The sequence below is a fragment of the Actinoplanes teichomyceticus ATCC 31121 genome (genome assembly GCF_003711105.1).
Lineage (GTDB): Bacteria > Actinomycetota > Actinomycetes > Mycobacteriales > Micromonosporaceae > Actinoplanes > Actinoplanes teichomyceticus.
Map to the genome: position 1 here is coordinate 694,912 of NZ_CP023865.1, position 57,346 is coordinate 752,257.

49 protein-coding genes and 2 pseudogenes (2 of these 51 running past the window's edge) are annotated in these 57,346 nt (G+C 72.8%); 36 read left to right on the forward strand and 15 right to left on the reverse strand.

Annotation, left to right across the window (positions count from 1 at the left end; all coding sequences use genetic code 11):
- Together ACTEI_RS03260 and ACTEI_RS03265 are read right to left on the reverse strand one after the other, a co-directional pair.
- Positions 1-641, reverse strand: the beginning of a protein-coding gene (locus ACTEI_RS03260; protein ID WP_122976272.1) for an alpha/beta hydrolase. 865 nt of this gene lie to the left of the window's left edge; the window shows 641 of its 1,506 coding nt (coding positions 1-641); the start codon lies at positions 639-641; the stop codon falls past the left edge of the window.
- On the reverse strand, positions 638-925 hold the full coding sequence (locus ACTEI_RS03265; RefSeq protein ID WP_122976273.1) for a hypothetical protein: 288 nt from the start codon (positions 923-925) through the stop codon (positions 638-640). The genes ACTEI_RS03260 and ACTEI_RS03265 overlap by 4 nt, the downstream gene beginning before the upstream one ends.
- A 127-nt stretch (positions 926-1,052) precedes the next feature.
- On the opposite strand from ACTEI_RS03265, the gene ACTEI_RS03270 reads away from it, so the two are divergent.
- The 12 genes and pseudogenes from ACTEI_RS03270 (at position 1,053) to ACTEI_RS03325 (ending at position 12,346) form a co-directional block, all read left to right on the forward strand.
- A complete protein-coding gene (locus ACTEI_RS03270; protein WP_122976274.1) occupies positions 1,053-1,421 on the forward strand; it encodes a holo-ACP synthase in 369 nt (122 codons plus the stop codon).
- 12 nt (positions 1,422-1,433) lie between these two features.
- On the forward strand, positions 1,434-2,885 hold the full coding sequence (locus ACTEI_RS03275) for an NAD(P)H-hydrate dehydratase (protein WP_122976275.1): 1,452 nt from the start codon (positions 1,434-1,436) through the stop codon (positions 2,883-2,885).
- Positions 2,886-2,933: 48 nt separating this feature from the next.
- Positions 2,934-4,052, forward strand: a complete 1,119-nt coding sequence (gene alr / locus ACTEI_RS03280) for an alanine racemase (RefSeq protein ID WP_122976276.1) — start codon at positions 2,934-2,936, stop codon at positions 4,050-4,052.
- A 353-nt stretch (positions 4,053-4,405) separates the two neighbouring features.
- Positions 4,406-5,245, forward strand: a pseudogene (locus ACTEI_RS03285) (alpha/beta fold hydrolase); the annotation flags it as partial.
- Positions 5,242-5,691 (forward strand): tRNA (adenosine(37)-N6)-threonylcarbamoyltransferase complex ATPase subunit type 1 TsaE, encoded by a 450-nt coding sequence (gene tsaE, locus ACTEI_RS03290; RefSeq protein WP_122976278.1) that lies wholly within the window; start codon positions 5,242-5,244, stop codon positions 5,689-5,691. The pseudogene ACTEI_RS03285 and the gene tsaE, both read left to right, overlap by 4 nt.
- Complete coding sequence (ung, locus tag ACTEI_RS03295) at positions 5,688-6,371, forward strand: uracil-DNA glycosylase (protein WP_122976279.1); 684 nt, start codon at positions 5,688-5,690, stop codon at positions 6,369-6,371. Before tsaE ends, ung begins: the two co-directional genes overlap by 4 nt.
- 10 nt (positions 6,372-6,381) lie before the next feature.
- Positions 6,382-7,041, forward strand: coding sequence for a tRNA (adenosine(37)-N6)-threonylcarbamoyltransferase complex dimerization subunit type 1 TsaB (gene tsaB, locus ACTEI_RS03300; RefSeq protein WP_122976280.1), 660 nt, complete (start codon positions 6,382-6,384; stop codon positions 7,039-7,041).
- Complete coding sequence (gene rimI / locus ACTEI_RS03305) at positions 7,041-7,478, forward strand: ribosomal protein S18-alanine N-acetyltransferase (RefSeq protein ID WP_122976281.1); 438 nt, start codon at positions 7,041-7,043, stop codon at positions 7,476-7,478. Before tsaB ends, rimI begins: the two co-directional genes overlap by 1 nt.
- Complete coding sequence (tsaD, locus tag ACTEI_RS03310; RefSeq protein ID WP_122976282.1) at positions 7,471-8,523, forward strand: tRNA (adenosine(37)-N6)-threonylcarbamoyltransferase complex transferase subunit TsaD; 1,053 nt, start codon at positions 7,471-7,473, stop codon at positions 8,521-8,523. Before rimI ends, tsaD begins: the two co-directional genes overlap by 8 nt.
- Positions 8,524-8,532: 9 nt before the next feature.
- The gene (locus tag ACTEI_RS03315) at positions 8,533-8,787 is read left to right on the forward strand and encodes a hypothetical protein (protein ID WP_122976283.1); all 255 of its coding nucleotides are present in this window, start codon (positions 8,533-8,535) and stop codon (positions 8,785-8,787) included.
- 44 nt (positions 8,788-8,831) lie between these two features.
- The gene (locus ACTEI_RS03320; RefSeq protein WP_122976284.1) at positions 8,832-10,517 is read left to right on the forward strand and encodes an ABC transporter ATP-binding protein; all 1,686 of its coding nucleotides are present in this window, start codon (positions 8,832-8,834) and stop codon (positions 10,515-10,517) included.
- The gene (locus ACTEI_RS03325) at positions 10,514-12,346 is read left to right on the forward strand and encodes an ABC transporter ATP-binding protein (protein ID WP_122976285.1); all 1,833 of its coding nucleotides are present in this window, start codon (positions 10,514-10,516) and stop codon (positions 12,344-12,346) included. Before ACTEI_RS03320 ends, ACTEI_RS03325 begins: the two co-directional genes overlap by 4 nt.
- 48 nt (positions 12,347-12,394) lie before the next feature.
- Here the strand turns inward: ACTEI_RS03325 and groL are convergent, their stop codons facing one another.
- Both groL and groES read right to left on the reverse strand, forming a co-directional pair.
- Positions 12,395-14,047 (reverse strand): chaperonin GroEL, encoded by a 1,653-nt coding sequence (gene groL, locus ACTEI_RS03330; protein WP_122976286.1) that lies wholly within the window; start codon positions 14,045-14,047, stop codon positions 12,395-12,397.
- 70 nt (positions 14,048-14,117) lie between these two features.
- Positions 14,118-14,432, reverse strand: a complete 315-nt coding sequence (gene groES / locus ACTEI_RS03335) for a co-chaperone GroES (protein ID WP_014440794.1) — start codon at positions 14,430-14,432, stop codon at positions 14,118-14,120.
- Positions 14,433-14,646: 214 nt separating this feature from the next.
- Between groES and ACTEI_RS03340 the strand changes: the two genes are divergently transcribed.
- From ACTEI_RS03340 to ACTEI_RS03375, 8 genes are all read left to right on the forward strand, one after another.
- Positions 14,647-15,846 carry a class I SAM-dependent methyltransferase gene (locus tag ACTEI_RS03340; RefSeq protein ID WP_239082281.1) on the forward strand — a complete coding sequence of 400 codons (1,200 nt, stop codon included), beginning with the start codon at positions 14,647-14,649 and terminating at the stop codon, positions 15,844-15,846.
- Positions 15,847-16,057: 211 nt separating this feature from the next.
- Positions 16,058-16,540, forward strand: coding sequence for a Cys-tRNA(Pro) deacylase (ybaK, locus tag ACTEI_RS03345; protein ID WP_122981891.1), 483 nt, complete (start codon positions 16,058-16,060; stop codon positions 16,538-16,540).
- A 567-nt stretch (positions 16,541-17,107) separates the two neighbouring features.
- Positions 17,108-18,214, forward strand: coding sequence for a sugar ABC transporter substrate-binding protein (locus ACTEI_RS03350; RefSeq protein ID WP_122976288.1), 1,107 nt, complete (start codon positions 17,108-17,110; stop codon positions 18,212-18,214).
- A gap of 118 nt (positions 18,215-18,332) precedes the next feature.
- Positions 18,333-19,136: an ATP-binding cassette domain-containing protein gene (locus tag ACTEI_RS03355; RefSeq protein ID WP_122976289.1), complete on the forward strand. Its 804-nt coding sequence runs from the start codon at positions 18,333-18,335 to the stop codon at positions 19,134-19,136.
- A complete protein-coding gene (locus tag ACTEI_RS03360) occupies positions 19,133-20,395 on the forward strand; it encodes a sugar ABC transporter permease (protein ID WP_122976290.1) in 1,263 nt (420 codons plus the stop codon). Before ACTEI_RS03355 ends, ACTEI_RS03360 begins: the two co-directional genes overlap by 4 nt.
- Positions 20,396-20,426: 31 nt before the next feature.
- Positions 20,427-21,605 carry an ROK family transcriptional regulator gene (locus ACTEI_RS03365; protein ID WP_122976291.1) on the forward strand — a complete coding sequence of 393 codons (1,179 nt, stop codon included), beginning with the start codon at positions 20,427-20,429 and terminating at the stop codon, positions 21,603-21,605.
- Positions 21,606-21,651: 46 nt separating this feature from the next.
- On the forward strand, positions 21,652-23,139 hold the full coding sequence (locus ACTEI_RS36695) for a M16 family metallopeptidase (protein ID WP_164465822.1): 1,488 nt from the start codon (positions 21,652-21,654) through the stop codon (positions 23,137-23,139).
- Positions 23,140-23,250: 111 nt separating this feature from the next.
- Positions 23,251-24,891, forward strand: coding sequence for a molybdopterin-dependent oxidoreductase (locus tag ACTEI_RS03375; protein ID WP_392390161.1), 1,641 nt, complete (start codon positions 23,251-23,253; stop codon positions 24,889-24,891).
- Between the two features lie 159 nt (positions 24,892-25,050).
- On the opposite strand, the gene ACTEI_RS03380 is transcribed toward ACTEI_RS03375, so the two are convergent.
- The gene (locus ACTEI_RS03380; RefSeq protein ID WP_122976293.1) at positions 25,051-25,437 is read right to left on the reverse strand and encodes a WhiB family transcriptional regulator; all 387 of its coding nucleotides are present in this window, start codon (positions 25,435-25,437) and stop codon (positions 25,051-25,053) included.
- Between the two features lie 231 nt (positions 25,438-25,668).
- Here ACTEI_RS03380 and ACTEI_RS03385 point away from each other — a divergent pair, with 231 nt between their 5' ends.
- Entirely contained in the window at positions 25,669-26,517 is an 849-nt protein-coding gene (locus tag ACTEI_RS03385; RefSeq protein WP_122976294.1) for a response regulator transcription factor, read from the forward strand.
- A 190-nt stretch (positions 26,518-26,707) separates the two neighbouring features.
- Here the strand turns inward: ACTEI_RS03385 and ACTEI_RS03390 are convergent, their stop codons facing one another.
- On the reverse strand, positions 26,708-27,103 hold the full coding sequence (locus tag ACTEI_RS03390; RefSeq protein WP_122981892.1) for a DUF5319 domain-containing protein: 396 nt from the start codon (positions 27,101-27,103) through the stop codon (positions 26,708-26,710).
- A gap of 135 nt (positions 27,104-27,238) precedes the next feature.
- Here ACTEI_RS03390 and guaB point away from each other — a divergent pair, with 135 nt between their 5' ends.
- Together guaB and ACTEI_RS03400 are read left to right on the forward strand one after the other, a co-directional pair.
- Positions 27,239-28,726 (forward strand): IMP dehydrogenase, encoded by a 1,488-nt coding sequence (gene guaB / locus ACTEI_RS03395; RefSeq protein ID WP_122976295.1) that lies wholly within the window; start codon positions 27,239-27,241, stop codon positions 28,724-28,726.
- 55 nt (positions 28,727-28,781) lie between these two features.
- The gene (locus ACTEI_RS03400; protein ID WP_122976296.1) at positions 28,782-29,900 is read left to right on the forward strand and encodes a GuaB3 family IMP dehydrogenase-related protein; all 1,119 of its coding nucleotides are present in this window, start codon (positions 28,782-28,784) and stop codon (positions 29,898-29,900) included.
- Between the two features lie 45 nt (positions 29,901-29,945).
- On the opposite strand, the gene ACTEI_RS03405 is transcribed toward ACTEI_RS03400, so the two are convergent.
- Both ACTEI_RS03405 and ACTEI_RS03410 read right to left on the reverse strand, forming a co-directional pair.
- On the reverse strand, positions 29,946-31,367 hold the full coding sequence (locus ACTEI_RS03405) for a M1 family metallopeptidase (RefSeq protein WP_122976297.1): 1,422 nt from the start codon (positions 31,365-31,367) through the stop codon (positions 29,946-29,948).
- Positions 31,368-31,394: 27 nt separating this feature from the next.
- Positions 31,395-32,498, reverse strand: a complete 1,104-nt coding sequence (locus ACTEI_RS03410) for an LCP family protein (RefSeq protein WP_122976298.1) — start codon at positions 32,496-32,498, stop codon at positions 31,395-31,397.
- 143 nt (positions 32,499-32,641) lie between these two features.
- Here ACTEI_RS03410 and ACTEI_RS03415 point away from each other — a divergent pair, with 143 nt between their 5' ends.
- The 5 genes from ACTEI_RS03415 to ACTEI_RS03435 all read left to right on the forward strand — a co-directional run bounded on the left by ACTEI_RS03415 (position 32,642) and on the right by ACTEI_RS03435 (position 39,163).
- Positions 32,642-34,429, forward strand: a complete 1,788-nt coding sequence (locus ACTEI_RS03415) for a S8 family serine peptidase (RefSeq protein ID WP_122976299.1) — start codon at positions 32,642-32,644, stop codon at positions 34,427-34,429.
- 83 nt (positions 34,430-34,512) lie between these two features.
- Complete coding sequence (guaA, locus tag ACTEI_RS03420; protein WP_122976300.1) at positions 34,513-36,060, forward strand: glutamine-hydrolyzing GMP synthase; 1,548 nt, start codon at positions 34,513-34,515, stop codon at positions 36,058-36,060.
- Positions 36,061-36,191: 131 nt separating this feature from the next.
- Positions 36,192-37,139 (forward strand): NUDIX hydrolase, encoded by a 948-nt coding sequence (locus ACTEI_RS03425; protein ID WP_122976301.1) that lies wholly within the window; start codon positions 36,192-36,194, stop codon positions 37,137-37,139.
- 5 nt (positions 37,140-37,144) lie between these two features.
- Positions 37,145-38,035, forward strand: coding sequence for an NUDIX domain-containing protein (locus tag ACTEI_RS03430; RefSeq protein ID WP_122976302.1), 891 nt, complete (start codon positions 37,145-37,147; stop codon positions 38,033-38,035).
- 150 nt (positions 38,036-38,185) lie between these two features.
- On the forward strand, positions 38,186-39,163 hold the full coding sequence (locus ACTEI_RS03435) for a CDP-alcohol phosphatidyltransferase family protein (protein ID WP_372443236.1): 978 nt from the start codon (positions 38,186-38,188) through the stop codon (positions 39,161-39,163).
- A gap of 676 nt (positions 39,164-39,839) precedes the next feature.
- Here ACTEI_RS03435 and ACTEI_RS03440 read toward each other — a convergent pair.
- The 3 genes from ACTEI_RS03440 to ACTEI_RS03450 are packed head-to-tail and all read right to left on the reverse strand — an operon-like array spanning position 39,840 to position 42,888.
- Complete coding sequence (locus tag ACTEI_RS03440) at positions 39,840-41,084, reverse strand: phosphatidylserine decarboxylase (RefSeq protein WP_122976304.1); 1,245 nt, start codon at positions 41,082-41,084, stop codon at positions 39,840-39,842.
- Positions 41,085-41,137: 53 nt separating this feature from the next.
- On the reverse strand, positions 41,138-41,503 hold the full coding sequence (locus ACTEI_RS03445) for a hypothetical protein (protein ID WP_122976305.1): 366 nt from the start codon (positions 41,501-41,503) through the stop codon (positions 41,138-41,140).
- A complete protein-coding gene (locus ACTEI_RS03450; protein WP_122976306.1) occupies positions 41,500-42,888 on the reverse strand; it encodes a PspC domain-containing protein in 1,389 nt (462 codons plus the stop codon). Before ACTEI_RS03450 ends, ACTEI_RS03445 begins: the two co-directional genes overlap by 4 nt.
- Positions 42,889-43,021: 133 nt before the next feature.
- Between ACTEI_RS03450 and ACTEI_RS03455 the strand changes: the two genes are divergently transcribed.
- The 7 genes and pseudogenes from ACTEI_RS03455 (at position 43,022) to ACTEI_RS03485 (ending at position 50,847) form a co-directional block, all read left to right on the forward strand.
- Positions 43,022-44,278: an ATP-binding protein gene (locus ACTEI_RS03455; RefSeq protein WP_122976307.1), complete on the forward strand. Its 1,257-nt coding sequence runs from the start codon at positions 43,022-43,024 to the stop codon at positions 44,276-44,278.
- Positions 44,275-44,940, forward strand: a complete 666-nt coding sequence (locus ACTEI_RS03460) for a response regulator (protein WP_122976308.1) — start codon at positions 44,275-44,277, stop codon at positions 44,938-44,940. Before ACTEI_RS03455 ends, ACTEI_RS03460 begins: the two co-directional genes overlap by 4 nt.
- A gap of 247 nt (positions 44,941-45,187) precedes the next feature.
- Positions 45,188-46,825: pseudogene (locus tag ACTEI_RS03465) on the forward strand (peptide ABC transporter substrate-binding protein).
- A 128-nt stretch (positions 46,826-46,953) separates the two neighbouring features.
- Positions 46,954-47,880 (forward strand): ABC transporter permease, encoded by a 927-nt coding sequence (locus ACTEI_RS03470; RefSeq protein ID WP_122976309.1) that lies wholly within the window; start codon positions 46,954-46,956, stop codon positions 47,878-47,880.
- Entirely contained in the window at positions 47,873-48,811 is a 939-nt protein-coding gene (locus ACTEI_RS03475; protein ID WP_122976310.1) for an ABC transporter permease, read from the forward strand. The genes ACTEI_RS03470 and ACTEI_RS03475 overlap by 8 nt, the downstream gene beginning before the upstream one ends.
- A 25-nt stretch (positions 48,812-48,836) precedes the next feature.
- Positions 48,837-49,847, forward strand: a complete 1,011-nt coding sequence (locus ACTEI_RS03480; protein ID WP_122976311.1) for an ABC transporter ATP-binding protein — start codon at positions 48,837-48,839, stop codon at positions 49,845-49,847.
- Complete coding sequence (locus ACTEI_RS03485; RefSeq protein ID WP_122976312.1) at positions 49,840-50,847, forward strand: ABC transporter ATP-binding protein; 1,008 nt, start codon at positions 49,840-49,842, stop codon at positions 50,845-50,847. Before ACTEI_RS03480 ends, ACTEI_RS03485 begins: the two co-directional genes overlap by 8 nt.
- Positions 50,848-50,942: 95 nt before the next feature.
- Here ACTEI_RS03485 and ACTEI_RS03490 read toward each other — a convergent pair whose 3' ends face one another.
- Positions 50,943-51,218: a chorismate mutase gene (locus ACTEI_RS03490; protein ID WP_239082286.1), complete on the reverse strand. Its 276-nt coding sequence runs from the start codon at positions 51,216-51,218 to the stop codon at positions 50,943-50,945.
- A gap of 439 nt (positions 51,219-51,657) precedes the next feature.
- Positions 51,658-53,499: a bifunctional metallophosphatase/5'-nucleotidase gene (locus ACTEI_RS03495; RefSeq protein ID WP_122976314.1), complete on the reverse strand. Its 1,842-nt coding sequence runs from the start codon at positions 53,497-53,499 to the stop codon at positions 51,658-51,660.
- Between the two features lie 169 nt (positions 53,500-53,668).
- Between ACTEI_RS03495 and pcrA the strand changes: the two genes are divergently transcribed.
- Positions 53,669-56,119 (forward strand): DNA helicase PcrA, encoded by a 2,451-nt coding sequence (gene pcrA / locus ACTEI_RS03500; RefSeq protein WP_122976315.1) that lies wholly within the window; start codon positions 53,669-53,671, stop codon positions 56,117-56,119.
- Here pcrA and ACTEI_RS03505 read toward each other — a convergent pair.
- The gene (locus ACTEI_RS03505) at positions 56,116-56,937 is read right to left on the reverse strand and encodes a M23 family metallopeptidase (protein ID WP_122976316.1); all 822 of its coding nucleotides are present in this window, start codon (positions 56,935-56,937) and stop codon (positions 56,116-56,118) included. The genes pcrA and ACTEI_RS03505 overlap by 4 nt on opposite strands.
- Before the next feature lie 118 nt (positions 56,938-57,055).
- Positions 57,056-57,346 carry the 3' portion of a M23 family metallopeptidase gene (locus ACTEI_RS03510; RefSeq protein ID WP_122976317.1) on the reverse strand. 465 nt of this gene lie beyond the right edge of the window, so 291 of the gene's 756 nt are visible here — the last part of the coding sequence; its start codon lies beyond the right edge, outside the window — the gene reads right to left on this strand; its stop codon occupies positions 57,056-57,058.

Here is a 57,346-nt window from a genome sequence, read left to right on the forward strand (position 1 = left end):
TTGGCCAGGTCCCGATCGGCCACCGGGACGCCGTCCAGCCCGGCCACCGCGGTCGGCTCGTTGCCCAGCAGCCACATCCGCTCGGCCGGGGACAGCCCGGCCCACCACCGACGCACCTGTGCCGGCGTGGCCGTGCAGTCCGGCCGGAAGGTGGTGGCCGGTGCGGCCGGCACGACGGCGAGCCCGGCGAGGCGGGCCGCGGCGCTGCCGTCGGCGGTGGCGGCCACCCGCAGCGCGGCGGCCAGCTCGGTCGCCGCCGCCCCGGCGGGGACCGAGCCGGAGTCGTCGATCGCCACCCCGGCGGCCCGGGCCGTGACACGGGCCCGGTCGAGCAGCGCCCTGGCCCGGGCCAGCGCCGCGGCGAACTCGCTGAGCACCTGGTCGGCCCGCCAGCAGAGCAGCCGGAACAGCACCAGCCGGCGGCGCAGCACGCCGAGCCGCGCGGTGGCGGCGTCGGCGGCGGCCCCGGACCAGGCCGCGCGCAGTTTCCCGGCCAGTGGACCGAACTCGCCGCAGAGCACGCCGGCCAGCGCGGCCCAGCGCCGCCAGGCGAGGGCGGCGGCGGACCAGTGCGCCGGATCGGTGGCGCGCAGCCGGGCGTACGTCACCCGGGCCGGGGCGGGCAGCGCGGCGACGGTCACCGGGCGGCCCGGAGCCGGGCGGCGGCACGGGCGTCGGCCTCGGCGTACGCCGCGCGGGTCGTCTCGATCCGCTGCGCGGCGCCGGACAGCTCGGCGCCGAGCTCACGCAGCCGCTGCCCGGCCGCGTCGGCGGCCGAGGCCGTGGCGCCGGTCGTGGCCCACGGCGGCCCGGGCACCGGTGGCGGGGCCGCGCCCGCCGCCTCCCGCACCCGCGACGCGGCGCCGGCGACCGCGGAGGCGGCACGGCGCAGCTGACCGGTGTCCACGTCGAGATCGGGATTCATGGCGGCAACCTCCTGGGCCGGGGACGGACGCGCCGACGGTAGGCGGTTCCCGAAGCCGCCGGGGACCCCTGTGGACAACGCTGCGCAGCATGTCCACAGGGCGGCGGGGACCGTTAGGGTGTCCGTTGTGATCGTGTCTGTCGGCATCGACGTCGTCCTGGTGGACCGCTTCGCCCGTGCGCTCGATCGGACCCCGCTGCTCGCCGACCGCCTGTTCACCGAGGCGGAGCGGCTGACCGGGTCGGGCAACCCGCGCTCGGCGGAGTCGCTGGCCGCCCGGTTCGCCGCCAAGGAGGCGGTGGCCAAGGCGCTGGGCGCCCCGGCCGGGCTGCGCTGGCACGACTGCGAGATCGTCAGCGACCCGGACGGCCGTCCCTGGTTGACCGTTTCGGGTACGGTCGCCGCCGCCGCGACCGAGCGCGGCATCAGCCGGTGGCACCTGTCGCTGTCGCACGACGGCGGGATCGCGTCCGCGATGGTGGTCGCCGAGGCCTAGGAGGGACGACGCATGCGGCAGGCATGGCGGGTCGCGGACGTACGCGCGGCGGAGCAGACCCTGATGGCGACGCTGCCGGAGGGCACGCTGATGCGGCGGGCCGCGGCCGGCCTGGCCCGGCGCTGCGCGCTGCTGCTCGGGGACACCGGCGGCGTCTACGGCGCCCGGGTGCTGCTGCTGGTCGGCAGCGGCGACAACGGCGGCGACACGCTCTACGCCGGCGCGGCGCTGGCCGCCCGCGGCGCTCAGGTGCGTGCACTGCTGCTCACCCCGGACCGGGTGCATCTGGCCGGGTTGGCCGCGCTGCGCCGGTCCGGTGGATTCACCACGACCGACCTGCCCGCCCGGGCCGACCTGGTGCTCGACGGCATCGTCGGGATCGGCGCGGCCGGCGGTCTGCGCCCGGCGGCCGCGGCGCTGGTGAGCCGGCTCGGCGAGCTGCGCGGCCGGACCGGGCAGCGGCCCCCGGTGGTGGCCGTGGATGTGCCCAGCGGGGTGGCCGTGGACACCGGCGACGTGCCGGGCGAGGCGGTGACCGCGGACGTCACGGTGACCTTCGGCTGCCTGAAGCCGGCCCACGTGGCCGGTCCGGCGGCGCCCCGCTGCGGGCAGGTCGAGCTGGTCGACATCGGGCTGGGACCGGTGCTGGTCACCGATCCGGCGGTGCGGGTGGCCGAGGCGGCCGACGTCGCGGCCTGGTGGCCCCGGCCGGGGGCGGCCTCGGACAAGTACACCCGCGGCGTGGTCGGCCTGGCCACCGGCTCGGCGCGGTACCCGGGCGCCGCGCTGCTGTCCACGGCCGGGGCGCTGGCGGGGCCGGCCGGGATGGTGCGCTACGCCGGCAGCGCCCACCGGGAGGTGGTCCGCGCCCACCCGTCGGTGGTGGCCGCGCCGCGGGTGGGCGACGCCGGCCGGGTGCAGGCCTGGGCCTGCGGCTCCGGGCTGGGCACCGACCACGCCGCGCGTACCGAGCTGCGCAGCGTGCTGGCCACCCCGCTGCCGGTGCTGCTGGACGCGGACGCGATCACCCTGCTGGTCGGCGGCGAGCACGCCGAGGACCTGCGCCGGGACGCGCCGCTGGTGCTGACCCCGCACGACGGCGAGTTCAAGCGGCTGGCCGGGGAGGCGCCGGGCGCCGACCGGATGGGCGCGGCGGCCCGGCTGGCCGCCTGGACCAATGCCGTGGTGCTGCTCAAGGGCGACCGGACGATCGTGGCGTCCCCGGGCGGCGAGATCTGGGCCAATCCCACCGGCACCGCGGCGCTGGCCACCGCGGGCAGCGGCGACGTCCTGGCCGGCTTGCTCGGGTCGCTGCTGGCGGCCGGCGTGCCGGCGGTCCGGGCGGCGGTGGCCGCGGCGTACGTGCACGGCCTGGCGGGCCGCCACGCGGCGCTGGCCGGGCCGGTGACCGCGCCGGACATCGCCGCGGCCGTGCGCCCGGTCCTGGCCGCTCTGCTGGGGTGACCACCCGGTCCGGGGGAAACTGTCGTACCCCTCAGTAGGGTGGATGGCATGTGGCAGGCCGAAGTCCGTGTCGATCTGGACGCCATCCGGGACAATGTCGCGATGCTGCGCGCCGGCACCTCCGCCGAGGTGCTGGTCGCCGTCAAGGCCGACGGCTACGGCCACGGCATGGTCCCGGCCGCCCGGGCCGCGGTGGCCGGCGGCGCGACCTGGCTCGGGGTGGCCACCCTCGACGAGGCGCTCCAGCTGCGCCGGGCCGGTCTCGAGGCGCGGGTGCTGGCCTGGCTGATCGCGCCCGGGCTGCCGCTGCACGAGGGGGTCGCGGCCGGGATCGACCTGAGCGCCGCCACCCCCGGCCTGCTCGGCGAGCTGGTCACGGCCGCGCGCCGGGCCGGGCGGACCGCCCGGGTGCACCTGAAGCTGGACACCGGGCTGGCCCGCGGCGGGGCGGCGCCCGCCGGGTGGCCGGCGCTGTTCGAGGCGGCGGCCAAGGCGCAGGCCGACGGCGACCTGGAAGTTGTCGGGGTGTGGAGCCACCTGGCGTGCGCCGACGACCCGGGGCACGAGTCGATCGACCGGCAGCTCGCCGCCTTCACCGCCGGGCTGGCCCTGGCCGGGGAGTATGCGCTGACCCCGCGGTACCGGCACATCGCCAACTCGGCGGCCACCCTGACCCGTCCGGACGCCCACTTCGACCTGGTCCGGGTCGGCATCGCGGCGTACGGGCTGTCCCCGATCGCCGGCCGCACCTACGGGCTGCGCCCGGCGATGACCGCCCGCGCCCGGGTGACCATGACCAAGCGGGTGCCGGCCGGCCAGGGCGTGTCGTACGGCCTGACCTACCACACCGCCGCGGAGACCACCCTGGCCGTCGTCCCCCTGGGCTACGGCGACGGGGTGCCCCGGCACGCGTCCAGCGCCGGCCCGGTGCGGATCGGCGGGACCACCGCGCGGATCGCCGGCCGGGTCTGCATGGACCAGGTGGTGGTGGACGTCGGCGACGCCCCGGTGGCGCCCGGCGACGTGGCCACCCTGTTCGGCCCGGGCGACGACGGCGCCCCGACCGCCGACGACTGGGCGGCGGCGACCGGCACCATCAACTACGAGATCGTCACCCGGTTCGGCAGCAGCCGGGTGCCCCGGGTCTACACCGGGGAGGTCGCGTGAGCCCGTCGCGGGCGGCGCGGCGGGCCGGGGTGGCCGGCGCCGTGCTCGGTGTCGCGGCGGCCGGGCTGGCCACCGCGTTCGCCGTCGAGCGGGTGCTGGTGCGCCGCTCGGTCAACAAGCCCGGTGACCCGTATGTCGACGAGCCGTTCGGCGCGCAGCCGTTCGACGAGCAGCTGACGGTGACCGCGGCGGACGGCACGGAGCTGCACGTGGAGATCGTGCTGCCCGGGCAGCCGGGCGCGCCCGCGGCAGGGCGGCCCGGCGTGGCCGGGGAGGGGCGCGCGGGCGTGGCCGGGGAGGGGCGCGCGGGCGTGGCCGGGGAGGGGCGCGCGGGCGTGGCCGGGGAGGAGCGCGCGGGCGCGGACGAGGGGAAGCCGACGATCGTCTTCGTGCACGGCTTCGCCCTGGACATGGGCACCTTCTACTTCCAGCGCAAGGTGCTCGCCGAGCGCGGCGAGCACCGGCTGGTCTTCTACGACCAGCCCGGGCACGGCCGCTCCAGCAAGCTGCACTCCGGGACGTACGACATCGCCGCCCTGGGCCGGTCGCTGGCCGCGGTGCTCGACGCGACCGTTCCGGACGGGCGCATCATCCTGGTCGGGCACTCGATGGGCGGCATGACCATCATGGCGTTCGCCGAGCAGTACCCGGAGTGGTTCGGCAACCGGGTGGTCGGCGTGGTGCTGATGTCCACCTCGGCCGGCCTGTTCGACAAGGCCACGCTGGGTGTGACGAACGTGGTGGCCCGGGCCAGCGCGCCGTTCTTCCCGCTCTGGGACAAGGCGGCCCGGCTGGGCGGCGGCACCATCGACCGGGCCCGGGTGGCCTCCTCCGACCTGGCCTGGCTGCTCACCCGGCGGTACGGCTTCGGCGAGGCCCGGCCCAGCCCCACGCTGGTCACCTTCGTGGAGAGCATGAACTCCCGCACCTCGGTGGAGACGCTCACCAAATATCTGAACACGCTCTACCGGCACAGCCGGCTGCCGGCGCTGTCCGCGCTGCGCGGCGTCCCGGTGCTGGTGGTCGTCGGCACCCGGGACTACCTCACCCCGGTCACTCACTCCGAGCAGATCATCGAGCAGCTGCCCGAGGCCGAGCTGCTGAAGGTCGAGAACAGCGGGCACGTTGTGATGCTGGAGAAGGCCGACGAGGTGAACGCGGCCCTGATCCCGTTCCTGGAGAAGATCTCGTGAAGCTGACCACCGTCGAACAGACCCACGCGTTCGGCCGCCGGCTGGCCGCGGTGCTGCGCCCGGGCGACCTGGTGCTGCTGACCGGGCCGTTGGGGGCCGGCAAGACCGCGCTGGTGCAGGGCATCGGCGCGGGGCTGGGCGTGCAGGGGCCGATCACCTCGCCGACGTTCGTGATCGCCCGGCTGCATCGTGGCCCGGTGCCGCTGGTGCACGCGGACGCGTACCGGCTGGGCGACCGGCCGGACCCGCGCGCCGAGATCGACGACCTGGACCTGGACGCCTCCGCCGACGAGGCGGTCACCGTGGTGGAGTGGGGCGCCGGCCTGGTCGAGCAGCTGAACGACGAGTACCTCCTGGTCCGCATCGAGCGGCTGGACGACGACACCCGAGTGATCGAATTGGTGCCGCACGGCGGCGACTGGGCACTTCGACTGGAGAAGATGTGAACCTGATCGAGCGGCTTCCCGCGCAGTGGCGCGCCGAGCTGGCCCCCTTCCTCGATGGCCCGGCGACCGCCGCGCTGGGTGAGTTCGTCGCGGCGGAGTACGCCGCGCAGACCGTCTACCCGCCGGTGGAGGACCTGTTCGCGGCGTACCGGCTGTGCCTGCCGGAGCAGACCCGGGTGCTGATCCTGGGCCAGGACCCCTACCACGGCCCGGGGCAGGCGCACGGGCTGAGCTTCAGCGTGCGCGACGGGATCCGGGTGCCGCCGTCGCTGCGCAACGTGTTCAAGGAGCTCGCCGAGGACGTCGGGGTCGCCCCGCCGACCGGTGGCGACCTCACCGGCTGGGCCCGGCAGGGCGTGCTGCTGCTCAACGCGGTGCTGACGGTGCGGGCCGGCAAGGCCGCCTCGCACGCCGGCAAGGGCTGGGAAGCGTTCACCGACGCGACGATCCGGGCGCTGAACGCGCGCGACGACCGGATCGTCTTCCTGCTCTGGGGCGGCTACGCGAGGAAGAAGGCCGAGCTGATCACCAACCCGGTGCACGCGGTGCTGGAGGCGGGGCACCCGAGCCCGCTCAACCGGGCCGGGTTCCTCGGCAGCCGCCCGTTCAGCGCCGCGAACAAGGCGCTGGCCGACGCCGGGCGCCCGGTGGTGGACTGGGATCCCCGGGCCACCGTCTAGGGTTTCAGACGTGCTCGTACTCGCTCTGGACACCGCCACGCCCGCTTCGACGGCGGCGCTCGTCGAGGTCACCACGGACGGCCTGTTCGGGGTGGCGGAAAGTCGTACCGTCGATCCGCGCGCGCACGGCGAGAAGCTGGCGCCGGAGATCGCGACGGTGCTGCAGGTCGCCGGGCGCCGGCCGGGTGACCTGGCCGCGATCGTGGCCGGCCTGGGCCCGGGGCCGTTCACCGGTCTGCGGGTGGGGCTGGCCACCGCGGCGAGCATGGGTCAGGCGCTCGGCATCCCGACGTACGGCGTGTGCTCGCTGGACGCGCTGGGCCGCGCGGCCGGTCCGGGCCGGGTGCTGGTCGCCACGGACGCGCGCCGGCGCGAGGTCTACTACGCCACCTACGCCGACGGCGAGCGGGTGTCCGGGCCCGACGTCGCCAAGCCGGCCGACGTGCCGGTCGGCGGCCTGGACCGGGCCGCCGGCGAGGGCGCGCTGAAGTACGGCGACGTCTTCGGCCTGCCGGTCGAGGAGCATCTGCTGCACCCGCCCGGGGCGGCCCTGGTCGCGATCGCCGCCGAGCGGGTCCGCTCGTCCGCGCCCGGCGAGATCCTCACCCCGCTCTACCTGCGCCGTCCGGACGCGGTCGAGCCGGCCGGTCGCAAGCCGGTGCTGACCTGATGCGGATCGAACGTTTCCGCTGGTGGCACATCGACGAGGTGCTGCCGATCGAGGCTGATCTCTTCGGCGCCGAGCGGTGGTCCGCCGCGATGTTCTGGAACGAGCTCGCCCAGCGCCACCACTACGTGGTCGCGACGGTGGACGGCGCGGTCGCCGGTTACGCCGGCCTGTCCGTCGTGGACGACGACGAGTCCTGGGTGCAGAACATCGCGGTCCGCCGGGACGCCCAGCGGCTCGGCATCGGCCGCGCCCTGTTGGAGGACCTGCTCGGCGAGGCGGCGCGCCGCGGGGTCGGCCGGACCCTGCTGGAGGTGGCGGTCGACAACCATCCGGCGCAGAAGCTGTACGCCACCTACGATTTCGAGCCGGTCGGCATCCGCCGCGGCTACTACCAGCCCAGCAACACCGACGCCCTGGTGATGATGCGAGATGCGTGACGAGCCCCTGGTCCTCGGGATCGAGACCTCCTGCGACGAGACCGGAGTCGGCGTCGTGCGCGGGCACACCCTGCTCGCCGACGCGCTGGCCTCCAGCGTGGAGCAGCACGCCCGGTTCGGCGGCGTGGTGCCCGAGGTGGCCAGCCGGGCGCACCTGGAGGCGCTGGTCCCGACCATGCAGCGGGCGCTGGACGAGGCCGGCGTGACCCTGGCCGACGTCGACGCGATCGCGGTCACCAGCGGCCCGGGCCTGGCCGGCGCGCTGCTGGTCGGGGTGGCCGCCGCCAAGGGGTACGCACTGGCCGCGGAGAAACCGATCTACGGCGTGAACCACCTGGCCGCGCACGTGGCGGTGGACACCCTGGAGCACGGCCCGCTGCCCGAGCCAGCGGTGGCCATGCTGGTCTCCGGCGGCCACTCGTCGCTGTTGCTGGTCGACGACCTGACCGCCGGGGTCACCCCGCTCGGCGCGACCATCGACGACGCGGCCGGTGAGGCGTTCGACAAGGTGGCCCGGCTGCTCGGGCTGGGTTTCCCGGGCGGTCCGATCATCGACCGGTCGGCGCGCGACGGCGACCCGGCCTCGATCGCCTTCCCGCGCGGGCTGACCGCGCCGAAGGACCAGGCCGAGCACCGGTTCGACTTCTCCTTCTCCGGGTTGAAGACCGCGGTGGCGCGCTGGGTGGAGGCGCGGGAACGGGCCGGCGAGCCGGTGCCGGTCGCCGATGTCGCGGCCAGCTTCCAGGAGGCGGTCTGTGACGTGCTCACCGCCAAGGCGATCGACGCCTGCCGCAGCAGCGGGGTGCGCACGCTGGTGATCGGCGGAGGCGTGGCGGCCAACTCGCGTCTGCGGCTGCTGGCGGAGGAACGCGCGGCCCGGCACGGGATCGCGGTGCGGGTGCCGCGCCCGCAACTGTGCACCGACAACGGCGCGATGGTCGCCGCCCTGGGTTCGCATCTGGTCGCGGCCGGGGTCGCGCCGAGCCGCCTGGACCTGCCGGCCGATTCCGCGATGGGTTTGACCTCGGTCAGCGTGCCGGGGTAGGAAGCCACCATGATCGCGCGGATGTGGGAGGTGCGGGCCTCGCGCAGCGGCTTCGACGAGCTGCTGAGCTGGGTCTGCGACACGGCGGTGCCGGCACTCGAGGTGCTGCCACAACATGTGTCGAGTGACGTCTATTCGTCCACGGATCATCGCATCGTCGTCATCACCAAATGGCGCAACACCCCGGAGAGCCTGCCCGCGCCGCCGGAGAAGCTGGTAGCACGCGCTCCGCACGTCTGGGATTTCACCCCCGTCGATCGCTGAGCGGTCGCCGCAAGGGCATCGACGGCCTTACCGTCGACAGCCTGATGCGCAGACTGCCCGTGGCCGATCCCGGCCTGCCCGATGCCCGGTCCGCCACCCGATATCTGAGCTGGCTGATCGGGCGCTCCGGTATGACGATCGGCACGGCGGTCGTGCTCGCGGTGGCCTGGATGGGCTGCCAGTCACTGGTGCCCGCGATGGTCGGCCGGGCCATCGACGCGGCCGCGCGCGAGCACGGGCGGGCGCTGCTCGGCTGGGCTCTGGCGCTGTTCGGCGTCGGCGTGGTGCAGGCGCTCACCGGGATCAGCCGGCACCGCTTCGCGGTGGTCAACTGGCTGGGCGCCGGCTTCCGTACCGTGCAGGTGACCGTGCGGCAGGCGAACCGGCTCGGCTCGTCGCTGCCGCGCCGCCTGGCCGCCGGCGAGGTGGTCGCGATCGGCACCTCGGACATCAACCACATCGGTGGCGCCGTGGACGTCGCGGCCCGCGGGACCGGGGCGCTGCTGGCCGTCACCACGGTCACCGTGCTGCTGCTGCGCACCTCGGTGCCGCTCGGGCTGGTGGTGCTGGTCGGCGTGCCGGCGCTGATGGCCGTCGTGAGCGGACTGATCCGGCCGCTGCACCGGCGGCAGCAGGCGTACCGGGAGCAGCAGGGCCGGCTCACCGGCCAGGCCGCCGACCTGGTCACCGGGTTGCGGGTGCTGCGCGGCGTGGGCGGCGAGGCGGTGATGGTGGCGCGCTACCGCGCGCAGTCGCAGGCGCTGCGCGCGGCCGGGGTACGCACCGCCGCCGTCGAGTCGCTGCTGGAAGCCGCCCAGGTGCTGCTGCCCGGCACCTTCCTGGTGCTGGTCACCTGGCTGGGCGCGCGGTCGGCCGCGGACGGGCGGATCACGGTCGGCCAGCTGGTCTCGTTCTATGCGTACGCCGCGTTCCTGGTCGCGCCGCTGCGGCAGCTCACCGACTCGATCGACAAGCTGACCCGGGGCCATGTGTCGGCCCGCCGGGTGGTGGCCATGCTGCGGATGCGCCGGGACCTGCCGGACCCGCCGGTCCCGGTCGCGCCGCCGGGCGGTGACCTGGCCGACCCGGAGTCCGGGGTACGCATCGTCCCGGGCCGGCTGACCGCGATCGTGGCCGAGGACCCGGCCGACGCGGCGCGGATCGCCGACCGGCTCGGCCGGTACGCCCCCGGCGCCACGCTGGGCGGGGTGCCGCTGACCGAGCTGCCGCTGGCCGTGGTGCGGGAGCGGATCCTGGTCGCGGAGAACGAGGCACGGCTGTTCTCCGGCCGCCTGCGGGCGGACCTGGATCCGTACCGGAGCGGCCGGCTGCCGCAGGCTCTGGCGGCCGCGGCGGCGCAGGACATCGTGGACGGTCTGCCGCACGGGCTGGACAGCGTGGTCGCCGAGCGTGGCCGGTCCTTCTCCGGTGGCCAGCAGCAGCGGCTGCGCCTGGCCCGGGCGCTGGTCGCCGATCCGGAGATCCTGATCCTGGTGGAGCCGACCAACGCGGTCGACGCGCACACCGAGGCCCGGATCGCCGAGCGGATCCGGGCGGTGCGGGCCGGGCGGACCACGGTCGTCTGCTCGTCCAGCCCGCTCGTGCTGCGGCACACCGACCGGGTGCTCCATGTGCGGCGCGGCCGGGTGGTGGCGGCCGGCACCCATCACGAGCTGCTCGCCGGTGAGCCGGGTTATGCCCGCGTGGTGCTCCGGGGGGACCGGCCGTGAGCCAGGCGCTGCCGGTGGCGAGCCGTGCCCAGGTCTGGCGGTACGCCCGCGCCCTGTTCCGCGACCATCCCGGCATGTTCCGCGCCACGGTGGGCCTGCACCTGCTGGCCGCGCTGGCCGGGCTGGCCGGTCCGCGCCTGCTCGGCGATCTGGTGCAGGCCGTTCAGCACGGGGCGCGGGTCGCCGAGCTGGACCGGCTGGCGGCGATGCTGGCCGGATTCGTGACGCTGCAGGCGGTGCTGATCCGGTTCGCGTACCTGGCCTCGGCCCGGCTCGGCGAGCAGGTGCTGGCCCGGCTCCGCGAGGAGTTCGTCGCCCGGGTGCTCACCCTGCCGCTGGACACGGTGGAGTCGGCGGGGACCGGGGACCTGCTCACCCGGACCACCCGGGACGTCGACGCGCTCTCCAAGTGCGTCCGGCTGGCCGTGCCGGAGACGATGATCGCGCTGCTCACCGGTGCTCTGGTGGTGGTCGCGCTGATCGCGGTGGACCCGGTGCTAGCCGCCCCGCTGCTGGTCGGCGTGCCGATCACGGTGGCCGGCACCCGCTGGTACGTACGCCGCGCCCCGTCCGGCTACCTGCGGCAGAACGCGGCCTACTCGGAGGTGACCGACGGGCTCACCGAGACGGTCGAGGGCGCCCGCACGGTCGAGGCGCTGGGGCGGCAGGCGCAGCGGGTGGCGCGTACCGACCGGGATCTGAGCCGGTCCTGGCGGGCCGAGCGGTACACCCTGTTCCTGCGGACGGTGTGGTGGCCGGTGATCGAGGTCGGGTACGTGCTGCCGATGGTCCTGACCCTGCTCACCGGCGGCTGGCTGTATCTGCGCGGCACGGTCACCCTGGGCCAGCTGACCGCGGCGGTGGTGTACGTCCAGCAGTTGATCCACCCGCTGGACCGGCTGCTCTCCTGGCTCGACGAGCTGCAGGTGGGGGCGGCCTCGCTGGCCCGGCTGCTCGGGGTGACCGTGGTGCCGCAGCCGTCCCGGGGGCCGGCGCCGGAGCCGGCCGGGCCGACGATCGAGGTGCGCGGCGTGCGGTTCGGATACGTCCGGGGCCGGGAGGTGCTGCGCGGCGTGGACCTGACCCTGCGGCCGGGGGAGCGGCTGGCCGTGGTCGGCCCGTCCGGCGCCGGCAAGTCCACCCTGGGCCGGCTGCTGGCCGGCGTCCACCAGCCCACCGCGGGCAGCGTGACGGTCGGCGGGGTGCCGCTCGGCGCGCTCGGCGCGGACCGGTTGCGCGCCGAGGTGGCGCTGGTCAGCCAGGAGCATCACGTGTTCATCGGGACGCTGCGCGACAACGTGGCGATGGCCCGCCCGGCGGCGCCGGAGCCGGACGTACGGGCCGCGCTCGCCGCCGTGCACGCGCTGGACTGGGCGCAGGCGCTGCCGCGCGGGCTGGACACCCGGGTCGGCGACGGCGGGTGGCCGTTGACCGCCGCCCAGGCGCAGCAGGTTGCGCTGGCCCGGCTGATCCTCGCCGACCCGCACACGCTGGTGCTGGACGAGGCGACCGCGATGCTCGATCCACGGGCCGCCCGGGACCTGGAGCGGTCGCTGGCGGCGGTGGTGCACGGGCGGACGGTGGTGGCGATCGTGCACCGGCTGTTCTCGGCGCACGACGCGGACCGGGTCGCGGTGGTGGAGGACGGGCGGATCACCGAGCTGGGCTCGCACGACGAGCTGGTGGCGGCGGACGGGTCGTACGCGGCCCTCTGGCGCTCGTGGCAGGGCGGGGACGAGAACGCGGGCCGCCGGCACGAGCCCGGGGCGGCCGGGGAACCGGCCGCACCGGCCCGGACAGCGGCCGAGGGGCTGCTGGGCAGCCATTGAAAAAGGCGCGCCCCGTGCGGGACGCGCCTTTTTCGTGGACGAACCGGATCAGAAGCCCGGACCGTGCTGGTGGCCGTGCCCGTGACCGTGGCTGTGGCCGTGTCCACCGGCCGCGGCGGGGGCCGGCTCGGCCGGCTTCTCCACCACGAGGCTCTCGGTGGTCAGCAGCAGCGCGGCGATCGAGACGGCGTTGGAGACCGCGTTGCGGGTCACCTTCACCGGGTCGATGATGCCGGCGGCGGCCAGGTCGACGTACTCGTCGGTGGCCGCGTTGAGGCCGTGGCCCCAGCCCAGCTCGCCGACCTTGCCCACCACGACGTAGCCGTCGTGGCCGGCGTTCTGCGCGATCCAGCGCAGCGGCTCCACCAGCGCCTTGCGAACGATCGAGACGCCGATCGCCTCTTCGCCGGTGAGGCCCAGGTCGCCGTCCAGCTCCTTGGCGACCTGCGCGAGGGCGGCGCCACCGCCGGGGACGGTGCCCTCCTCGACGGCCGCCTTGGTCGCCGCGATGGCGTCCTCGATGCGGTGCTTGCGCTCCTTCATCTCGACCTCGGTGGCCGCGCCGACCTTGATCACCGCGACGCCGCCGGAGAGCTTGGCCAGCCGCTCCGAGAGCTTCTCCCGGTCCCAGTCGGAGTCCGACGCCTCGATCTCCTTGCGGATCTGGGCGACCCGGTCGGCGACCTCGGAGGCGTTCCCGCCACCGTCGACGATGGTGGTGTTCTCCTTGTCGACCACGACCCGCCGGGCGGTGCCCAGCTGCTCGATGCCGACCTGGTCGAGCTTGTAGCCGAGCTCGGGGGCGATCAGCTCGCCGCCGGTGGCGATCGCCAGGTCCTGCAGGATCGCCTTGCGGCGGTCACCGAAGCCGGGCGCCTTCACCGCGGCGACCTTGATGGTCTTCCGCAGCGCGTTGACCACCAGCGTGGAGAGCGCCTGGCCCTCCACGTCCTCGGCCACGATCAGCAGCGGCTTGCCGGTCTGCAGCACCTTCTCCAGCAGCGGGAGCAGCTCCTCGATGCTGGAGATCTTCTGGGTGGTGAGGAGGATGTGCGCGTCCTCCAGCACCGCCTCCTGCGACTCCGGGTCGGTGACGAAGTTCGGCGAGATGAAGCCCTTGTCGAACTGCAGACCCTCGGTGACGTCGAGCTCGGTGTGCAGCGCCGAGCCCTCCTCGACGGTGATCACACCGTCGCGGCCGACCCGGTCCATCGCCTCGGCGATCAGCTCGCCGATGGTGGCGTCCTGGGCCGAGATGGTGGCCACGTTCGCGATCGCCTTGTGGTCGGCGACCTCGACGGCCTTGGCCAGCAGCGCCTTGGAGACGGTCTCGGCGGCCAGGTCCATGCCGCGCTTGAGGCCGATCGGGTTGGCGCCCGCGGTGACGTTGCGCAGACCCTCGCGGACCAGCGCCTGCGCCAGCACGGTGGCCGTGGTGGTCCCGTCGCCGGCGACGTCGTTGGTCTTGGTCGCCACCTCCTTGACCAGCTGCGCGCCGAGGTTCTGGTACGGGTCGGTGAGCTCGATCTCCTTGGCGATGGTGACGCCGTCGTTGGTGATCGTGGGGGCGCCGAACTTCTTGTCCAGGACGACGTTGCGACCGCGGGGGCCGAGGGTGACCTTGACCGTGTCGGCGAGCGTGTTGACGCCGTGCTCCAGCAGGTGCCGGGCGTCGTCGGAGAAACTCAGGATCTTCGCCATGAATGGTCCCTTCACGCACTACCGCCCCGGTCCGGTTGCCCGGGCCGAGGCGGTCAGCACTGTCAGTAGGTCACTTCTCGATGACCGCGAGGACGTCGCGGGCGGAGAGCACCAGGTACTCCTCACCGGCGTACTTGACCTCGGTGCCGCCGTACTTCGAGTAGAGGACCACGTCGCCGACCTTGACGTCGAGCGGAACCCGGTTCCCCTTGTCGTCGATCCGGCCGGGGCCGACAGCGAGGACGGTGCCCTCCTGCGGCTTCTCCTTCGCGGTGTCGGGGATCACGATGCCCGACGCCGTGGTGGTCTCGGCCTCGTTCGCCTGGACCACGATGCGGTCCTCGAGCGGCTTGATCGCAACCTTGGTCGCGGTAGTCACGGGCATACCCTCCTGGGTACAGGTTTCGCCGGCCTTGAACCAGGCCGGTCAGATGCCTCATGCCACCGGGCGGGGCCGTCGTCGCGGGTGCCGGTCCGCCTGGCGCTAGCCGCACGGACGGGCCGGGCGGCTGGCACCCTCATGTTGAGAGTGCTAACCGGAGATTATGCCGGAACTAGCACTCCGTCAACCAGAGTGCCAACCTGTCACGCCGAGGAGAATGCCTGGTGTGACCCCTGAACTTCTTGCTGTGCTGCAAACCCCCGAAGGGGCGGAGGCCCTGGCCGTGGCGGCCGAGGTGGGCGACGGCGAGCCGCTCGCCGCGGCCTCGGCGTTACGGGCCCGGGGCTTCGGCGCGGAGCTGGCCGCAGCCGCACTCACCCAGGCTAGTTTGCGTCGCCGGGCGGCGGTGAAGTTCGGCCCGGACGCCGCCGGAATGTTCTTCACCCGGCACGGCCTGGAGCAGGCGACCCGGGCGGTGGTGGCGCAGCGGCGGGCCGCCCGGCTGGCCGCCTGCGGCGTCCGGACCCTCGCCGACCTGGGCTGTGGGCTGGGCTCCGACGCGCTCGCCGCGGCCCGGCACGGCATTTCGGTGTACGCCGTGGACGCCGACCCGGCCACCGCCGCGCTGGCCGCCGCGAACGCCGCGGCCGCCGGACTGGCCGACCGGATCACCGTGACGTGCGCCGACGCCACCACGGTCGCGGTGGAGGGGTACGACGCCGTCTTCGCCGACCCGGCCCGGCGGCAGACCGGGCGTGGCCGGGTGTTCGACCCGAAGGCGTACTCGCCGCCCTGGGACTTCGTCGCCGGTCTGGCCCGGCGGGTCCCGCGCACGGTGCTCAAGCTGGCCCCGGGCATCGATCACGGGCTGCTGCCGCCGGGCGCCGAGGGCGAGTGGGTGAGCGTCGGCGGCGACCTGGTGGAGGCGGCGTTCTGGTGCGGCCCGCTGGCGGCGGCGCCCCGGCGGGCCACCCTGCTGGGCGGCCCCGAGCCGGCCGAGCTGACCGGCTCGGGGCGGGAGCGTGCCCCGACCGGCCCGGTCGGCGCGTGGTTCTACGACCCGGACCCGGCGGTGGTCCGCTCGCACCTGGTCGCCGAGTTCGCCGCGTCGGTCGGTGGGCGGCTGGGCGACCCGGAGATCGCCTACGTCTACACCGACGACCCGGTGGACACGCCGTTCGCCCGGCGGCTGGAGGTGACCGACGTGCTGCCGTTCTCCCTCAAACGGCTGCGCGCGCTGCTGCGCGACCGCGGCGTCGGCACCCTGGAGATCCGCAAGCGGGGGTCCGCGCTGGTCCCCGACCAGCTGCGCAAGGATCTGCGGCTGTCCGGGCCGAACGCGGCCGGGCTGGTGCTGACCCGGGTGGACGGCGCGCCGGCCGCCCTGCTGACCGCGCACTCCACGCCGCCGGTGTGACCGCGCACTCCACGCCGCCCGGTGTGACCGTGCGCTCCGCGCCGCCGGGGTGATCGTGCACTTCACGCCGCCGGGATGAATGTGCACTTCATGCCGCCCGGTGTGATCGTGCGCTTCGCGCCGCCCGGTGTGATCGTGCGCTCCGCGCCGCCGGGGTGATCGTGGCGACGCGGGGAGCGCGTGTCCCGTGCTCCCGGGTAACCTGCGGCACATGCCGAAGAAGGCGGCCGGCACGCCGGCCACGGTGCTGCTGACCGCGGAGCGGGTGGCGCACACCCTGCATCCGTACCAGGTCTCGCCGGACGCGCCCAACTACGGCGCCCTGGTTGCGCAGGCCCTCGGGGTCGCGCCGGAACGGCTGTTCAAGACGTTGGTGGCCGATGTGGACGGCCGCCTGGTCGTCGGCGTGGTGCCGGTCACCGGCGAGCTGGACCTGAAGGCGCTGGCGCAGGCCACCGGTGGCAAGCGGGCGGCGCTGGCCGACCGGGGCGCCGCCGAGCGCAGCAGTGGGTACGTGCGCGGGGGCATCAGCCCGCTCGGGCAGCGCAAGCGTCTGCCCACGGTGGTCGACGACTCGGCCGCGACCCTGGACCTGATGTACGTCTCGGCGGGCCGCCGCGGCCTGCAGGTCGCCCTGGCGCCGGCCGACCTGATCCGGCTGACCGCCGCGTCCGTGGCCCGCATCCGGGCCTGACGGCTCCCCGCCCGGGGCTCGGCTGACCCGTCGGTGCCGGGCGCGCATCCGGGCCTGAGGGCTCCCGGGCCGGGGCTCGGCTGACCCGTCGGTGCCGGGCGCGCATCCGGGCCTGAGGGCTCCCAAGCCGGGGCTCGGCTGACCCGTCGGTGCCGGGCGCGCATCCGGGCCTGAGGGCTCCCGCCCGGGGCCCGGCTGACCCGTCGGCGCCGGGCCCGCATCCGGGCCTGACCGCCTCGCCGCGCGCCAGAATCGTTCGGCTGTCCGAATCGGATCGGCCCATGCCACACGGCGAGATCACCCAACGCGACGAGGCGCGTCGACATCCGTGACCCTGGCTCGCCGGTAACGGCTTTTTCCCGGGATCGTGTTGCCGGATTGTTATCCACGGTTATCAGATGGATCACCGTAGTGCCTTGTGTTCTAGGCCACGTCAGGAATACGTTGCCGGGCACAACAAACCGGTTCCTGATCCATCGGCACCAGGGGAGCGCACTCCCAGGCACGCATCGCCCCTGACGAATCCGACCCAAGGTCCCGGATTTACCCCCCGAAAGGACATACGGAATGCGTAAGGGACTGTTCGCCCTTGCCGCGGCCGGACTGCTGGCCGGCAGCATGGCCGCCTGTAGCGACAAGAGCGACGACTCCAGTGCCGGCGGCGGCAGCGGTGAGGCCGCGAAGGCCGGCAAGGTCGGCGTGATCCTGCCCGACACCAAGAGCTCGGCCCGCTGGGAGACGGCGGACTACAAATACCTGACCGAGGCGTTCAAGGCGGCCGGGGTCGAGGCCGAGATCAAGAACGCGCAGGGCGACAAGGCCTCGTTCCAGACCATCGCCGACGGCATGATCCAGAGCGGCGTCAAGGTCCTCATGATCGTGAACCTGGACTCCGGCACCGGCAAGAACGTGCTGGAGAACGCCAAGAAGGCCGGCATCGCGACGATCGACTACGACCGCCTCACCCTCAGCGGCGGCGCCGACTACTACGTGTCCTTCGACAACGTCGAGGTCGGCAAGCTGCAGGGCCAGGGGTTGGTGGACTGCCTGACCGCGGCCAAGGCCAGCAAACCTGTGGTGTCGTACCTCAACGGCTCGCCGACCGACAACAACGCCACCCTGTTCAAGGAGGGCTACGACTCGGTCCTGGCGCCCAAGTTCCAGTCCGGTGAGTACCTCAAGGGCCCGGACGACGCCGTTCCGGAGTGGGACAACGCCAAGGGCGGCACGATCTTCGAGCAGCAGCTCACCAAGAACAACAAGATCGCCGGCGTGCTGGCGGCCAACGACGGCCTCGGCAACGCGGCCATCGAGGTGCTGAAGAAGAACAAGCTCAACGGCAAGGTCCCGGTGACCGGCCAGGACGCCACCGTGCAGGGCCTGCAGAACATCCTCGCCGGCGACCAGTGCATGACCGTCTACAAGGCGATCAAGAAGGAGGCCGACGCGGCCGCCGAGCTGGCCATCGCGCTCGCCAAGAGCCAGACGCCGACCACGGCCACCGGCACCGTGACCGACCCGCAGTCGAAGAAGGAGGTCAAGTCCGTGCTGCTCAAGCCGGAGGCGATCACCAAGGCGAACGTCAAGGCGGTCGTCGACGACGGTTTCGTGACCAAGGCGGAGCTGTGCACCGCCGCCTTCGCGAAGGCCTGCGCCGAAGCGGGCATCAGCTGACCCGGCAGCACCCCCGCTGAACCCGGTGCCGGCGCCGCTCACGTCCGCGTGGGCGGCGCCGGATCCGGTTTCGCAGCGCCCCCCGAACGGCCGGTCACCGAACGAAGGAGAAACATCCGTGGCCGCGACACCCCTACTGGAACTGCGCGGGATCGACAAGAGTTTCGGTCCCGTACAGGTCCTGCACGACGTCGAACTGAGCGTCTACCCCGGCGAGGTGACCGCCCTGGTGGGCGACAACGGCGCCGGCAAGTCGACGCTGGTCAAGTGCATCAGTGGCATCCACCCGATCGACGCGGGCACGGTGACCTTCGAGGGCAGGCAGGTCACCATCCACAGCCCCCGGGACGCCGCCGAGCTCGGCATCGAGGTCGTCTACCAGGACCTGGCCCTCTGCGACAACCTGGACATCGTCCAGAACATGTTCCTCGGCCGGGAGAAGAAGCGCGGCATCGTCCTGGACGAGCCGACCATGGAGCAGATGGCCGGCGAGACCCTGGCCAGCCTCTCGGTACGCACCGTCAAGTCGCTGCGCCAGCTGGTGGCCAGCCTCTCCGGCGGCCAGCGGCAGACCGTGGCGATCGCCAAGGCGGTCCTCTGGAACAGCCGGGTCGTCATCCTGGACGAGCCCACCGCGGCGCTGGGCGTGGCCCAGACCGCCCAGGTGCTGGAACTGGTGCGCCGGCTGGCCGACAACGGCCTCGGCGTCGTGCTGATCTCGCACAACATGAACGACGTCTTCGCGGTCTCGGACCGGATCGCCGCGCTGTACCTGGGCCGGATGGCCGCCCAGGTGCGGGCCAGCGACGTCACCCACGCCCAGGTCGTCGAGCTGATCACCGGCGGACGCAGCGGCAATCTGGGCCTCCCGCCGGAGAAGCCCACCGACTTCGTCGACATCACGCCGGGAGCCGAGAAGTGACCACCACCCCCACCCTGGAGACCGCCGGGGGCGTCAAGGTCGTCAAGCCGACCGTCGCCAGCCACTTCCGGGACTACCTCGGCCGGGTCCGCGGCGGTGACCTCGGCGCCCTGCCCGCCGTCCTGGGCCTGATCGTCCTCGTGGCGATCTTCGGAAGCGCCCGGTACGACACCTTCTTCAGCGCCGGCAACTTCGCGAACCTGTTCAACCAGGCGGCCGGCCTCACCATGATCGCGATGGGCCTGATCTTCATCCTGCTGCTGGGGGAGATCGACCTCTCCGCCGGTTTCGCGGCCGGTGTCTGCGGCGCGGTGATGGCGATCCTGCTCACCGAGCGCGGCTACGCCCAGCCGGTGGCGTTGATCGCGGCGCTGGCCACCGGCGTGGTGATCGGCCTGATGCTGGGCCTGCTGGTGGCCAAGGTCGGCATCCCGTCGTTCGTCGTCACGCTGGCCGCCTTCCTGGCCTTCCAGGGCGTCCTGCTGAACCTGCTCGGCGAGGGCAAGAACATCTCGATCCCGGACGGCTTCATCAAGTCGCTGAACAAGGACAGCCTGCCGGTCTCCTGGAGCTGGGGTCTCGCCGTGGTCGCGGTGGCCGTCTTCACGCTGGTCCAGTTCCTGCGCTACCGGGGCCGGGCGGCCCGCGGCCTGGTCACCGAGCCGATCGGCATCATCCTGCTGCGGGTCGCCGGCATCGCGGCGCTGATCCTGCTCACCACCGCCGCCCTGACCCAGGAGCGCGCGATCAACCCGGCGGTCGCGTCGATCAAGGGCGTTCCGATCGCCGCGCCGCTGATCGGCGGCTTCCTGGTGCTCTGGACCTTCGTCCTGGGCCGGACCACGTACGGCCGGCACGTCTACGCGGTCGGCGGCAACGCCGAGGCCGCCCGGCGGGCCGGCATCCCGGTCGACCGGATCCGGATCTCGGTCTTCGTGATCGGCTCCTTCATGGCCGCGGTGGGCGGTGTCATGCTGGTCAGCCGGGCCGGCTCGGTGGACCCGAACACCGGTGGCAGCAGCACCCTGCTCTACTCGGTCGGCGCGGCGGTGATCGGTGGCACCAGCCTCTTCGGCGGCAAGGGCAAGGTCATCCACGCGGTGATCGGTGGCGCGGTGATCGCCGTCATCGACAACGGCATGCTGCTGATGGACTTCTCGTCCGGCACCCGGTACATCTTCACCGGCATCATCCTGCTCATCGCCGCGGGTGTCGACGCGCTGGCCCGGCGCCGTGCGGCGGCCACCGGTAACCGATGAGCGAGCCGCGCGAGCGGAGAACGGAACGCTGATGCGCGTGGGCCCGAGCCAGGAAGAGGTCCGCCGGCACAACCTCGGGACCCTGCTGCGCTACGTCCACGTGCACGGCGCCACCTCCCGGGCGGAACTCACCAGCCGGCTCGGCCTCAACCGCAGCACCATCGGGGCCCTCACCGCCGAGCTGATCAGCGCGGGGCTGGTCAGCGAGGCGGTGCCGAAACAGACCCGCCGGGCCGGGCGGCCGTCCCTGGTCGTCCGGCCCGAGTCGGAGCTGGTCTTCGCGTACGCCCTGAGCATCGAGGTGGACCGGGTGCGCGCCGCCCGGGTCGGGCTGGGCGGGCGGATCCTGGAACAGCACGAGTCCCGGCGGCCGCCCGGGATGGGCGCGGACGAGGCGGTCGAGCCGCTGGCCCGCTTCGTCCGCGCGATGCGCGACCGGGTTCCCGGCGGCGCCCGCTGCGTCGGCAGCGGCCTGGCGGTGGCCGGCATGGTGCGCCGCGAGGACGGGATGGTCCGGCTGGCGCCGACCATCGGCTGGGTCGAGGAGCCGGTCGGCGCCGCCCTGCGCGCCGAGCTGGGCGGGCCCGACCGGCTGATCGTCGGCAATCACGCCGACGTCTGCGCGCTCGCCGAACACGCCCGCGGCGCGGCGGTCGGCTGCGACAACGTCATCTACCTGTACGGCGACGTCGGTGTCGGGGCCGGCATCGTGGCCGGCGGGCGGCGGGTCACCGGGCACGGCGGGTACGGCGGCGAGGTCGGCCACATGGTCGTCAACCCGTACGGCCGGCCGTGCGACTGCGGCTCCCGGGGCTGCTGGGAGACCGAGATCGGCGAGCACGCGCTGCTGCACCTCTCCGGGCGCGGGGACCGTACCGGCCGGGACGCCGTGCTGGCCGTGGTCGACGCCGCGGTCCGCGGGGACAGCCAGGCGCAGCATGCGCTCCGGCACGTCGGCGACTGGATCGGCCTGGGCGTCGGCAACCTGGTCAACATCTTCAACCCGGAAGTGGTGATCTTCGGCGGCACGCTGCGCGACGTCTACCTGGTCGCCGCGGCCCAGATCCGCAGCCGGCTCAACGCGGTCGGGCTGCCCGCCTGCCGCGAGCACGTCCGCCTGCGCACCCCGGAGCTCGGGGCGGACGCCGCGCTGATCGGGGCCGCCGAACTCGCGTTCGACCACCTGCTGGACGATCCACTGGTCTCCTGATCACCCGACCGGCGCGGACCATCGCGGAAGATCTATGCTGCCGCCCATGTCCCCGCGCCATCCTGATGCACCGCTCGAAGTGGACGGCGTACCCGCGCTGCTCGCGCCGACCACCGGGCCGATGCACGCGGGTCTGGTCTTCCGGGTCGGTCTCGTGGACGAGCCGCTGGCCCGGCGGGGAATCACCCACCTGATCGAGCACCTCGCGGCGTACGTGCCGGGGCGGGCGGCGGCACACCGGAACAGCCGGACCGGGGTCGAGCACACCTACTTCCACGTGCAGGGGACCGAGGACGAGATCGCCGAGTTCCTGACCGGCGTCTGCGAGCGGCTGCGGAACCTGCCCGCCGAGCGGCTCGCCGGGGAGCGCGACGCGCTGCGGGCCGAGGCGGCCGGGCAGCCCGCCGACCCGATGCCGATGTGGCGGCACGGCGCCCGGGACTTCGGCATGTCCAGCTATCCCGAGCTCGGCCTGCCGCAGCTTCGCCCGCAGCACCTGGACGACTGGGTGAACCGCTACTTCACCAGGGACAACGCCGCGCTGTGGGTGGGCGGTGACGCGATCCCGGCGGGGCTGAAGCTGGACCTGCCGGGCGGGGAGCGCCGCCCGGCGCCGGCGCCGTCCTCGGCGCTGCCGGACACCCCGGCGTACTTCTGCGGCGACTCCGGCGTCCTGGCCTGGGACACCGTGGTGCCCCGGGCGCCGGTCGCCGCCGTCCTGGCCAACGTGCTGGAACGCCGGATGGTCCGCGACCTGCGGGACCGGGACGGGCACGCGGACCGCATCCGGACCAGGTACGAGCCGCGCGCCGACGGGACCGCGCGCATCGTCGCCATCGCCGAGCCCGGGCCGGAGCGGGCGGACGCCGCCCTCGCCGGGTGGGTACGCCTGCTGGCGGCGGTGGGCGCCGGGCAGATCGACGAGGACGACGTGACCGCGGTGGCCGAGCTGACCCGGGCCGGCCTGCGGGCCGCCGACGAGCGCGGGGCGCGCCTGCCGGGACAGGCGTTCAACCTGCTCACCGGCCATCCGGTGCAGGATCTCGACGAGGCGTTGGCCGCGGTGCGCGCGGTGACCCGGGACGACGTGGTCAAGGCGGCGGAGACCGCGTACCGGGGCGGGCTGCTGATGACACCGGCCGGGACCGACGCCGACCTTCCCGGGTACGCCGCGGCGCCGGCCGCCTCGGCCGAGGCGGTGCCCGGCCGGGTCCGGCGCGGCCGGCGCCATCGCGAGCTGCGGCTGGTGTCCGGCCCGGACGGGGTGAGCACGATCGACGGCGACACCGTCACCACGGTCCGCTACGACGCCTGCGCCGCGCTGCTCGCCTGGCCGGACGGCGGCCGGCAGCTGATCGGCCACGACGCGCTGACGGTCCGGGCCGAGCCGACGCTGTACCGCCGGGCCGGCGAGCTGACCGCCGAGATCGACGCCCGGGTACCCGCCGAGGTGCGGGTCGAACTGACCGCCCGCGAGCCCGAGGCGATCCCGCAGCCGCCGCGGCGGGCCCGGTGGTGGCTGCGCCGCGGCTGAACCGCGGGATCGAGCGCGGCGGCACCGGCCGGGGCGCCCGGCGGCGCCCGGCGGCCGGCGGCGACCGGGGCGGGGCGGCCGGCGGCCCACTTGGCGGGGCAGGATGGCGTGGTGAGGACATCGATCCGCGCCGGGCTGTCCGGCGTCGCCGCGGCCGCGGCCGCGCTCGGGGCGGCCGAACTGCTCGCCGTGCTCACCGGGGCCCGCTCGGCGCCTCTGGTGGCGGTCGGCGGTGTGGTCGTCGATCACGTGCCGGGGCCGGTCAAGGACCTCGGCATCGCGCTGTTCGGGGTGCACGACAAGACCGCGCTGCTCACCGGCACGGCGATCCTTCTCGGCCTCTACGCCTACGGGGTCGGGGTGCTGGCCCGGCGCCGGTGGCCGGTCGCGGTCGCCGGGGTGGCGCTGTTCGGGCTGCTCGGGGCCGCCGCGGCGGGGACCCGCCCGGGCGCCGGACCGCTCGCGGTGCTGCCGTCGCTGGCCGGCGCGGCCCTGGCCGTCCCGGTGCTGCGCCACCTGCTCCGCCTCGCCGGCGCGCCTGGCGAGGCCCGGCCGGGTCGGGTGGCCGCCGCGGAGAGCGGGCCGGGTCGGGCGGTCGCCGCGGCGAGCGGGCCGGACCGGGTGGCCGCCGCGGAGAGCGGGCCGGGTCGGGCGGTCGCCGCGGAGAGCGGGCCGGACCGGGTGGCCGCCGTCGGGAGCCGGCGGCGCTTCGTCCGGGACCTGGGCGTCGTGGCCGCCGTCGCCGCCGGTGGCGGGGTGGCCGGGCGGTGGCTGGCCGCGCGCGGCGCGGTGACCTCGGCACGCGGCGCGGTGCGGTTGCCGGCGGCGGCCGGGCCGGCGCCGGCGGTGCCGTCCGGTGCGCAGGTCCGCGGCGCGGTGCCCTACGTGACGCCGAACCGGGACTTCTACCGGATCGACACCGCGCTGATCACGCCGCAGGTCGACCCGGCGGGCTGGACCCTGCGGATCCACGGGATGGTCCGCAACCCGATCACCCTCACCTGGGCGCAGCTGCTGCGACGCCCGATGGTGCAGCGCTACGTCACGCTGGCCTGCGTCTCCAACGAGGTGGGCGGCGACCTGATCGGCACCGCGCTGTGGCTGGGCACGCCGATCCGTGCCCTGCTCGACGAGGCCGACCCGCTGCCGGGAGCGGACCAGGTGGTGCAGCGGTCGGCCGACGGCTGGACGTGCGGCACCCCCACCGCGGTCCTGCGCGACGGGCGGGACGCGCTGCTGGCCGTCGGGATGAACGGCGAGCCCCTGCCGGTCCGGCACGGGTTCCCGGCCCGGATGATCGTTCCCGGACTGTACGGCTACGTCTCCGCCTGCAAGTGGATCACCGAGATCGAGCTCACCCGGTTCGCCGACTTCGACGCGTACTGGGTGCCGCGCGGCTGGGCGGCGCAGGCCCCGATCAAGACCCAGTCCCGGATCGACACCCCTCGTGACGGCGCCTCGCGCCGGGCCGGCCCGATCGTCGTGGCGGGGGTGGCATGGGCCCAGCACACCGGTGTCGCCAAGGTCGAGGTGCAGGTGGACGACGGTCCCTGGGAGGTCGCCGCGCTGGCGCCGACGGTCTCCGCGGACACCTGGCGGCAGTGGAGCCACTCCTGGACGGCGACGTCCGGGGAGCATGTCCTGCGGGTGCGGGCGACCGATACGGACGGGTACACGCAGACGTCGCAGACCGCGGATCCGGCGCCGGACGGGGCGACCGGATGGCACCAGGTGACGGTTTCAGTCGACTAGTTGAAAGCCGCACTTTCGGTCCGACTTGAAGGCACAAGTCGCTCATACGGTGGGTTGCATGTCCACCAATGCGGTTGAAGAACCGCGAAACCACTCGACACGGCCCCCCGGGGAGGACCGTGTCGCCAGTCGTGTGGTGATGCCGCGCGCCGGGCGCCCTCAGGCGGCCGGCGCCTGCCGTTGTGCGGGCACCGCTGATTTGTGGGGCCGGCCGAGGCGCGCCTCCAGCCGGACCAGGTCGACACGTCCGTGATGATCCGCCGCATCCTCCCAGCCGACCGCGAGCAGCCGCAGCCGCTCCGATTCGCTGAAACCTCCCCAGACCCCGTACGGCTCGCGCACCGCGAGGGCGTGGGCGGCGCACTCGGCACGCACCGGGCACGCGCCGCACATCGTCTTGGCCTTGGCCTCGCGGCGATTGCGGGACGATCCGCGCTCACCGTCCGGGTGGAAGAACTGCGCACTGTCCCGGCCCCGGCAGAGTCCCAGCCGCTGCCAGTCCCACAGGTCGGCGATCGGCCCGGGCAGCCTGCGAACGTTCGACATCAACACCCTCCTCACCGCGCGGCACCGCGGAGTGGTCGACATGGGGGCCGGAGACTGGCCTCACGCGGGTGTACCCCGGCGGTCGCCGGCTCACACGCAACATGTCGATGTCTCTCCGAGCGGCGTGGCAAACAGGTGGCAAGTCATACCTTTCTTTCCCGTTTTTTCCATCTAAAGCGCGTAATGCTGCGGCCCTCGCGTGATCTCCTCTGAGAGAGAAGGAGGATCACTGTGCGTACCGTCCTCGTGTGCGTCCGAACCCCGCTGGCGGCCCAGACCGTCGCGTCCACCGCGGCCCGGCTCGGCATGACCGGCGTCGTCCGGACCGCGGTCAGCGAGACCGAGGCCATGATCCGACTGGCGGAACGGCCGGCCGAAGTCGTCCTGGCCGACACCGCCGTGACCCGACCTGACAGCGTCGGCTTCACCCGGCGCGTACTCGCCCGAGCTCCGCAGGCCCAGGTGGTGCTCTTCGGGGCGGAGGATCCCCGGGTGGCGGCGGCGGCCGTGGCCGCCGGCGCCCGCGGCGTGATCCGCGGCGTGGAGCACGATCTGGTCAGCGTCGTCGCCAAGGCGCTGCTCCTGCTGCTGTTGCCGGTGCGCCCGCAGGGTATGCCGATCAACGGCGCGAACGCCCAGCCGGCCGGGGTGGCCGGCGGGATGCGCAACAACAACTCGCCCGCCGCGCGCGGGCAGTACCGCGACGGCATGGGCATGGGGTCGCCGAACGCGGCGGCGGTGCCGGCCATGCTGCCGAACTCGCCGATGGTGCCCGCGCAGCGCGGCGACGCCCCGATCGATCCGGCCACCGGCCGGCCGATGGTGGCCTGGCCCGGCAACGAGGCCGGGGCCGGGATGCCGGACGCCGCGCCGGCCGGGCGGCGGCTCACCCTCACCGAGCGCGAGCTGCAGGTGCTGCGCGGGATGGCGGACGGCAAGAGCAACGCCGAGATCGGCCGGGAGCTCTTCGTCTCCGAGGACACCGTGAAGACGCACGCCCGCCGGTTGTTCCGCAAGCTCGGGGCCCGCGACCGCGCCCACGCGGTCGCCGCGGGCTTCCGGGCCGGGCTGGTGGCCTAGACCGATGGCGGGGGCAGGGCCCGCTGCCCCCGCCGCCGCTCCTTCCCGGTACGACCGGCGAGCCAGGTCCGCGGGCCACCCGGCCACGCCCCGTGGCCACCGCGCGCGACGCGGGCCCGGCCGCGATTCGCCGGTACCCGGGCGGCGCCAGGGGTGGTCATCCGCGCCGGAGCGTCACCGGGCCGGCCGGTCAGTCGTCGTCGGAGCCCTCGGTCAGGGTGTCGTGCACACCGTCGGCGTATCCGCGGGCGTACTCCCACGTCACGTAGTGGTCCGGGTCGGGGTCGTAGGCCGGCTCGTGCACCCGCGGCCGTCCGCTGCTCAACAGGTGACGCAGGTTGCCCCGGAGCAGATCCCAGTCGAAGTAGTGCGGCTCGTGGCAGTCCTCGCACTCGATGACGAGCCCACGGATGCCGGTCGGACTCAGCAGCGCCTGGTAGATCTCCAGGTCGGAGAGGTCCTCCAGGACATCCTGCCGCTCGTCCTCGGTCAGCGGTTCGTTCTCGGCGTCCTCGGTGAGGTCGTCGAGTTCCGCGGCCGGATCGGCGGGGTCGCCGTTGAACGGGTCGATCGGCTCTTCTTGCACCCTCATACCGTACTCACCTCCCGGGCGGGTGTGCTGGCCCGCACGTTGTGTCCGCCGCCCGGGTGCGGCCGCCGGGATGGGTAGGATGATGGACTCCGCCTCTTGTCTAGGGATGACCTGTTCTAGGGATGATCTGTGGAAACTGACAGCGCTCGCACTGTTCCGCTCGGTCTGACTTTCGACGACGTGCTGTTGCAGCCCGGCGAGTCGGACGTGGTGCCCAGTCGGGTCAACACGGTCACGCGCCTCACCCGCAACGTCGAACTGTCCATCCCGCTGCTCTCGGCGGGGATGGACACGGTCACCGAGGCGCGGATGGCGATCGCCATGGCCCGCCAGGGCGGCATCGGCGTGCTGCACCGCAATCTCTCCGTCGAGGATCAGGCAACCCAGGTCGATCTGGTCAAGCGGTCCGAGTCCGGCATGATCACCAACCCGGTGACCTGCAGCCCGGACGACACCCTGCGCCAGGTCGACGCCCTCTGCGGGCGGTACCGGATCTCCGGCGCCCCGGTGGTCGACGCGGCCGGCGTGCTGGTCGGCATCGTCACCAACCGGGACATGCGCTTCGTCAGCGACCTGGACGCCAAGGTCCGGGACGTGATGACCAAGGCGCCGCTGATCACCGCCCCGGTCGGGGTGACCAAGGACGAGGCGCTGGAGCTGCTGAGCCGGCACAAGGTGGAGAAGCTGCCGCTGGTCGACGCGGGCGGCCACCTGCGCGGGCTGATCACGGTCAAGGACTTCACCAAGAGCGAGCAGTACCCGAACGCGGCGAAGGACGCGCAGGGCCGGCTGCGGGTGGCCGCGGCGGTCGGGGTCGGCGACGAGTCCTACAAGCGGGCCCGGGCGCTGGTCGACGCCGGGGTGGACGTGGTCATCGTCGACACCGCGCACGGCCACCAGCGCGCGGTGCTGGAGATGGTCGCCCGGCTGAAGAAAGACGTCACGATCGACATCGTCGGCGGCAACGTCGCGACGTACGCGGGCGCCAAGGCCCTGGTGGAGGCTGGCGCCGACGCGGTGAAGGTGGGCGTCGGGCCCGGCGCGATCTGCACCACCCGGATCGTCGCGGGCGTGGGCGTGCCGCAGATCACCGCGATCATGGAGGCCGCCCGGGCGTGCCGGCCGGCCGGCGTGCCGGTGATCGGCGACGGCGGCATCCAGTACAGCGGGGACATCGCCAAGGCGATCGTGGCCGGGGCCAGCACGGTGATGCTGGGCAGCCTGCTGGCCGGCTCGGAGGAGAGCCCGGGCGAGCTGATCTTCATGAACGGCAAGCAGTTCAAGTCGTACCGGGGGATGGGCTCGCTGGGCGCGATGCAGTCGCGCGGGCAGGCCAAGTCGTACTCCAAGGACCGCTACTTCCAGCAGGACGTGAACGAGGACAAGCTGGTCCCCGAGGGCGTCGAGGGGCAGGTGCCCTACCGTGGCCCGCTGTCGCGGGTGGCGCACCAGCTCATCGGCGGGCTGCGCGCGGCCATGGGTTACGTGGGCGCGGAGACGATTCCCGACCTGCAGGAGCGCGGACAGCTCATCCGGATCACCGCGGCCGGGCTCAAGGAGAGCCACCCGCACGACATCCAGATGACCGTCGAGGCTCCCAACTACCACTCCCGGTGAGTGCTCACACCACCCCACCCGCCGCCCAGAGAAGGATGAAGGGCAGACTCGCACCATGCGTGACGTAGTGGAGATCGGCCTCGGCAAGACCGCCCAGCGCGGGTACCACCTGGATGACATCGCGATCGTGCCGAGCCGGCGGACCCGGGACGTGGACGACGTGTCGACCGAGTGGAAGCTCGACGCGTACCCCTTCAGGATCCCCTGCGTCGCGCACCCGTCGGACGCCACCATGAGCCCGGAGTCGGCGATCGCCCTGGGCCGCCTCGGCGGCCTGGGCGTGCTCAACGCCGAGGGCCTCTGGACCCGGTACGAGGATCCCACCAAGATCCTTGAGGAGCTCGCCTCGCTGGACGAGGACGCGGATGCCACCAAGCGCCTGCAGGAGGTGTACGCCGAGCCGATCAAGCCGGAGCTGATCGCCGAGCGGGTCCGGCACATCCGCGACGGCGGGGTCACCGTGGCCGTCCGGGTGTCGCCGCAGCACACCCTGGCGCTCGCCCCGGTGATCCTGGACGCCGGGGTGGACCTGCTGGTCATCCAGGGCACCCTGGTCTCGGCCGAGCACGTCTCCACCACCGACGAGCCGCTCAACCTCAAGGAGTTCATCGCCGACCTGGACCTGCCGGTCATCGTCGGCGGCTGCACCGACTACAAGACCGCCCTGCACCTGATGCGCACCGGCGCGGCCGGGGTGATCGTCGGGGTCGGCGCGGACGAGTGGTCCACCACCGACACCGTGCTCGGCATCCGGGTGCCGATGGCGACCGCGATCGCCGACGCCGCGGCCGCCCGCCGCGACTACCTCGACGAGACCGGCGGGCGGTACGTCCACCTGATCGCCGACGGCGGCATCGCCACCTCCGGCGACATCGCCAAGGCGATCGGCTGCGGGGCGGACGCGGTGATGCTGGGCGAGCCGCTCTCGCTGGCCGAGGGCGCGCCGGCCGGTGGCGCCTGGTGGCACTCGGCGGCCAGCCACCCGTCCCTGCCGCGCGGCGGCTTCTGCATCGCCGGCGAGCCGGACGGCAGCCTGGAGCAGCTCCTCTACGGCCCGGCGAACAGCCCGGACGGCCAGCTCAACCTGTTCGGCGGCCTGCGCCGGGCGATGGCCAAGTGCGGGTACCGCGACGTCAAGGAGTTCCAGAAGGTCGCGCTGGTCCTCGACCGCTGACGATCCGATCGGGGGGCGGGCCGGTGCACCGGCCCGCCCCCCGGATCACTGCTCCGGCGGGGTCGTGGCGTGCAGCCACGTGTCGAACAGGTCGTCCAGCTGCCGGCCGGAGACGCGTTCGGCGGTCGCGACGAACTGCGCGGTGTCGCCGTTGCCGTCGCGGTTCTCGCTGGTCCACGTCTTCAGCAGCCGGAAGAACGCGTCGTCGCCGATCGTCTTGCGCAGCGCGTGCACGGTCATCCCGCCGCGCTGGTAGACCGCGGCGCCGAAGATCCGGGCCGGGCCCGGGTCGCCGGGCGGCACGCTCCAGTCGAACCCCGCGTACGCCTTGTCGAACCGCTGTTGAGCGGTCGGGCCACCGTCGTGCTCGGACCAGAGCCACTCGGCGTACGTCGCGAACCCCTCGTTGAGCCAGATGTCCTGCCACCGGCGCAGCGCCACGCTGTCGCCGAACCACTGGTGCGCGAGCTCGTGCACGACCACCTCGGGGTTCGGCTCGTCCTTGAAGAACGAGGCGCCGTACACCGGGCGGGTCTGGGTCTCCAGGGCGTACTCGATCCGGTCGTCGGTGACCAGGATCCCGCCGTTGGCATCGAACGGGTACGGCCCGAACACGCTCGCCAGGTAGTCGGTGATCTCGCCGGTCCGGGCCAGCGAGCGGGCGGCCGGACTGCCGGCCGGCACCGACTCCGGCACCGCGATGATCATCGGCCGGCCGCCGTGCACGCCCGTGCTGATCCGGTACTGCCCGACCACCACGGTGGAGAGGTAGCTGGCCATCGGCGAGTTCACGGTCCACCGCCAGGTGGTCCAGCCGTTGCTGGTCCGGCGCGGGCCGGGCACCCCGTTGCTGATCGCCTCCAGTCCGGCCGGCACGGTCATCGCGAGCGTGAAGGTGGCCTTGTCGGACGGGTGGTCGTTGACCGGGTACCAGGTGCTCGCCGACTCCGGCTGGCCGAGCGCGATGCCGCCGTCCCGGGTCCGCACCCAGCCGCCGTTGCCCAGCGACTTGTTCTCCAGCTGGCCCGGGATGCCGGCGTAGTCGACCACGACGGTGAACCGGCGGTCCTTCACGAGGCCGGCGGCCGGGGTCACGACCAGCTCGTTGCCGATGGCCCGGGCGGTCGCCGCGGCGCCGTCCACGGTGACCTGGGTCACACTCAGATGGGCCAGGTCGAAGTCCAGGCTGGACAGGTCCTGGGTGGCGGTCGCGGTGATCGTCGCGCGGCCGCTCAGCTTCCCGGTCGCCGGGTCGTAGCGCAGGTCCAGGTCGTAGCCGGCCACGTCGTAGCCGCCGTTGCCGTACTTCGGGAAGTACGGATCACCGGCCCCGTCCGCGCCCGGGCGGAAGTCCGGCGTGCGCGACGGCGACGCCGCGGGTTTCGGTGCGTCGTCGGAGGTACAGGCTCCGGCTGCCAGCAGGACGGCCAGTGCGGCCGCGGCCGGTGGTAAACCCCGTCGTCTCATACGCCGAGGTTAGAGCGGGCCGCCCGGTCAACCCCTGTTGACCAGTTTCGGGTGTGCCTTCAGGTATGCCGCGATCCTGCCCTGGGCGGCCGCGCGCAGGAACCCGCGTGCCTCGGAGTTGAGCTGCTCGCCGAGGTAGCCGCTGCCGCTGCCGACGCCGCTGCCGTCCAACTGGATCATGGTGATGTTCGCCGGGGAGAGGCCACGCAGGGCGTACGCGTACTCGACCGGGCGACGCCCGCCCACCGTGATCAGCGTCCGGCCGAGCGCGGTCAGCACCGGTTCCAGCCGGGACGCGTCGGTCAGCCCGCGGTCCAGCGCCCGGCCGAGGATCGCCTTGACGAGCTGGCGCTGGTGCCGCTGCCGGTCGTAGTCACCGTTGGGCAGGCCGTACCGCTGGCGGGCGTAGTCGATCGCCTGCCAGCCGGTCAGGTGCCGCTTGCCGGGCAGGTAGACCGCCTGGGGGCCGACGTAGTCGCCGCCGACGAGTGTGCGCGCCGTGCCGTCCGGCCGCCGGTGCTTCGACTCGACCCTGCGGTCGATGGTGAGGTCGACGCCGCCCAGCTGGTCGACCAGCTTGTCCAGGCCGCCGAAGTTGAGGATCGCGCCGGCGTGGATGGTCTTGACCCCGGTGTAGCCGCTGATCGTGCGGGCCAGCAGTTCGTACCCGTTCGCGATGTTCCTGGTCGTGCGGCCGGGCACCCGGGAGCCGTACGCCATCGCCTCGGTGAGCTTGTGGCGCCCGCCGGCGAACCCGGACTTCTTGAACGCCGGGATCCGCACCCGCAGGTCGCGCGGCAGTGAGTAGAGGTAGCCGGACTTCAGCCCGGGCTCGACGTGCAGCAGCATGATCGCGTCGGCGTGCGTCTGCCAGTCCGGGATGGTGACCCGGGTGTCCACGCCGACCAGCAGCAGATCCAGCGGTCCGGTCAGGTCCGCGCCGGGCGGCGGCGACGGCGACGCCGACGGGCTGGGCGTGGACTCCGGCACGGGCGTGGATGCCCGCCCGGCCGGCGCCGGGGCATCGGCGCCGGTGGAGCCCCGGCGGACGGCGATCGCCACGCCGATCCCGGCCAGCACGGCCACCACCACCCCGGCGACCACGGCCCACGTGATCTTGCTGTTCCGCATAGCGGAACCCTAGAGCACCCCTGTGACGTGCTCAATCCCTTCGATTCCCGCCTTCTGGAACCGAACTTGCTAAATACAAGATCACCAGTACGCTGGCCGGGCGATTCGCCGGTTCGCGGCGGTCGCGTCGGGGAGGCATCCGCATGAACCCACAAGCCCGGCGGTGGACCGTCGGACTTCTTTCCGCTGCTCTGATCGCGGCCACCGGCGCCGTCGCCGGCCCGGCCGGCGCCGCGCCGGCCGCTCCGGTGTCGTTGCTGGTCGGGCTCAAGCCCGGCTACGACGCCACCGCGCGACTGGACACCCTGGCCCGGCTGGGCCTGCAGGCCGCCGAGGCGCGCGGCCAGGCCCGCACCGGGCGGCTCGCCGCGATCGGCGCGAAGGCCTTCGAGGTCCCGGCGAACCGGGTCGAGCTCACCCTGGCCGCGCTGCGCCGGGACCCGGCGGTCGCCTACGCCTCGGTGGACCCGAAGGCCCAGGCCGTCGACGTCGCGCCCAACGACCCGCTGTTCACCAGCCGCAACCAGCCGGAGCTGGGCCAGATCAAGGTGCCCGCGGCCTGGGGCACCACCACCGGCTCGGGCTCGGTGGTCGTCGCCGTCGTGGACACCGGCGTCACCGAGATCGGTGACCTGTCCGGCCAGGTCATGGACGGGATCGACCTCGCCGGCGGGGACAACTTCCCCAAGGACGAGGGCCGGTTCCCGCACGGCACGGTCGTCGCCTCGCTGATCGCCGGCCGGGGCAACGACGGCCGGGGCATGGCCGGCGTCTGCTGGCAGTGCCAGATCCTGCCGGTCCGGGTGCTGGACCGGGAGGGCAACGGCAGCTACTCCACCATCGCCGACGGCATCATCTGGGCGGCCCAGAACGGCGCGGACATCATCAACCTGTCGCTGGGCGGAGTGACCAACGGCAAGGTGCTGGCCGACGCGGTCGCCTACGCCAACGGCCGCGGCGCGCTGGTGGTCGCCGCCGCCGGCAACAGCAACAGCTCGAAGAGGTTCTACCCGGCGGCGTACCCGGGCGTGCTGTCGGTGGGTGGCTCGGCCACCTACGGCGCCGACTACAACGCCAAGGCGAGCTTCTCCAACTACGGGCCCGACTGGGTGGACGTCGCCGCCCCCGGCTTGACCGCCGGCATGTCCAGCAACGGTGGGTACTACTACGGCAAGACCAACGCCGCGCAGGGCACGTCGTTCGCGGCGCCGCTGGTCTCCGGCGTGGCCGCGCTGGTCAAGTCGGCGCACCCCAACTACACCGGCTGGTCCCTGCAGAACGCCGTCATCTCCTCGGCCGTCAAGCCCACCTCGGTCCGGCCGTGGACGCGGTACGGCCTGGTGAACGCGGCCAAGGCGCTCACCGTGGGCACCGACACCCGGCCGCCGGCCGCCAAGTACATCTCGCCCGGGCAGAACGCCAGGGTGCACGGCAACGTGGCGATCAAGCCGGTCGGCGTGACCGACAACTGGTCCGGCGTGCAGAAGGTGGACCTCTACGTCAACGGCAAATGGGCCAACTGGTCCTACACCTCGCCGTTCGCGCCGACGCTGAAGACCGGCAGCCGGAACGGCCCGATCAGGGTCAAGCTGCGGATCACCGACCGGGCCGGCAACGCGACCTGGACCGGTGAGCGCACGCTGATCGCCGACAACGTCAAGCCGAAGGTCTCGCTCGGCAGCGCCAAGAAGAACAAGGCCAAGGTCAAGGGCACCGTCACGGTGACCGCCAAGGCCAGTGACGCCTCCGGGATCAGCAAGGTCCAGCTGCTGGTCAACGGCAAGGTGGTGGCGACCGACACGACCGCCGGGTACACGCTGAAGTTCAAGGTCAAGAGCCAGAAGAAGACCATGAAGATCAAGCTCCGGGCGTACGACCGGGCGGGTAACTACACCACGACCGGTGTCCTGCGTACGTACTACCGCGCCTGATCCCGCGCAGCCATGAGGGGCCGGTCCGCACGGACCGGCCCCTCATCGCATTCGATCACCGGCCACGCCGGTAAACTCGCCGGGTGAGCACCCCGCGTCCCGTCCTCGTCGTCGACTTCGGCGCCCAGTACGCCCAGCTGATCGCCCGCCGGGTCCGTGAGGCCCGTGTGTACTCCGAGATCGTCCCGCACTCGATGCCGGTGGCCGAGATGCTGGCCAAGAATCCCGCCGCGATCATCCTGTCCGGCGGCCCGTCCAGCGTCTACGAGCCGGGCGCGCCCGTGCTCGACGCGGGCCTGTTCGACAGCGAGGTGCCGGTCTTCGGCATCTGCTACGGCTTCCAGGCGATGGCTCAGGCGCTCGGCGGCACGGTGGCGCACACCGGCTCCCGGGAGTACGGCCGCACCCTGCTGACCGCGCAGGGCGGCTCGCTGCTGCGCGACCTGCCGGCCGGCCTGCCGGTGTGGATGAGCCACGGGGACAGCGTCGCGGTCGCCCCGGCCGGCTTCATGGTCACCGCGTCCACCCCGGGCGCCCCGGTCGCCGCGTTCGAGGACCTGGCCGCCCGGCGCGCCGGCGTGCAGTTCCACCCCGAGGTGGCGCACACCGAGCAGGGCCAGGAGATGCTCAAGCGCTTCCTGTACGACATCGCCGGCATCGAGCCCACGTGGACGCCCGGCAACATCATCGAGGACCAGGTCGCCGCGATCCGCGAGCAGGTGGGCGACAAGCAGGTGCTCTGCGCGCTCTCCGGCGGCGTCGACTCGGCGGTCGCCGCGGCGCTCGTCCACAAGGCGATCGGCGACCAGCTCACCTGCGTCTTCGTCGACCACGGCCTGCTGCGTGCGGGCGAGGCCGAGCAGGTGGAGAAGGACTACGTCGCCGCCACCGGCATCCGGCTCAAGGTGGTCGACGCCGCCGAGCAGTTCCTCGGGCACCTGGCCGGGGTCACCGACCCGGAGCAGAAGCGCAAGATCATCGGGCGCGAGTTCATCCGTACGTTCGAGGCCGCCGCCCGCGAGCTGGACGCCGAGCGGCACATCGAGTTCCTGGTGCAGGGCACGCTGTACCCGGATGTGGTGGAGTCCGGCGGCGGCACCGGCACCGCGAACATCAAGTCGCACCACAACGTCGGCGGCCTCCCCGACGACCTGCAGTTCGCGCTGATCGAGCCGCTGCGCACGCTGTTCAAGGACGAGGTGCGCGCGCTCGGCGCCGCCCTCGGCCTGCCCGAGGCGATGGTGCAGCGGCACCCGTTCCCGGGGCCGGGGCTGGCCATCCGGATCATCGGCGCGGTCGACCGGGAGCGCCTGGACATCCTGCGCCAGGCCGACCTGATCGCCCGCGAGGAGCTGACCGCCGCCGGTCTGGACCGGGATGTCTGGCAGTTCCCGGTGGTGCTGCTGGCCGACGTGCGCAGCGTCGGCGTGCAGGGCGACGGCCGCACCTACGGCCACCCGGTGGTGTTGCGGCCGGTCTCCAGCGAGGACGCGATGACCGCCGACTGGTCCCGCCTGCCGTACGACCTGATCGCCAAGATCTCGAACCGGATCACCAACGAGGTCCGGGAGATCAACCGGGTGGTGCTCGACGTCACGAGCAAGCCGCCGGGCACCATCGAGTGGGAGTGACGGTCGGTAGTGGATCTATAGCTCAGGGCGGGTAAAAACGCCCTGAGCTGCGGTTACGCAGCGCTATCCAACTGTCAGGAACCCGACAGTCGTCGCGGAGAGGTAACATAACCCGGGCAGAATGCCGCTTCGTGACCCCCGCACTGGAACCGCTCCGCAGGATCGCCGCCTACGCCGTCGCGACCGACGACGAAGGCCGCGTTCTCCTGGTCCGGGCCTCGGCCAAATCCGGTACGCCCGGAGTCTGGTCGCTGCCCGGCGGCGCCGTCGACCACGGCGAAGATCCGAACCACACCGTCGTCCGCGAGACCGCGGCGGAGACCGGGCTCTCCGTCGCCGTCACCGGGCTGCGTGACGTCCTGGCCGACATGCGCTCGCTGCCGCATCGAGGCGTCACCATCCACACCGACCGGCTGATCTACACCGTGTCGGTGCGCGGCGGCACCCTGATCGACCGGGTCGGCCATCCCACCGACCTGGCGCGCTGGCACACCCTGGAGGAGGCCGAGCGGCTCAGACTACGGCCGTTCACCGCCGCCGCCCTCGGGCTCAGCGCCGCCTCCGCCGACCTACGCCCGGAGGAGACGCCGGACTTCCCGTCGTTCTACGCCTACCAGGGGCCGGACGGGCTGCACCGCGCGCAGCGCTTCGCGGCGTACGCGATCGCCGCCGACCCGTACCGGAATCTGCTTCTCACCCGCATCGCCCCGGGCTATCCCGGCGCCGGCTGCTGGCATCTGCCCGGCGGCGGCACCGACTACGGCGAGCAGCCCGGCACCGCGCTGATCCGCGAGCTGGTCGAGGAGACCGGGCAGCGCGGCCGGCTGATCGAGCTGCTCGGGGTGGCCAGTCACCGGGACGCGGCCTCGCTCGGCCCGGAGGGCTACCCGATCGACTGGCACGGCGTCCGGGCGTTCTACCGGGTGGTGGTGGACGAGCCCACCGAGGTGACCATCCACGACGTCGGCGGCTCCACCTCCGAGGCCCGGTGGATGCCGCTCGATGCGGTCGCCGCGCTCGCCGCCGACCAGCTCACCGAAGTCACCGCGGATGCGCTGCGGGCGGCGCGGCTAATCTAGGCCCGGTGAAGATCAGAAGGGTGGCGGCGTACGGCGTGTGCCGCGCCGCCGACGGCCGCATCCTGCTCACCCGGGGATCGCACCGCAGCGCGTTCCCCGGGGTCTGGTCGCTGCCCGGCGGCGGCGTGGACCACGGCGAGCACCCGGCCGACGCGGTCGTCCGCGAGTTCGCCGAGGAGACCGGCCTGGCCGTCGCCATCACCGGGATCCGCTCCGTGGTGGCCGACGTGGTCGCGCTGCCGGACGGGTCGGTCGAGCACACCGACCGGATCCTCTACGACGTCACGGTCACCGGCGGCGACCTGCGCCCGGAGACGGACGGCACCACCGACCTCGCCGAGTGGGTGCCGCCGGCCGTGGCGGCCGGGCTGCCGCTGCTGCCGTTCACCGCCCGGGCACTAGGGACGCAGTTCGTCGAGCCGGACGCCGTGCCGGTCGGCGACGAGCCGCCGTACCGCACCGACCGGGTGCAGCGCTTCGGGGCGTACGGCCTGGTCACCGACCCGGCCGGGCGGATCCTGCTGGCCCGGATCGCCGAGGGCTACCCGGGTGGCGGCCTCTGGCACCTGCCCGGCGGCGGCACCGACTACGCCGAGACGCCGGAAGCGGCCATGCTCCGCGAGCTCTACGAGGAGACTTCGCAGCGCGGACGGATCGAGGGTCTGCTCAGCGTCGGACACCGGTACGACCCGGCCGCGCTCGGCCCCGAGGGCGTCCCGATGGACTGGCATGTGATCCGGGTCGTCTACCGGGTAGTAGTGGAGGAACCCGTCACCGCGGCCGTCACCGAGGCGGCCGGCGGGTCCACCGACCGGGCGTCCTGGTTCACCCCGGATGAGGTGGCCGGACTGCCGCTCAGCGAACTGGCCCGGGAAGCACTCGCCCAGGCGGGCTAAAATCGTTACACAGAAGTCGGAGAGCGGCCCGTTGCACAGCGCAACCCAACGGCCTCTCGCCAAGGCCGTCCCGCTGTGCGATGGTGTAACCCGCAATTTCGCCGGGCTCGTCACGATGCCGGTGGACCACGAACTCCATGGAGGAAGCACGTGCCGAGTACCCCTTGGCGCCGGCGTCGATCGACGGATAGTCCCCGTCCCGCCGGTCGCCGCTGGGCTGGCCGCTTGCGCCGAGGCGGGACACTCGCCCGGCAAGCCCTGCTGGTTCGGGTGGGTCGCCGCTCCGCCGAGACGAGCCGGGCCGCCACCGCGACCCGCGCCGAGGTGCTGTACACCGGGTCGGAACCGGGGCTGAGCCGCACCATTCCCGCCCCCGGAGTTCCCCTGGACACCACCGCCTTCGACCAGCCGGTCCTCGACGAGCCGGCCCCGGCGTCGATCCCGCTGCTGCCCGGCGAGCGCACCATGGCGCGCCGGGTCCGGTTCGGCCTGGTCAACGCCTGCACCCTGAGCAGCCTCGGCCTCGGCCTGCTGGCCATCTTCGTGGCCATGGCCGGCAAGCCGCAGATCGCGGCCGTCTGCCTGGTCGCCTGCGTCGCCTTCGACGGACTGGACGGCGCGCTGGCCCGCAAGCTCGGCGTCGCCAGCCCGTTCGGCGCGCAGATGGACTCGCTGGCCGACATGTGCTCGTTCGGCCTGGCCGCGCCGGTCGTGGTCTACGCCTCGCTGACCCAGGAGGCGGTGCCGCAGCCGGCCGCCGCGCTGGCCTGTGCCCTGGTGGCCGGCTGCGCCGCGATCCGGCTGGCCCGCTTCAACGTCTCACCCAAGGACGGCCGCTTCTTCTCCGGCGTGCCGACCACGATGGCCGCGGCGGTGCTCGCCCTGGCCGTGCTGATCGACCTGCCGCTGCCCGGGATGGCGGTGCTGGCCGGCGTCGCGCTGCTCGCCTTCGCGATGGTCTCCAGCTTTCCGTACGCGAAGCTCGCCCGCGTCGTGAAGCTCCCGCCGTGGCTGTGGCTGCTGCCGGTGGTCGGCGCGCTGATGCAGCCGCGGATGACCTTCGTGCTGGTCGTCGCGACGTACCTGGCCTCCGGCCCGATCCTGTGGATGCGCGCCAAGCGCGCCTGACCCGCTCCGTCACGAAAGGCCGCCTCGTAACGGGGCGGCCTTTCGCGTGACGGGAATCGACGCGGGCCCGTGCGCGAGATCACGGCACGTCCACCGCGAGCGGCGGTGTCGGCCCGCCGTGAGTTGTGGTGTCGGCCCGCGGAAGCCGTGGTGTCGGCCCGCGGAAGCCGTGGTGTCGGCCCGGCTCGGTCCGCGGTGTCGGTCCGGCGCGAGCTGCGGAGCGGCCGCTGTTGGCTCGGTGCCGCGCGGGCGAGCGCCGGGCGCGCGCGACCGCGCGGACCGTGGGCGGGCGGCCGCGGGCAGAAGCTCCCGGGGCCGTACCGCAGGAGGTCCGGGCGCGCGGCGCACCCGGAACTCACGGCGCGCGGCGCACCCGGAACTCACGGCGCGCGGCGCACCCGGAACTCACGGCGCGCGGCGCACCCGGAACTCACGGCGCGCGGCGCACCCGGAACTCACGGCGCGCGGCGCACCCGGAACTCACGGCGCGCGGCGCACCCGGAACTCACGGCGCGCGGCGCACCCGGAACTCACGGCACGCGGCCCACCCGGACCTCACCGGCTCATTCGCCGCGGTCGGCGCTCGTCGCCCGGTGTCCCCGCAGGCTCGGCGAGCCTGCCATGACACCGGCAGGCGCGCCTCCTTTCGGGGCGCGCCTGCCCGTGTCGCGTCCGTTCACTTCCAGCGGGCGATGACCGTGGCGCCGCCGATGACCCGCTCGTCGACGCTGACCAGCGCCTCCGCCTTGTCGGCCGGCAGGTAGACGTCGGTACGCGACCCGAACCGGATCAGGCCGAACCGCTCGCCCTTGGCGACCAGGGTGCCGACCGGCGCGCGCTGCACGATGCGCCGGGCGATCAGTCCGGTGCGCTGCGCGACCGCGACGGTGCCGTGGTCGGTGTCCAGGACCGTGTACGCCGCCACGTTGTGCTCGGCGGCGGCGGTCATCGCGTTCGCATAGCCGCCCTCCTCGACGAAGTAGTCGGCCACCCGGCCGGCCACCGGCGAGCGGTTGACGTGCACGTCGAAGACCGACAGGAAGACCGCGATGCGCAGGAACTCGTCCGGCCCGAAGCGCTCGTCGTGCATCCGCTCGATGGAGAGCACCTTGCCGTCGGCGGCGGCGACCACGGCCGACGGATCGCTCGGCACGTCGCGCTCCGGGTCCCGGAAGAACGCCGCGACCGGGGCGGCGGCCACCGCGGGCAGCAGCCACAGCTTCGACTTGGGCCGGGCCCGGCGGGCCAGCGCGGCCAGACCGAGCGCGATGCCGGCCGCGGCGACGCCGTTGGAGTCGATGTGCATGGTGCGGGTCAGCGGCACGCTGGACGGCCGGTACGCCGGGGCGAGGGTGGCCGCGGTCGCCACCTGCGCCGGGGTGAAGCGCAGCTTGTGCACCCGCAGCGGCGGCTGGTTGCGGACCACCAGGTCGGAGCCGACGCCGAAGAGCGAGCCCTGCCGGAACAGCTCGGCGGCGGCGCCCGCGGTGCGGCCCGGTCCGGCCGGGGTGGCGACGGTGAGCACCGCGCCGTCGTTCAGGTGCTTGGTCAGCTCGTCGATCAGGCCGCGGGTCTCCTCGGCGGTGCCGGTGACCGGCTCGCCGACGATCACCACGTCCGCGGTCGGGGCGTCGTCCAGGGAGTCGACGATCCGCACCCGGTCGGCCACCCAGCTGCCCAGGCCGCTGATGTGACCACGGAGCAGGTCGGCGCTGCTGCGCTCGCCGGGCACCAGGACGAGCGTGTCACCCGGCAGCAGCGCCTCGACGGCGGCGGCCACCACGGCCCCGGCGTGGTCGGCGCCGACCAGCAGGGCGGTGGTGGCCGTGTTCTGCCGGGCGAACTCGGCGGTCAGGGCGCGAGCGGCCCGGGCTCCCACGGCCGGGACGGGCGTGGCGGGCACGGCGGGAAACTGGGTCATTCCGCGAGCATATTGCCCCGCCTCGCGGTGGTGACCCGTGGGCGGGGCATCGGTCACTTCCCCGGCTCCTGTTCGCCCGGCTGGTGCTGCCGTCCGGCGCCCGGCTGCTCCCCGGCGAACCGGGTCGCCGGGTCGTCCAGCAGCTCCTGCACGATCGAGGCGTGCACCTCGGGCGGCAGATCGCCCGGTGCGGCCGCTGCCGGGGTTTCGGCGGCGACCGGGGCCGGCTGCTCGCGGCGCCCGGAAGTGATCGCCCCGAGCAGGCCGACCACCCCGAACAGGATGAGGCCGCCGGCGACCGTCCAGCCCAGCGCGGGAAGGTGCAGGGTGACCACCGCCGACAGCCCCCACCAGACCACGATCAGCAGGAAGAGCAGGCCGAAGGTCAGCGAGACGGCGTCCGTCCGATGCGGTTTCATCGGATCACCTCCAGGTTTCCGGTGTCCAGTCGCAGGTCCAGCGTGAGCTTGCCGCCGCCGGCGCCGTCCGCCCCGAGGTCGGTGACCGAACGTGACTGCGCCGTGGAGCCGCTGGTCTCCTGGCCGAAGAGCACCGCGCGGCCGCCGACCCGGACCGAGGCGGTGGCGTCCACGTTCTGCGGCAGCAGCACGCGCAGTTGTCCGACCTTCATGCTCACCGAGGTGGTCTGCTCGGCGTTGCTGAAGTCCACGCCGCGCAGGTCCAGGGCGACGTTGCCGAGGGTGAACTCGTAGGAGTCGGCGACCTCGGCGAGGCTGGCCGGGCGGTACACGCTGTCGCGGAACTCACTGCCCCAGCGCTCGGTGCCGGTGGCGACCAGCAGACCGGCCGTGGTCAGGACGGCCAGGAAGATCAGTCCGCGGGCGCGACCGAACCAGGCGCCGACCAGCAGGCCGAGCGCGATGGTGGCCAGCGCGGCAGCGAAGTACGCCGAGACGGTCACGTTCACCCCGGCCATGTCCGTCGCGGCCAGCACGCCCATCACCACGACGATCGCGAAGAAGGTGAGCCGGCCCAGGATCGAGCGCTCCTTCGGCGGCTTGGGCGGTTTCGCGGGCTTCGCCGGGGCGGGCGGGGGCGGCGGGAACGCCCCGGCGCCGGCGAACGGCCCGTGCGGCGCGAACGGCGGCCGGTAGCCGGACTCGGCCGGCGGCGTCCAGCGGGGCGGTTCGTACGGCGGGGGAGCCGGCGGGGTCACCGGCTGGCCGGCCGGTGCGGCGGCGGGCGGCGCGCCGAAGGCCACCGTGGGCTCCTCGGCCGGCGGGGCCGCCGGATCGGCCGGCGGCGCCGGCGGGAACATCGCGGCCTCGCCCGGCGCGCCCCTTTTGATCAGCAGGAACGCGCCGACGAGCACGGCCGCCGCGAGCATGCTGGCCCGGGCGCCGTCGCTGACCACGAACGAGAAGGTGAGCAGCGCGGCGCTGCCGAGCAGCACCACCGACAGCGGCGACATCCCGCTGCGGCCCTTGCCGAGCAGCGACTCCACCGGCGAGGCGGAGTCCCCCTCGGACGGGATGATCAGCCAGCCGATCAGATAGAACAGCACGCCCGCGCCACCGAGCACGCCCAGCACCGCCAGCAGCACCCGCCACAGCACCGGGTCGGTGTTGGTGCGGCGGGCCAGCGCGCCGCACACGCCGGCGATGTAGCGCCCGTCGCGGGGGCGGACCAGCTGCTGGCGGGCGAACGCGGCGCCGGCCGCGGACAGCCACGGCGGCACGTTCGCGCCCGGTGGGGGCGGCGGCGTCTGCGCCGTGGCGGAAGGCGCCGGCCCGCCCTCTGGACCGGTGCCCGGGGTACGGGGTTCGGCAGCTTCGTCGTTCATGTCTGCGATCCTGCTGCCCGCCGCGCCCCAGCCGCCTCCGGAAGCGACCCTGAGGCCACCCTGAGATCCGGCGGGGCCGGTACCCGGGAAGATCCCCGTAGCCCGGGTGGGCCGGGCGTGTGACGATCGGAGGGTGACTACCGCTGCCCCGCCCCAGCCGCGCCGGCTGTACCGGCCCCGCGAGCACCGGATCGTGGCCGGGGTCGCCGCCGGGCTGGCGGGCCATCTGGGCCTGCCGGTGCTGGCGGTGCGCATCGGCCTGGTGGTCCTGCTCGGTTTCAACGCGCTCGGCCTGCTGCTCTACGCGGCGTACTGGGCGGTGCTGCCGCAGGAGGCCCGCAACGAGGAGACCCCGGCCCGCCGGGACCTCGCCGCGCTGGTGCCGTTCGCGGCGATCGGCCTCGGCGTGGTGCTGTTGCAGGCGCTGGTCTTCGGTGGCCAGGTGGCCACCACGGTGGGCTGGATGATCGCGGTGGTGGCGGTCGGCGCCGGGGTGATCTGGCACCAGTCCGACCCGACCCGCCGCGAGCAGTGGATCGATCCGAACACGCCGACGCCCTGGCTGGCCGCGATCGTCGGGGAGACCGACCGGCGCTCCTTCATGTTCCGCTTCGTCGGCGGCGGCATCCTGGTCGCGATCGGCGTGATCGGCGCGGTCGCGGTCTACGCGCCGGCCGACTCGCTCTCCTCGGTCCTCAACGGCATGATCTTCGCGCTGGTCGGCCTGCTCGGGGTCGGCGTGGTGGTGGCGCCGCTGATCTGGCGCACCTTCGGCCAGCTGCGCGCCGAGCGGGAGGGCCGGATCCGCGAGCAGGAGCGGGCCGAGGTGGCCGCGATGATCCACGACCAGGTGCTGCACACGCTCGCCCTGATCCAGCGCAACTCGGCGGACATCAAGGAGGTCCAGCGGCTGGCCCGCGGCCAGGAGCGCAGCCTGCGCAACTGGCTGTACAAACCGACCGCGTCGCCGACCGAGCGGTTCGCCGCCGCGCTCGAGCAGGCCGCCGCCGAGGTCGAGGACACGTACGCGATCGGTGTGGAGACCGTGGTGGTCGGCGACGCCCGGTGCGACGAGCGGGTCGCGGCGCTGGTCGCCGCCGCGCGGGAGGCGCTGGTCAACGCCGCGCGGCACGCGGGCGTGCAGACCGTGTCGCTCTACGCCGAGGTGGAGCCGGACGAGCTGAGCGTGTTCGTCCGGGACCGCGGCACCGGGTTCGATCCGGCCGGAGTGGCCGACACCCGCCACGGGGTCCGTGGTTCGATCATCGGACGGATGCAGCGCCACGGCGGCCGCGCGGAGATCCGCAGCGCGCCCGGCGACGGTACGGAAGTGCGTCTCACCCTCCCGGTCCGGGAGAGCGTGACCGCCGGTAAGGAGTCAGCACGATGACCGAGTCCGTGACCCGGCCGGACGGCCGGTTGACCGTCTTCCTGGTCGACGATCACGCGATGTTCCGCGCCGGGGTGCGCGCCGAGCTGGGCCGGCACGTCGAGGTGGTGGGTGAGGCCAGCACGGTGGCCGAGGCGATCAGCCGGATCGCCGCCGTCGGGCCGGACGTGGTGCTGCTGGACGTGCACATGCCCGACGGCGGCGGCCGCGCGGTGCTGGAGGCGATCCGGCGTACCCATCCGCAGGTGCGCTTCCTGGCGCTGTCGGTCTCCGACGCCGCCGAGGATGTGATCGGCCTGATCCGGGCCGGCGCCCGGGGGTACGTGACCAAGACCATCTCGCCGGACGAGCTGGCCGCCGCGGTGCGCCGGGTGGCCGACGGCGACGCGGTGTTCAGCCCGCGGCTGGCCGGTTTCGTGCTGGACGCGTTCGCCTCCCGGCCGGACGTGCCGGTCGCCGATCCGGAGCTGGATCAGCTGACCAACCGGGAGCGGGAGGTGCTGCGGCTGCTGGCGCGGGGGTACGCGTACAAGGAGATCGCCAAGGAGCTGTACATCTCGATCAAGACGGTCGAGACCCACGTGTCCAATGTGCTGCGGAAACTCCAGATGAGCAACCGTTACGAGTTGTCACGCTGGGCGGCGGACCGGCGACTCGTCTGACCCGTGATCAACCAAGCGTCACCGAAGTCCGCACGAATGGCTGCGGCGGGTGTACGTTCGGACACTACGGGGAGTACTCGCAGGTCAGACCTGCCGAAACGGCCGAAAGAACGATCTTTGGGAGTGCGTACGGACGTAAACGGCTAATATCGGCTTGATAACGGCGCTCTTTGGTTTCAGTGCCCCTGTGTCACAGTGGCAGCTACTCACACAACCCCTCGTGAGCGCCCCTGAAGGAGGCACTCCCATGCCTGGGAAAAGCCCATGGAAGATGGCGGTCGGAGCGACCGCCATCGCCTTGTTGGCCGCCGGTTGCGGTGGGGGCGGGTCCGACGACTCGTCCGCCACTTCGAATACGGTCGTCATCGGTATCGGCGAACCGCAGCACCTGATCCCCTCCAACACCACGGAGTCCAACGGCGCCGAGGTGCTGGCTTCGCTGTTCTACCCGCTGGTGGACTTCGACGCGCAGAACAACCCGGTTCCGGTCGCCGCCGAGTCGATCACCCCGGACAAGACCAACACCGTCTGGACGATCAAGCTGAAGCCGGGCTTCACGTTCAGCAACGGTGAGCCGGTCATCTCGGACAACTACATCGACGCCTGGAACTACGGCGCCTACGGCCCGAACGGCCAGGGTGGCGCGTACTTCTTCGAGCGGATCAAGGGCTACGCCGACCTGCAGTCGAAGGACCCGGACGGCGAGGAGGGCCCCAAGAAGGCCCCCGAGCCCAAGGCGAAGAAGCTGACGGGTCTGGCGAAGGTCGACGACACGACCTTCACGGTGACGCTCTCGGCGCCGTTCGCCGGCTGGCAGTCGGTCATGGGCTACACCGTCTTCTACCCGCTGCCGAAGGCCGCCTTCTCCTCCGACGGCGTGATCGCCGAGGGCTTCGAGGACGCGATCATCGGTAACGGCCCCTTCAAGATGAAGGGCAAGTGGGAGCACGACTCGCAGATCGTCGTGGAGAGGGTCGCCGACTTCAAGGGCACCGCCCCGAAGGTCGACGGCATCACCTGGAAGATCTACCAGGACCAGCAGGCGCAGTACGCCGACCTGATCTCGGGCAGCCTGGACGTGTAGACCACCATCCCGATCGAGAGCCTGGCCAAGGCCTCCGCCGACCTGGGTGACCGGTTCAAGAAGAGCCCGAACTCCGGCTTCGGCTTCGTCGGCTTCCCCACCTTCCAGAAGGAGTTCTCGGACGTCCGCGTCCGCCGGGCGATCTCGATGGCGATCAACCGCCAGGAGATCAGCGACCAGATCTTCCTGGGCTCGCGCGCGCCGGCCACCTCGTTCGTCTCCCCGGTCGTCGCCGGTTACCGCCCCAACACCTGTGGCGCCAACTGCGAGTACAACCCGACCGAGGCCAAGAAGCTGTACACCGAGGCCAACGGCCCCAAGGAAATCAAGATCACGTACAACGTCGACGGCGGCCACAAGGCCTGGATCGACGCGGCGTGCAACCAGATCAAGGCGACCCTGGGCGTCAACTGCGTCGGCGGCGAGGAGCCGAAGTTCGCCGACCTGCTGACCAAGGTCGAGGCGAAGAAGCCGGTCGGCCTGATCCGTCTCGGCTGGCTGATGGACTACCCGCTGATGGAGAACTACCTCGGCCCGCTGTACGGCACCGACGGTGGCTCGAACTACTACGGGTACAGCAACTCGACCTTCGACAACCTGGTCAAGGAGGGTTCCGCGGCGCCGACGCCCGAGGAGTCCATCAAGAAGTGGCAGGCGGCCGAGGACATCCTGGCCAAGGAGATGCCGGTTGTGCCGATCTACACGCAGCAGAACGTGTACGGCTACTCGGAGAAGGTCACCAACGTGAACGTCGACCTGTTCCAGAAGGTGGACCTCTACAAGATCGAAGTCGTCGGCTGATCTGACCGCTCGACCGGTGGTGGCGTCACGGAGAATGTGAAACCGTGGCGCCACCACTGCGTTACCCCACCCTCATCGTCGCCGTGCTCACGAGGCCGGCGCTCTTCCGCGGAAGAGGCTAAACCCGTATGTTCCGCTACATCGTGCGGCGCCTACTGCAGATGGTCCTGACCTTCTTCGGGGCGACCTTCCTGCTGTTCGCGTTGGTGTTCGCCAACCAGAAGGACCCGATCCAGGCCTTGGTTGGCGAACGGCCCGTGTCCGAGAGTCAGCGCATCACGCTGACCCAGAGGTACCACCTGGATGAAGGCTTCTTCATGCAGTACTGGTACTACATCAAAGGCCTGCTCACCGGGGACTTCGGCACCTCGATGACCGGCCGCAAGATCATCGATATGATGTCCGACGCCTGGCCGGTGACCCTGCGTCTCTCGCTCATCGCGATCGTCATCGCGGCGACCTTCGCGGTGACCGTCGGCGTCTACTCCGCGATCCGGCGGGGCGGCGTCTTCGACAACGCCTCGTTGATCATCACGCTCGTGCTGCTCGCCATGCCGATCGTCGTCATCGCGCCCCTGTTCCAGTTGATCTTCGGCATCCAGCTGGGGTGGTTCGCGCCTACCGCAACACGGGACGCGACCTTCACGCAACTGCTTTTGCCCGCGATCGTGCTGGCCTGTGTCGTGATCGCGCCGGAGATGCGGGTGACCCGGACCTCGGTGGTGGAGAACCTTCGCGCCGACTACGTGCGCACCGCGCGGGCCAAGGGCCTGAGCCGGATGCGCGTCATCTGGGTGCACGTGCTGCGCAACTCGCTGATCCCGGTGGTCACGCTGATCGGCGTCGACCTGGGTGGCCTGATGGCCGGCGCCATCGTCACCGAGCACGTCTTCAACATTCCCGGCGTCGGCTTCAACCTGGCGCGAGCGATCCGCACCGAGGACGGTCCGCTCGTGGTCGGTTTCGTGAGCATCCTGGTGATCCTCTTCCTGTTCATCAACCTGCTCGTCGACCTGCTCTACGCCGCCCTCGACCCCAGGATCCGCTATGAGTGACTTGAACACGGTGGCTGCCGCCGAGGCGCCCGGCGGCCAGCCGAACGTCCCGCACGGCCCGGTGAAGAAGGACAAGCCGCGCAGTCTGGCCGGCGACGCGTGGGACGACCTGCGCAAGCGCAAGATCTTCTGGACCGCCGTCGTCCTGGTGGCGATCGTGCTGCTGATGGCGGCCTGGCCGACCCTGTTCACCTCCGGCGACCCCGGCAAGTGCACGCTGGCCAACCAGTACAAGGGCGCCAGCGGCGGAGCGTTCTTCGGGTACGACTACCAGGGCTGCGACATCTACGCCAAGGTCATCTACGGGGCCCGGAACTCGATCATCGTCGGTGTGCTGTCCACCTCGCTGGCCGGCCTCATCGGCCTGCTCTTCGGCCTGTCCGCCGGTTACTTCGGCGGCTGGGTGGACGCGGTCCTGTCCCGGTTCGTCGACATCATGCTGGGCGTGCCGTTCCTGCTGGGTGGCATCGTGCTGTCCAACCGGCTGTCGTCCGACCCGAAGAGCAACGGCGTCGCCGCGGTCACCCTCACTCTCGGGCTGCTCAGCTGGACCACCAGCGCCCGGGTGATGCGTTCCGCGGTCATCTCGGCGAAGAACCAGGACTACGTGGCCGCCGCCCGGATGCTCGGCGCCAAGCCGAGCCGGCTGATGTTGCGGCACATCCTGCCGAACTCGATCGCGTCGTTCATCGTCGTGCTGACCCTGCTGCTGGGCATCAACATCGCCAGCGAGGCGACCCTGTCGTTCCTCGGCGTCGGCCTCAAGAACGGTGCCATCAGCTGGGGCATCATGATCTCCGAGGGCACCCAGTTCGCGCGGACCGAACCCTGGCCGCTGGTGTGGCCGGCGCTCTTCCTCGGCCTGACGGTGCTCGCCTTCATCATGCTCGGCGACGCCGTGCGTGACGCTTTCGACCCGAAGTTGCGGTGACCCTGTGACTGATATCAAGGCGCAAATGGACGTCCTACCGGGCGTCGACCCGCGCGCACCCCTGCTCGAAGTGACCGACCTGCACGTCGAGTTCCGGACCCAGTACGGCGTGGCGAAGGCCGTCAACGGCGCGAACTTCCACCTCTCCCCGGGTGAGACGCTCGCCATCCTGGGTGAGTCCGGCTGCGGCAAGTCGGTGACCGCCCAGGCGATCATGGGCATCCTGGACACGCCGCCCGGCTACGTCACCAAGGGCGAGATCCGCTACCGCGGTGTCGACGTCCTGAAGCTCCCGGAGGAGCAGCGCCGCAAGGTCCGGGCGAACCGGATCGCGATGATCTTCCAGGACGCGCTGTCCGCGCTGAACCCGGTCTACACGGTCGGTTTCCAGCTCGGTGAGCTGTTCCGCAAGCACCGCGGGATGTCCCGCGGCGACGCCAAGAAGCGCGCGATCGAGCTGCTGGACCAGGTCAAGATCCCGGGTGCCAGGACGCGGGTGAACGACTACCCGCACCAGTTCTCGGGTGGCATGCGGCAGCGCGTCATGATCGCCATGGCGCTGGCCCTCGACCCCGAGGTGCTGATCGCCGACGAGCCGACCACGGCGCTCGACGTCACCGTGCAGGCACAGATCATGGGCCTGCTCGCCGACCTGCAGCAGCAGCGCAACATGGGCCTCATCCTGATCACGCACGACATGGGCGTGGTCGCCGACGTGGCCGACCGGATCTCGGTGATGTACGCGGGCAAGGTCGTCGAGGAGGCGGGTGTCTACGACATCTACTCCCGGCCGGCCCACCCGTACACCAAGGCGCTGCTGGAGTCGATCCCGCGGCTCGACATGAAGGGCCAGCAGCTCAGCGTCATCCGGGGCCTGCCGCCGGCGCTGACCGACATCCCGCGTGGCTGCCCGTTCAACCCGCGGTGCGCGTACGCGCGGGACGCCTGCCGGCAGGACCCGCCGCCCCCGCCGTACGCGGTGGCCCCGCAGCGCACGGCTCGCTGCCACTTCTTCCGGGAGGTCATCGGTGAGTGACGTCGTCCTTGAGACCAAGGGTCTGGTCAAGCACTTCCCGATCACGCAGGGCATCCTCTTCAAGAGCAAGGTCGGCGCGGTCCGGGCGGTCGACGGGGTCGACCTGCAGCTGCGCCGGGGCGAGACCCTGGGCGTGGTCGGCGAGTCCGGCTGTGGCAAGTCCACCCTGGCCAAGCTGCTGGTGGGCCTGGAGAAGCCGACCGCCGGCTCGATCAATGTCCGGGGCGAGGACATGGTCAAGCTGCAGGGCGCCGCGCTGCGGCGGGCCCGCCGCAACATCCAGATGGTGCTGCAGGACCCGTACACGTCGCTGAACCCGCGAATGACGGTCGGCGACATCATCGGCGAGCCGTTCGAGATCCACCCCGAGGTGGTCCCGAGGGGTGGCCGGGAGCGCGCGGTGCAGGACCTGCTGGACACGGTCGGCCTCAACCCCGACCACATCAACCGGTACCCGCACCAGTTCTCCGGCGGTCAGCGCCAGCGCATCGGCATCGCCCGGGCGCTCGCGCTCAAGCCCGAGATCATCGTCTGCGACGAGCCGGTGTCGGCGCTCGACGTGTCCATCCAGGCCCAGGTGATCAACCTGCTGGAGCGCCTGCAGGACGAGTTCGGCCTGTCGTACATCTTCATCGCGCACGACCTGTCGGTGGTCCGGCACATCTCCGACCGGGTCGCCGTGATGTACCTCGGCAAGGTCATCGAGACCGGGCACGACCAGGCGATCTACGAGCAGCCGACGCATCCGTACACGCAGGCGCTGCTCTCCGCCGTGCCGGTCCCGGACCCGCGCCTGCGCGGCCACCGCGACCAGATCGTCCTGGAGGGCGACGTCCCGTCGCCGGCCAACCCGCCGTCGGGCTGCCGCTTCCGCACCCGGTGCTGGAAGGCTCAGGACGTCTGCGCCCAGCAGGAGCCGCTGCTGCAGATCCGGGAGCGGTCCCCGCACCCCAGCGCGTGCCACTTCGCCGAGGTCCGCGACGTGGTCCACGGGCGCTGACCTGCGGACGACGGTGCCCCGGGAGGTGACGACCCGGGGCACCGTCGTTGTTGCGGGCGGTCACCCGGTGGGCCGGGCCCCCGCCGGGGCGCCGATCACAGCGGGCCGCGGCCGGAGCGCAGCAGGAGCAGGGCGACCTGGGTGCCGTCGGGGCCGAGGGCGGCGCGGAAGCGGTCCACGATCTCCCGTTCGCGGGCCAGGACCAGACGGGTGCCGCCGGAGGCCATCCGGGTCTTGCCGACGGTCTGGGAGAGCCGGGAGCGCTCCAGCCAGAGGTCGATGATGGCCTGATCGATCTCGTCGATCCGTTCCCGCATCGCGCGGATCTCGTCGGCGGCCAGGGGCTTGCCGGCACCCGTGGACTCGTCCATCTGCGGGGCGGAACCGTTGGCGGACTGGTTGATCACGTCGGCGGTCATGCGTGCTCCTCGGGTGCTCATCGCCCCGGGCTTCCCACAGCCCGGGAAGCAAACAAGCCCCGGGCTGTGGGAAGCCCGGGGCTTGGAGTAGGTCTGTCGTTCAGCGGCGACCTACGGCTGCCGGACTTCCGGTGCCGTAGTAGAAAAATCGCGCCTGCTGGATCACGAGCCGAGTATGCCCCGCTCCCGGACCCGGCCGCAAGGAAACCGCCCGAACGATGGGACGCGAGTCGCGTCGTGTGCCCGGGCCCGGGCTCGCCGCGTGCCGGGACGGCTCGCCGGCGGCGCGGCGCGGCCGGAGCGGCCATCGTGACCTGCGCAGACACGGGCGACGGTGGAGAGCTGCGGTGGCCCGGCGCGACGCGCCGGGCCACCGGAGACGGTGCGTCGGTCAGGGGGTCGTGGTGATGCGGTCGGCCCGGCCCGGGGCGATGGTGCCGGTGCCGAGGTACGCGGTCAGGGCGTCGATGTCGAAGCCCGGGGCGGTGACCCGGCCGGTGCCCTTGGTCAGGGCGCTGAAGCCGTCGCCGCCGTTGGCCAGGAAGTCGTTGGTGGTGACCTGGTAGGTGGTGGCGGGGTCGATCGGGGTGCCGTTCAGCGCCAGGCCGCTGACCCGGGAACCGAGCGCGGCGGAGGCGCTCCAGGTGTAGCTGAGCCCGGCGGAGACCTGCAGGATCTTGGTGGTGGTCTGGCCGTTGTAGCCGGCGAACTGCTGCTCCAGCACCTCCTTGAGCTGCGCGCCGGTCAGCGTCTGGGTGACCACCAGGTTGTTGAACGGCTGCACGGTGAACGCTTCGCCGTAGGTGACCCGGCCGTAGGCCTCGCCGCCGGAGGACTGGTCGGCGTCCAGGTCGGCGCGGATGCCGCCCGGGTTCATCAGGGCGATCCGGGCGCCGGCGGCCGAGGTGTAGGCCAGCTGGGCGTCCGCGATCACGTCGCCGAGCGGGCTCTCACCGGCGGCGTTGGCGGTGCGCACGATGTCGCCGGAGATCGCGCCGACGACCCGGTTGGCGATCGGGGCGACCGCGGTGCGGTACTTGTCGGCGACCTTCTTGGCCGCGGCATCGACGGTGTCCGGGTTCTTCAGGTAGACGCCGGTGGCGTCCCTCTTCCAGCCGCCGTTGCCGTCCGGCACGCCGTTCTCCACGATCACGTTCTTCGCGGTGATCTCGGTGAACCGGCCGCTGCGCCGGTCCACCGACCAGTCGATGTCGGTGATCAGCTGGCCGTTGCTGCCGGCGCTGGTCACCACGGTGTCTCGCCCGGCCCGGTTGGGCAGCTTGCAGGAGTAGAAGCGGTGGGTGTGCCCGGACACGACCAGGCCGATCTCCGGGTTCAGCCCGGCCACGATCGGCACGACGGGCCCGGAGAAGCCGGCGCAGTCCGAGACGCCCGGCGTCGGGGTGGCGGCGGCCTGCGAGCCGCCCTCGTGCAGCAGCAGCACCTGGGCTTTGACCCCGACCAGCTTGAGGATGTTGCTCCACCGGTTCGCGGTCGCCACCTCGTCGGTGAAGTGCACGTTCTGGATGCCGGCCGGGTTGACGATGCCGGCCGTGCCCTCCAGGGTCGCGCCGATGAAACCGACCGGCACGCCGCCGACGTACCGGATCTCGACGGGCGGCAGGATCGGCCGCCCGGTCTTGTTGTCGATGGTGTTCGCGGCGAGGTAGCTGAACCGGGCCCCGCCGAAGCCGTCGCCGTCCTGGCAGCCGTCGACCGGGTGGCACCCGCCGCGCTGGATCCGGATCAGCTCGGCCACGCCCTCGTCGAACTCGTGGTTGCCCACTGAGCTGATCTGCAGGCCGACGGTGTTCATCAGCTCGATCGTCGGCTCGTCGTGGAACGCGGCGCTGACCAGCGGGGTGCCGCCGATCAGGTCGCCGGCGCCGACGGTCAGGGTGGTCCGGCCCTCCTGCTTCGCCTCGGCGCGCAGCTTGCGCAGGTACGTCGCCAGGTACTCCACCCCGCCGGCCGGGGTACTGGTGCCGCCCGCGTTGACCACCGCGCCGCTGCCGGTGGGCGGGTCGATCGCGCCGTGGAAGTCGTTGTAGCTGAGGAACTGGCCCTTGACCACGGCGGGCCCGCGGGCGCCGGCGTACTGGGCGGTCACCGGGGCGAACTCGGCGGGCGGCGCGGCGGCCACGGGCCCGGCGGCGGGCACGGCGGAGAGCGCGCCGGCGACCGCAAGCGCGACGGCCGGCACGGCGATGCGTCGCCGAAGCGGAGATGTCATGACGTTCGATCCCTCGATCGGGTTGGACGGTCGGGCAACTCGATCAGACTGGAGGATCGGCCGGGTCGGCGCCACCACTTCGAGGTGACAAGTCGATTGCTGATCGCCGATGCGGCGCCGCCCGCGGTGCGACGTCGTGTCGGAGGGTCGGCATACACTGGCTCCCGCGATGCGACCTTCCTTTGAATCCTCCGACGACGCCCTGTTCGCGCTGCCCACCGCGGCCCCGCCGGCCGCGGCGCCGGCCCCGCAGGTGCCCCGGCCGGCGCCGCACGCGGCTCGCCGGGCCGACCCCGGCGCACTGCTCGACGGGCTGAACGGGCCCCAGCGCGACGCGGTGACGCACGCCGGCTCGCCGCTGCTGATCGTGGCCGGCGCGGGCTCCGGCAAGACCCGGGTGCTGACCCACCGGATCGCCTACCTGCTGGCCGCGCGGGACGTGCACCCCGGCGAGATCATGGCGATCACGTTCACCAACAAGGCGGCCGGTGAGATGAAGGAGCGGGTGGCCCAGCTGGTCGGCCCGCGCGCCCGGTTGATGTGGGTCTCGACGTTCCACTCGGCCTGCGTCCGGATCCTGCGGGCCGAGCACGAGCACGCCGGGCTGAAGAGCACGTTCTCGATCTACGACGCGGACGACTCGCGCCGGCTGATGCAGATGGTCGCCCGCGAGCTCGATCTCGACCCGAAGCGGTACACCGCCCGTGGCCTGGCCGCCCAGGTGTCCAACCTGAAGAACGAGCTGGTCGACCCGGAGGAGTTCAAGGGCCGGGCGAACGGGCCGAACGAGCGGGCCGTCGCCGAGGCGTACGAGCTGTATCAGCGTCGTCTGCGGGAGGCGCACGCGCTGGACTTCGATGACATCATCATGGCCACGGTGCACCTGTTCCAGTCGCACCCGCTGGTCGCCCAGGCCTACCGGCGCCGCTTCCGGCACGTGCTGGTCGACGAGTACCAGGACACCAACCACGCGCAGTACACGCTGATCCGCGAGCTGGTCGGCCGCGACGACGAGGACCCGTCCGAGCTGTGCGTGGTCGGTGACGCGGACCAGTCGATCTACGCGTTCCGCGGCGCGACGATCCGCAACATCCTGGAGTTCGAGCGGGACTACCCGGACGCCCGGACGATCCTGCTGGAGCAGAACTACCGCTCCACCCAGACCATCCTCTCCGCGGCCAACGCGGTGATCGACCGGAACACCTCGCGCAAGCCCAAGCGCCTGTGGAGCGACCAGGGGACCGGCGAGCAGATCGTCGGGTACGTCGCCGACACCGAGCACGCCGAGGCGGACTGGGTGGCCCGGGAGATCGACCGGCTCTGCGACAACCACGGCGTGCGCCCCGGCGACGTGGCCGTCTTCTACCGCACCAACAACCAGTCCCGGGTGTTCGAGGAGGTGTTCATCCGGGTCGGCCTGCCGTACAAGGTGGTCGGCGGGGTGCGCTTCTACGAGCGCAAGGAGGTGCGCGACGCGCTGGCGTACCTGCGGGCGGTGGTGAACGAGGACGACACGGTCAGCGTCCGCCGGGTGCTCAACACCCCGAAACGGGGGATCGGCGACCGGGCCGAGGCCTGCGTCGAGGCGCTCGCCGGCCGGGACCGGATCTCGTTCGGCCAGGCGCTGCGGCACGCGCGGAACGCTCCGGGCATCTCCACCCGCGCGGCCAACAGCATCGCCGACTTCGTGCGGCTGCTCGACGACCTGCGCGAGATGGCGACGGTCGCCGCGCCGGAGGAGGTGCTGGAGGCGGTGCTGCAGCGCTCCGGCCTGCTCAGCGAGCTGGAGGAGAGCCTCGATCCGCAGGACCAGGGCCGGGTGGAGAACCTGCAGGAGCTGGTCAGCGTGGCCCGGGAGTACACCGAACGGGTGGAGTCGCAGGCCGCCGCGGCCGAGACCGCGGACCCGGAGGCGCCGGCGGCCACCCTGGCCGGGTTCCTGGAGCAGGTGGCGCTGGTCGCCGACGCCGACCAGATCCCCAGCGACGACCCGGAGCACCAGGGCGTGGTGACGCTGATGACCCTGCACACCGCGAAGGGCCTGGAGTTCCCCGTGGTGTTCCTGACCGGGCTGGAGGACGGCGTCTTCCCGCACATGCGGGCGCTCGGTGACAACACCGAGCTGGAGGAGGAGCGCCGCCTGGCGTACGTCGGGATCACCCGGGCCCGGCAGCGGCTCTACCTCTCCCGGGCGGTGACCCGCTCGGCGTGGGGCCAGCCGCAGTACAACCCGCCGTCCCGGTTCACCGACGAGCTGCCGTCCGAGCTGGTGCGCTGGGAGCGCACCGGCGGGTCGTACACGTCGTGGTCCGGCACCGGCGGCGGGGTGGGCGGCCGTGGTGGCGGTGACCGTCAGCGCGGCGGCGGCTTCGCCGGCGGCACGCCCAAGGCGCAACGCATCGCCGAGCGGCTCGGCATCGACGCCAGCCGGCTGGCCACCGCCAGCGAGCTCAAACAGGCCCCGAAGGTGGAGGTCGGCGACCGGGTCAACCACCAGAGGTACGGCCTGGGCCGGGTCGTCGCCGTCGAGGGGCACGGGCCCGGCGCCCGCGCCCAGATCGACTTCGGCGACCAGGTGATGTGGCTGATCCTGCGGCACGCCCCGATCGAGAAGCTCTAGGCGCCGTCCGGTACGGCGGCGCAGCCGGGGATGCCCACCCCGTGCCGCCGCAGCCACGCGGTCGGCTCCACCGGGTTCTTGTAGTGCCCCTGGTGCACCTCGAAATGCAGGTGTGGGCCGGTCGAGTGCCCGGTCGAGCCCTCGTCGCCGATGTGCTGCCCGGCGCGCACCACGTCGCCGGCGGCCACGGCGATCCGCGACAGGTGGCCGTAGTGGGTGAGCCAGCCGTTGCCGTGGTCGATCAGCACGGCGTTGCCGTACCCCTGCGCCGTGCCGGCCTGGACCACCGTCCCGGCGCCGGCCGCGACGATCGGGGCGCCGTCCGCGGCGGCCAGGTCGACGCCGGCGTGCAGCCGGCCCCAGCGCTGCCCGAAGCAGGAGGTGACCCGGCCCGCGGGCAGCGGGTCCACCCAGTCGGCCCCGCCCAGCGCGGTGGTGGTCACCGCGGTGGTGGTCACCGGAGCGGGCTTCGGCCGGCGTTGCACCGGGTCCGCCGGGATGCCGTGGTTCTCGGCAGAGGCCGGCCGCCGGGGATGCGTCTTGGCGGGCGCCCCGTCGCCGGCCGGCGGGACGATCGGCAGGGCGGCGGGGGCGTGCGCGGCGGTGTGTCCGTCGCTGGTCGGCTGACCGGCGGGTCCGGCCACGGCGGCGCCGCCGGCCACCCCGATCCCGGTGGCCAGGGTGGCGCTCAGGGCGGTGAGGGAGAGGGCGGAGCGGCGGCGGCTGGCGAACAGGGCCGGGAACGCGGGGGCGCGGTGCCGGTGGAGGCGCTCCTGACGGTGCCGCCCGCCGCCCGCCGTTGCCGAGATCTGCCCCACCCGAGACACCCCTCCCGATGACCGTGCCCAGTGCTGTCACGGTTCTGTCGGTGCGGGTGCGGGGGCGCTGAGACGGTGCGGACCGGTTCAACCGACCCGCAACCGGGGCGGTTGCGGGTCAGGAGGCGGCGGCCGCGGCCATGCCCGCGTAGACCGACTCCATCTGGAGCTTGATGTCGACCTGGTGCTCGCGCAGGAAGGTGATCGGGTCGGTCGGCTTGCCGTCCACGTGCACCTCCAGATGCAGGTGCGTGCCGTACGAGTACCCGCTGTTGCCCACCTCGCCGATCACCTGACCGGCCTTCACCACGTCGCCCTTGCTCACCAGCAGTCGCCGGGAGTGCGCGTAAATGATCTCGGTGCCGTCGTCCTGCCGGACGGTGATGGAGTAGCCGTACCCGCCGTTGTA

Excerpts from the sequence above, each read along its gene's own strand:
- ACTEI_RS03470 (WP_122976309.1), top strand. The coding sequence starts at position 46,954 with ATGTTCCGCTACATCGTGCGGCGCCTACTGCAGATGGTCCTGACCTTC.
- ACTEI_RS03405 (WP_122976297.1), bottom strand. The coding sequence starts at position 31,367 with ATGAGACGACGGGGTTTACCACCGGCCGCGGCCGCACTGGCCGTCCTG.
- ACTEI_RS03480 (WP_122976311.1), top strand. The coding sequence starts at position 48,837 with ATGGACGTCCTACCGGGCGTCGACCCGCGCGCACCCCTGCTCGAAGTG.
- alr (WP_122976276.1), top strand. The coding sequence starts at position 2,934 with ATGTGGCAGGCCGAAGTCCGTGTCGATCTGGACGCCATCCGGGACAAT.
- ACTEI_RS03265 (WP_122976273.1), bottom strand. The coding sequence starts at position 925 with ATGAATCCCGATCTCGACGTGGACACCGGTCAGCTGCGCCGTGCCGCC.
- ACTEI_RS03495 (WP_122976314.1), bottom strand. The coding sequence starts at position 53,499 with ATGACATCTCCGCTTCGGCGACGCATCGCCGTGCCGGCCGTCGCGCTT.
- rimI (WP_122976281.1), top strand. The coding sequence starts at position 7,041 with ATGCGGATCGAACGTTTCCGCTGGTGGCACATCGACGAGGTGCTGCCG.
- ACTEI_RS03445 (WP_122976305.1), bottom strand. The coding sequence starts at position 41,503 with ATGAAACCGCATCGGACGGACGCCGTCTCGCTGACCTTCGGCCTGCTC.
- ybaK (WP_122981891.1), top strand. The coding sequence starts at position 16,058 with ATGCCGAAGAAGGCGGCCGGCACGCCGGCCACGGTGCTGCTGACCGCG.
- ACTEI_RS03340 (WP_239082281.1), top strand. The coding sequence starts at position 14,647 with ATGCCTGGTGTGACCCCTGAACTTCTTGCTGTGCTGCAAACCCCCGAA.
- pcrA (WP_122976315.1), top strand. The coding sequence starts at position 53,669 with ATGCGACCTTCCTTTGAATCCTCCGACGACGCCCTGTTCGCGCTGCCC.
- groES (WP_014440794.1), bottom strand. The coding sequence starts at position 14,432 with ATGCCCGTGACTACCGCGACCAAGGTTGCGATCAAGCCGCTCGAGGAC.
- ACTEI_RS03365 (WP_122976291.1), top strand. The coding sequence starts at position 20,427 with ATGCGCGTGGGCCCGAGCCAGGAAGAGGTCCGCCGGCACAACCTCGGG.
- tsaD (WP_122976282.1), top strand. The coding sequence starts at position 7,471 with ATGCGTGACGAGCCCCTGGTCCTCGGGATCGAGACCTCCTGCGACGAG.
- ACTEI_RS03440 (WP_122976304.1), bottom strand. The coding sequence starts at position 41,084 with ATGACCCAGTTTCCCGCCGTGCCCGCCACGCCCGTCCCGGCCGTGGGA.
- ACTEI_RS03475 (WP_122976310.1), top strand. The coding sequence starts at position 47,873 with ATGAGTGACTTGAACACGGTGGCTGCCGCCGAGGCGCCCGGCGGCCAG.
- ACTEI_RS03490 (WP_239082286.1), bottom strand. The coding sequence starts at position 51,218 with ATGGACGAGTCCACGGGTGCCGGCAAGCCCCTGGCCGCCGACGAGATC.
- ACTEI_RS03275 (WP_122976275.1), top strand. The coding sequence starts at position 1,434 with ATGCGGCAGGCATGGCGGGTCGCGGACGTACGCGCGGCGGAGCAGACC.
- ACTEI_RS03400 (WP_122976296.1), top strand. The coding sequence starts at position 28,782 with ATGCGTGACGTAGTGGAGATCGGCCTCGGCAAGACCGCCCAGCGCGGG.
- ACTEI_RS03380 (WP_122976293.1), bottom strand. The coding sequence starts at position 25,437 with ATGTCGAACGTTCGCAGGCTGCCCGGGCCGATCGCCGACCTGTGGGAC.
- ACTEI_RS03315 (WP_122976283.1), top strand. The coding sequence starts at position 8,533 with ATGATCGCGCGGATGTGGGAGGTGCGGGCCTCGCGCAGCGGCTTCGAC.
- ACTEI_RS03320 (WP_122976284.1), top strand. The coding sequence starts at position 8,832 with ATGCGCAGACTGCCCGTGGCCGATCCCGGCCTGCCCGATGCCCGGTCC.
- ACTEI_RS03460 (WP_122976308.1), top strand. The coding sequence starts at position 44,275 with ATGACCGAGTCCGTGACCCGGCCGGACGGCCGGTTGACCGTCTTCCTG.
- groL (WP_122976286.1), bottom strand. The coding sequence starts at position 14,047 with ATGGCGAAGATCCTGAGTTTCTCCGACGACGCCCGGCACCTGCTGGAG.
- ACTEI_RS03410 (WP_122976298.1), bottom strand. The coding sequence starts at position 32,498 with ATGCGGAACAGCAAGATCACGTGGGCCGTGGTCGCCGGGGTGGTGGTG.
- ACTEI_RS36695 (WP_164465822.1), top strand. The coding sequence starts at position 21,652 with ATGTCCCCGCGCCATCCTGATGCACCGCTCGAAGTGGACGGCGTACCC.
- ACTEI_RS03415 (WP_122976299.1), top strand. The coding sequence starts at position 32,642 with ATGAACCCACAAGCCCGGCGGTGGACCGTCGGACTTCTTTCCGCTGCT.
- ACTEI_RS03450 (WP_122976306.1), bottom strand. The coding sequence starts at position 42,888 with ATGAACGACGAAGCTGCCGAACCCCGTACCCCGGGCACCGGTCCAGAG.
- ACTEI_RS03350 (WP_122976288.1), top strand. The coding sequence starts at position 17,108 with ATGCGTAAGGGACTGTTCGCCCTTGCCGCGGCCGGACTGCTGGCCGGC.